This window comes from Streptomyces sp. NPDC005566, from assembly GCF_040605575.1.
Classification (GTDB): Bacteria; Actinomycetota; Actinomycetes; order Streptomycetales; family Streptomycetaceae; genus Streptomyces.
In genome coordinates this window covers 114,051-171,721 of record NZ_JBEXDB010000010.1, presented here as the reverse complement: position 1 = coordinate 171,721, position 57,671 = coordinate 114,051, and the positions used below count along the sequence as shown (strand labels likewise).

At 70.5% G+C, this 57,671-nt stretch carries 50 protein-coding genes and 1 pseudogene (1 of these 51 only partly in view); 21 read left to right on the top strand and 30 right to left on the bottom strand.

Annotated elements, in window-relative coordinates; translation table 11 throughout:
- The 3 genes from ABZS61_RS18185 to ABZS61_RS18175 all read left to right on the top strand — a co-directional run.
- A protein-coding gene (locus ABZS61_RS18185) for a glycoside hydrolase family 3 C-terminal domain-containing protein (RefSeq protein ID WP_356421549.1) crosses the window boundary here: on the top strand, positions 1-181 show its 3' portion. Its footprint begins 2,312 nt before the window's first position; the window shows 181 of its 2,493 coding nt (coding positions 2,313-2,493); its start codon lies beyond the left edge, outside the window; the stop codon is at positions 179-181.
- A 16-nt stretch (positions 182-197) separates the two neighbouring features.
- Positions 198-1,280 (top strand): LacI family DNA-binding transcriptional regulator, encoded by a 1,083-nt coding sequence (locus ABZS61_RS18180; RefSeq protein ID WP_356421546.1) that lies wholly within the window; start codon positions 198-200, stop codon positions 1,278-1,280.
- Between the two features lie 136 nt (positions 1,281-1,416).
- On the top strand, positions 1,417-1,728 hold the full coding sequence (locus ABZS61_RS18175; protein ID WP_356421543.1) for a glycosyltransferase: 312 nt from the start codon (positions 1,417-1,419) through the stop codon (positions 1,726-1,728).
- Positions 1,729-1,911: 183 nt separating this feature from the next.
- Here ABZS61_RS18175 and ABZS61_RS18170 read toward each other — a convergent pair whose 3' ends face one another.
- Positions 1,912-3,249: an ROK family transcriptional regulator gene (locus tag ABZS61_RS18170; protein WP_356421540.1), complete on the bottom strand. Its 1,338-nt coding sequence runs from the start codon at positions 3,247-3,249 to the stop codon at positions 1,912-1,914.
- Between the two features lie 143 nt (positions 3,250-3,392).
- Here ABZS61_RS18170 and ABZS61_RS18165 point away from each other — a divergent pair, with 143 nt between their 5' ends.
- From ABZS61_RS18165 to ABZS61_RS18145, 5 genes are all read left to right on the top strand, one after another.
- A complete protein-coding gene (locus tag ABZS61_RS18165) occupies positions 3,393-4,706 on the top strand; it encodes a sugar ABC transporter substrate-binding protein (RefSeq protein ID WP_356421537.1) in 1,314 nt (437 codons plus the stop codon).
- 10 nt (positions 4,707-4,716) lie between these two features.
- Complete coding sequence (locus ABZS61_RS18160) at positions 4,717-5,724, top strand: sugar ABC transporter permease (protein ID WP_356421534.1); 1,008 nt, start codon at positions 4,717-4,719, stop codon at positions 5,722-5,724.
- A gap of 16 nt (positions 5,725-5,740) precedes the next feature.
- Positions 5,741-6,580: a carbohydrate ABC transporter permease gene (locus tag ABZS61_RS18155; RefSeq protein ID WP_356421823.1), complete on the top strand. Its 840-nt coding sequence runs from the start codon at positions 5,741-5,743 to the stop codon at positions 6,578-6,580.
- Between the two features lie 20 nt (positions 6,581-6,600).
- On the top strand, positions 6,601-7,959 hold the full coding sequence (locus ABZS61_RS18150) for a GH1 family beta-glucosidase (RefSeq protein WP_356421531.1): 1,359 nt from the start codon (positions 6,601-6,603) through the stop codon (positions 7,957-7,959).
- Positions 7,960-8,090: 131 nt separating this feature from the next.
- Positions 8,091-8,471 (top strand): hypothetical protein, encoded by a 381-nt coding sequence (locus ABZS61_RS18145; RefSeq protein ID WP_356421529.1) that lies wholly within the window; start codon positions 8,091-8,093, stop codon positions 8,469-8,471.
- 166 nt (positions 8,472-8,637) lie between these two features.
- On the opposite strand, the gene ABZS61_RS18140 is transcribed toward ABZS61_RS18145, so the two are convergent.
- From ABZS61_RS18140 to ABZS61_RS18125, 4 genes are all read right to left on the bottom strand, one after another.
- Positions 8,638-10,404 (bottom strand): discoidin domain-containing protein, encoded by a 1,767-nt coding sequence (locus ABZS61_RS18140; RefSeq protein ID WP_356421526.1) that lies wholly within the window; start codon positions 10,402-10,404, stop codon positions 8,638-8,640.
- 92 nt (positions 10,405-10,496) lie between these two features.
- Positions 10,497-11,612, bottom strand: a complete 1,116-nt coding sequence (locus ABZS61_RS18135; RefSeq protein WP_356421523.1) for a DUF1996 domain-containing protein — start codon at positions 11,610-11,612, stop codon at positions 10,497-10,499.
- A gap of 257 nt (positions 11,613-11,869) precedes the next feature.
- The gene (locus tag ABZS61_RS18130) at positions 11,870-12,469 is read right to left on the bottom strand and encodes an HD domain-containing protein (RefSeq protein ID WP_356421518.1); all 600 of its coding nucleotides are present in this window, start codon (positions 12,467-12,469) and stop codon (positions 11,870-11,872) included.
- 251 nt (positions 12,470-12,720) lie between these two features.
- Positions 12,721-13,854, bottom strand: a complete 1,134-nt coding sequence (locus ABZS61_RS18125) for a S1 family peptidase (RefSeq protein ID WP_356421820.1) — start codon at positions 13,852-13,854, stop codon at positions 12,721-12,723.
- A gap of 239 nt (positions 13,855-14,093) precedes the next feature.
- Here ABZS61_RS18125 and ABZS61_RS18120 point away from each other — a divergent pair, with 239 nt between their 5' ends.
- Entirely contained in the window at positions 14,094-15,122 is a 1,029-nt protein-coding gene (locus ABZS61_RS18120; RefSeq protein ID WP_356421515.1) for a hypothetical protein, read from the top strand.
- Between the two features lie 17 nt (positions 15,123-15,139).
- Here ABZS61_RS18120 and ABZS61_RS18115 read toward each other — a convergent pair whose 3' ends face one another.
- From ABZS61_RS18115 to ABZS61_RS18060, 12 genes are all read right to left on the bottom strand, one after another.
- On the bottom strand, positions 15,140-16,651 hold the full coding sequence (locus tag ABZS61_RS18115) for a carboxylesterase family protein (protein ID WP_356421512.1): 1,512 nt from the start codon (positions 16,649-16,651) through the stop codon (positions 15,140-15,142).
- A 184-nt stretch (positions 16,652-16,835) separates the two neighbouring features.
- A complete protein-coding gene (locus tag ABZS61_RS18110; protein ID WP_356421509.1) occupies positions 16,836-18,320 on the bottom strand; it encodes a UDP-N-acetylmuramoyl-L-alanyl-D-glutamate--2,6-diaminopimelate ligase in 1,485 nt (494 codons plus the stop codon).
- 378 nt (positions 18,321-18,698) lie between these two features.
- The gene (locus ABZS61_RS18105) at positions 18,699-20,255 is read right to left on the bottom strand and encodes an ATP-binding cassette domain-containing protein (protein ID WP_356421506.1); all 1,557 of its coding nucleotides are present in this window, start codon (positions 20,253-20,255) and stop codon (positions 18,699-18,701) included.
- Positions 20,252-21,061, bottom strand: coding sequence for an ABC transporter permease subunit (locus ABZS61_RS18100; RefSeq protein WP_356421502.1), 810 nt, complete (start codon positions 21,059-21,061; stop codon positions 20,252-20,254). The genes ABZS61_RS18105 and ABZS61_RS18100 overlap by 4 nt, the downstream gene beginning before the upstream one ends.
- A complete protein-coding gene (locus ABZS61_RS18095) occupies positions 21,058-22,011 on the bottom strand; it encodes an ABC transporter permease (protein ID WP_356421499.1) in 954 nt (317 codons plus the stop codon). Before ABZS61_RS18095 ends, ABZS61_RS18100 begins: the two co-directional genes overlap by 4 nt.
- Complete coding sequence (locus tag ABZS61_RS18090; RefSeq protein WP_356421496.1) at positions 22,008-23,597, bottom strand: ABC transporter substrate-binding protein; 1,590 nt, start codon at positions 23,595-23,597, stop codon at positions 22,008-22,010. The genes ABZS61_RS18095 and ABZS61_RS18090 overlap by 4 nt, the downstream gene beginning before the upstream one ends.
- Before the next feature lie 37 nt (positions 23,598-23,634).
- Positions 23,635-24,441, bottom strand: a complete 807-nt coding sequence (locus ABZS61_RS18085; RefSeq protein WP_356421492.1) for a class I SAM-dependent methyltransferase — start codon at positions 24,439-24,441, stop codon at positions 23,635-23,637.
- On the bottom strand, positions 24,438-25,712 hold the full coding sequence (locus tag ABZS61_RS18080; RefSeq protein ID WP_356421489.1) for an MFS transporter: 1,275 nt from the start codon (positions 25,710-25,712) through the stop codon (positions 24,438-24,440). Before ABZS61_RS18080 ends, ABZS61_RS18085 begins: the two co-directional genes overlap by 4 nt.
- Positions 25,709-26,785, bottom strand: a complete 1,077-nt coding sequence (locus ABZS61_RS18075; protein WP_356421486.1) for an enolase C-terminal domain-like protein — start codon at positions 26,783-26,785, stop codon at positions 25,709-25,711. Before ABZS61_RS18075 ends, ABZS61_RS18080 begins: the two co-directional genes overlap by 4 nt.
- Positions 26,782-27,870: a PLP-dependent cysteine synthase family protein gene (locus ABZS61_RS18070; protein WP_356421483.1), complete on the bottom strand. Its 1,089-nt coding sequence runs from the start codon at positions 27,868-27,870 to the stop codon at positions 26,782-26,784. The genes ABZS61_RS18075 and ABZS61_RS18070 overlap by 4 nt, the downstream gene beginning before the upstream one ends.
- Positions 27,867-28,790, bottom strand: coding sequence for a DUF364 domain-containing protein (locus ABZS61_RS18065; protein WP_356421480.1), 924 nt, complete (start codon positions 28,788-28,790; stop codon positions 27,867-27,869). Before ABZS61_RS18065 ends, ABZS61_RS18070 begins: the two co-directional genes overlap by 4 nt.
- On the bottom strand, positions 28,787-30,043 hold the full coding sequence (locus ABZS61_RS18060; protein WP_356421477.1) for an ATP-grasp domain-containing protein: 1,257 nt from the start codon (positions 30,041-30,043) through the stop codon (positions 28,787-28,789). The genes ABZS61_RS18065 and ABZS61_RS18060 overlap by 4 nt, the downstream gene beginning before the upstream one ends.
- Before the next feature lie 275 nt (positions 30,044-30,318).
- Between ABZS61_RS18060 and ABZS61_RS18055 the strand changes: the two genes are divergently transcribed.
- The 7 genes from ABZS61_RS18055 to ABZS61_RS18025 all read left to right on the top strand — a co-directional run bounded on the left by ABZS61_RS18055 (position 30,319) and on the right by ABZS61_RS18025 (position 36,691).
- Positions 30,319-30,792 carry a DUF5709 domain-containing protein gene (locus ABZS61_RS18055; protein ID WP_356421474.1) on the top strand — a complete coding sequence of 158 codons (474 nt, stop codon included), beginning with the start codon at positions 30,319-30,321 and terminating at the stop codon, positions 30,790-30,792.
- A 64-nt stretch (positions 30,793-30,856) separates the two neighbouring features.
- A complete protein-coding gene (gndA, locus tag ABZS61_RS18050) occupies positions 30,857-32,299 on the top strand; it encodes an NADP-dependent phosphogluconate dehydrogenase (protein WP_356421470.1) in 1,443 nt (480 codons plus the stop codon).
- A 101-nt stretch (positions 32,300-32,400) separates the two neighbouring features.
- Complete coding sequence (locus ABZS61_RS18045) at positions 32,401-33,474, top strand: Dyp-type peroxidase (RefSeq protein WP_356421467.1); 1,074 nt, start codon at positions 32,401-32,403, stop codon at positions 33,472-33,474.
- Entirely contained in the window at positions 33,471-34,268 is a 798-nt protein-coding gene (locus tag ABZS61_RS18040) for a family 1 encapsulin nanocompartment shell protein (protein WP_356421464.1), read from the top strand. The genes ABZS61_RS18045 and ABZS61_RS18040 overlap by 4 nt, the downstream gene beginning before the upstream one ends.
- Before the next feature lie 72 nt (positions 34,269-34,340).
- A complete protein-coding gene (locus ABZS61_RS18035; RefSeq protein ID WP_356421461.1) occupies positions 34,341-35,726 on the top strand; it encodes a diaminopimelate decarboxylase in 1,386 nt (461 codons plus the stop codon).
- 36 nt (positions 35,727-35,762) lie between these two features.
- Positions 35,763-36,260, top strand: a complete 498-nt coding sequence (locus ABZS61_RS18030) for a MarR family transcriptional regulator (RefSeq protein WP_356421458.1) — start codon at positions 35,763-35,765, stop codon at positions 36,258-36,260.
- Positions 36,257-36,691, top strand: coding sequence for a MarR family winged helix-turn-helix transcriptional regulator (locus ABZS61_RS18025; RefSeq protein ID WP_356421455.1), 435 nt, complete (start codon positions 36,257-36,259; stop codon positions 36,689-36,691). The genes ABZS61_RS18030 and ABZS61_RS18025 overlap by 4 nt, the downstream gene beginning before the upstream one ends.
- A gap of 342 nt (positions 36,692-37,033) precedes the next feature.
- Here ABZS61_RS18025 and ABZS61_RS18020 read toward each other — a convergent pair whose 3' ends face one another.
- A complete protein-coding gene (locus ABZS61_RS18020) occupies positions 37,034-37,390 on the bottom strand; it encodes a GNAT family N-acetyltransferase (protein WP_356421452.1) in 357 nt (118 codons plus the stop codon).
- Positions 37,391-37,436: 46 nt separating this feature from the next.
- A complete protein-coding gene (gene panD / locus ABZS61_RS18015) occupies positions 37,437-37,862 on the bottom strand; it encodes an aspartate 1-decarboxylase (protein WP_356421449.1) in 426 nt (141 codons plus the stop codon).
- A gap of 421 nt (positions 37,863-38,283) precedes the next feature.
- Between panD and ABZS61_RS18010 the strand changes: the two genes are divergently transcribed.
- The gene (locus ABZS61_RS18010; RefSeq protein WP_356421446.1) at positions 38,284-38,574 is read left to right on the top strand and encodes a hypothetical protein; all 291 of its coding nucleotides are present in this window, start codon (positions 38,284-38,286) and stop codon (positions 38,572-38,574) included.
- A gap of 11 nt (positions 38,575-38,585) precedes the next feature.
- Complete coding sequence (locus tag ABZS61_RS18005; protein ID WP_356421443.1) at positions 38,586-39,653, top strand: ferritin-like protein; 1,068 nt, start codon at positions 38,586-38,588, stop codon at positions 39,651-39,653.
- Between the two features lie 46 nt (positions 39,654-39,699).
- Here ABZS61_RS18005 and ABZS61_RS18000 read toward each other — a convergent pair whose 3' ends face one another.
- From ABZS61_RS18000 to ABZS61_RS17985, 4 genes are all read right to left on the bottom strand, one after another.
- On the bottom strand, positions 39,700-40,356 hold the full coding sequence (locus tag ABZS61_RS18000) for a DUF998 domain-containing protein (protein WP_356421440.1): 657 nt from the start codon (positions 40,354-40,356) through the stop codon (positions 39,700-39,702).
- 127 nt (positions 40,357-40,483) lie between these two features.
- Entirely contained in the window at positions 40,484-41,923 is a 1,440-nt protein-coding gene (locus tag ABZS61_RS17995) for a gamma-aminobutyraldehyde dehydrogenase (RefSeq protein ID WP_356421437.1), read from the bottom strand.
- Between the two features lie 16 nt (positions 41,924-41,939).
- Complete coding sequence (locus ABZS61_RS17990; protein ID WP_356421434.1) at positions 41,940-42,341, bottom strand: nuclear transport factor 2 family protein; 402 nt, start codon at positions 42,339-42,341, stop codon at positions 41,940-41,942.
- Positions 42,342-42,419: 78 nt separating this feature from the next.
- Positions 42,420-43,955 (bottom strand): cytosine permease, encoded by a 1,536-nt coding sequence (locus ABZS61_RS17985; protein ID WP_356421431.1) that lies wholly within the window; start codon positions 43,953-43,955, stop codon positions 42,420-42,422.
- Between the two features lie 104 nt (positions 43,956-44,059).
- Between ABZS61_RS17985 and ABZS61_RS17980 the strand changes: the two genes are divergently transcribed.
- Complete coding sequence (locus tag ABZS61_RS17980; RefSeq protein WP_356421428.1) at positions 44,060-45,511, top strand: PucR family transcriptional regulator; 1,452 nt, start codon at positions 44,060-44,062, stop codon at positions 45,509-45,511.
- A gap of 51 nt (positions 45,512-45,562) precedes the next feature.
- Here ABZS61_RS17980 and ABZS61_RS17975 read toward each other — a convergent pair whose 3' ends face one another.
- From ABZS61_RS17975 to ABZS61_RS17960, 4 genes are all read right to left on the bottom strand, one after another.
- Positions 45,563-46,477 (bottom strand): adenosine kinase, encoded by a 915-nt coding sequence (locus tag ABZS61_RS17975; RefSeq protein ID WP_356421424.1) that lies wholly within the window; start codon positions 46,475-46,477, stop codon positions 45,563-45,565.
- 165 nt (positions 46,478-46,642) lie between these two features.
- Positions 46,643-48,214 (bottom strand): GMC oxidoreductase, encoded by a 1,572-nt coding sequence (locus ABZS61_RS17970; RefSeq protein ID WP_356421420.1) that lies wholly within the window; start codon positions 48,212-48,214, stop codon positions 46,643-46,645.
- The gene (locus tag ABZS61_RS17965; RefSeq protein ID WP_356421817.1) at positions 48,204-49,757 is read right to left on the bottom strand and encodes an APC family permease; all 1,554 of its coding nucleotides are present in this window, start codon (positions 49,755-49,757) and stop codon (positions 48,204-48,206) included. The genes ABZS61_RS17970 and ABZS61_RS17965 overlap by 11 nt, the downstream gene beginning before the upstream one ends.
- Positions 49,758-49,855: 98 nt before the next feature.
- On the bottom strand, positions 49,856-51,325 hold the full coding sequence (locus tag ABZS61_RS17960) for an aldehyde dehydrogenase family protein (protein WP_356421417.1): 1,470 nt from the start codon (positions 51,323-51,325) through the stop codon (positions 49,856-49,858).
- A 221-nt stretch (positions 51,326-51,546) separates the two neighbouring features.
- Between ABZS61_RS17960 and ABZS61_RS17955 the strand changes: the two genes are divergently transcribed.
- The gene (locus ABZS61_RS17955; RefSeq protein ID WP_356421413.1) at positions 51,547-52,866 is read left to right on the top strand and encodes a geranylgeranyl reductase family protein; all 1,320 of its coding nucleotides are present in this window, start codon (positions 51,547-51,549) and stop codon (positions 52,864-52,866) included.
- 41 nt (positions 52,867-52,907) lie between these two features.
- Here the strand turns inward: ABZS61_RS17955 and ABZS61_RS17950 are convergent, their stop codons facing one another.
- Complete coding sequence (locus tag ABZS61_RS17950; protein ID WP_356421411.1) at positions 52,908-53,117, bottom strand: hypothetical protein; 210 nt, start codon at positions 53,115-53,117, stop codon at positions 52,908-52,910.
- A 174-nt stretch (positions 53,118-53,291) separates the two neighbouring features.
- Between ABZS61_RS17950 and ABZS61_RS17945 the strand changes: the two genes are divergently transcribed.
- Complete coding sequence (locus tag ABZS61_RS17945; RefSeq protein ID WP_356421408.1) at positions 53,292-54,920, top strand: IS200/IS605 family accessory protein TnpB-related protein; 1,629 nt, start codon at positions 53,292-53,294, stop codon at positions 54,918-54,920.
- Positions 54,921-54,925: 5 nt separating this feature from the next.
- Here the strand turns inward: ABZS61_RS17945 and ABZS61_RS17940 are convergent.
- Positions 54,926-55,279: pseudogene (locus ABZS61_RS17940) on the bottom strand (chorismate mutase); the annotation flags it as partial.
- Positions 55,280-55,460: 181 nt separating this feature from the next.
- Entirely contained in the window at positions 55,461-57,575 is a 2,115-nt protein-coding gene (locus tag ABZS61_RS17935) for an MMPL family transporter (RefSeq protein WP_356421405.1), read from the bottom strand.
- Positions 57,576-57,671: the final 96 nt, after the last annotated feature.

The window sequence follows — 57,671 nt, the reverse complement described above, 5'->3', positions numbered from 1 at the left end:
GGCGACGGCCCACTGGTCGACAGCACGGTCGCGGTGGGAACCGGATCCCGGCGAAGTCCGGCTGCTCGCCGGTCGCTCGGCCGGCGACCTGCTGCTGGAGGCGGAACTCACGCTGGGCGAGCCGTCGTCCGGACGTGGACCCGTCGAGAGGGGAGAGCGCTCTCCGCAACTGCTCCGCTGATGCTATAAATGCGCTCATGACGGATGACCAGCGATCGGCCGGTGCGGCACCCACCCTGGAGGACGTGGCGAGGGCGGCCGGCGTTTCGCGCGCCACCGTCTCGCGGGTCATCAACGGAGTGCGCAATGTCGACCCAGGGATCCAGGAGGCCGTGCGTCAGGCCGTCTCCGTCACCGGATACGCGCCCAACCGCGCGGCGCGCTCCCTGGTCACGCGCCGGGCGGACGCCATCGTCCTGGTCGTCTCGGGTGCGGGGGTCGAGACGGACGACGAAGGGGACGGAGCGGGGGCGGCCGACGGGCGCTCCTTCACCGCCCGCGTCTTCGCCGACCCGTTCTTCGGCCGGGTGGTGACAGGAGTCGTCAACTACCTGCGGCCGAGGGGGATGCACCCGGTCCTGATGTTCGCCGAGACACCGCGGGCCCGGGACGAGGTGGTGTCCTACCTGCGACAGGGCAGCGCCGACGGGGCGCTGATCGTGTCGACCCACGCCGAGGACCCGCTGCCGGGACTGATCACGGACGCGGGACTGCCCGCGGTCCTGTACGCGCGTCCCGCCCGGCCGGTACGGATCAGTTATGTCGATCTGGCCCACCGGGAGGGAGCCGGGCTCGCCGCCGAGCATCTGCTGGCGCGCGGCTGCCGTCGGATCGCCACGATCACCGGCCCGCTGGACGTGCCTGCGGGACAGGAGCGTCTGGCCGGCTTCCGGGACACGATGGCGCGGCGCGGACACCCGTACATCCCCATCGCCGAGGGACAGTTCACCCAGGAGAGCGGCGAGGCCGCGATGGAACGGCTGCTGACGGAACACCCCGATCTGGACGGGGTGTTCGCGGGAAACGACCTGATGGCCATGGGCGCCTGCCATGTCCTGCGGGAGCATGGCAGGCGGGTACCCGCGGACGTGGCCGTGATCGGCTTCGACGACAGCAGCGCGGCCTCCGCCTGCAGGCCGCCGCTCACGACGGTGCGGCAGCCGGTGGAGGACATGGCGGCGGAGATGGCGCGACTGCTGCTGGACCGCCTCGCGTCACCGGACAGCCCGGCGACCTCGGTGATCCACGAACCGGCCCTCGTGGTGAGGGATTCCGCATGATGCTCCGGCCGGGCCTCCGGTGAGCTCCTGGCCGGCGGGCCGACGGTAGGGGGTACGGATGTGCACGGCGTCACCCCGAAGGGCTTACCATCCTGTGCCCTGACAGATCGTCGTCTCCCGAGGAGCATCTGCACTCATGCGCATGACCCGACTCACCACCGCCGTCCTGGCCACCGCACTCGGCTTCACCGGTGCGCTCGTCACCGCATCGAGCGCCGGCGCGGCCCCGCTCGGATGCCAGTACAAGGTCGTGTGGCCGACCGCCGGGGTGTACGAGAACCCGAACCCGAACAGCGTGGTCGTCAAGACCAAGCACGCCGGTGACATAGTCGGCGCTTCGACCTGTGAGGGCGCGGGCTACAACGAGTACAGCTACGCGATGGTCACCACCGATGCGGCGGCCGACGGCCGGGGCTGGATGCGCGTGGAGGCGCTCGTCCAGCTCTGACGACCGATCACGGACTCCTCGCCCTTCGGAAGGCGTACCCGGCTCCGCCCGGGTAGCCCCCCGACGGGCCGGGGTGTCCCACCGACGGCCCTCGGGCCCCATCGCCTCGCACGAAGGGGCCCCGGACCGCTTCGCCCCGGCGTCGGCGCGACGTGCACCACCACGGCCGCCGGGCGGTCCGGCTCAGCCCGCCGCAGTACGGCTGCGCAGCGCGGTCGCGGCTGTCCGGGCCGGGCCGGGCGCGTTGTTGGGATCCGGAGCCGTCGCGGGCCGGCTGCCGCCGCGGGCCAGGAAGTCGGACAGGGGCAGGGTCGCGGCACCCACCGTGACCGCGTCCGGACCGAGGTGACCCATCTCGATCGTGGTGCGGGCCACCGCGTGCCTCAGCGCGTACTCCTGGGCGTACCGCCGGATGTCCGGGAGCAGGTGGGGGCCGATCAGCAGCCCTGCCCAGCCGCCGAGCAGGATCCGGTCGGGCAGGAACAGGTTGACGAGGTCGGCCAGGGCGGCTCCCAGGTACTCGGCCGTCTCGTCCAGGATGGCGACCGCCACCGGGTCCGGGGCGGTGCGGCCAGGACCCGGGTAGGCGGCGGCCAGGAGCGCGGCGAGGGCGGCCTCGTCGTCGGTGTCCGCGGGCAGCGGGCCGCCGGCCTCGTGCCAGCGCTCACGCATGGCCTCCGCACCGGCGTACGCCTCCAGGCATCCGATCGAACCGCAGCGGCAGCGGCGGCCCCGCACCTGCACGGTGGTGTGGCCCCACTCCAGGGCGGCGTTCGACAGGTCCTCGTCGAGGATCTCTCCCCGGTTCACGCTGGCGCCCACGCCTGAACCGATGAGGGCGATGGCCGCGACTTCGGCGCCCCGGCCGCCGCCGAACCACATTTCGGCCTGCCCCAGCGTCTTGGCGCCGTTCTCGATGAAGAACGGCACCTCCGGCGGTACGTCGACGGCGTCGCGGAGCATCCGCTCGAAGGGGACCGCGCTCCAGCCGATGGTCTGGCCGTGCACGACCGCGCCCCGGCCGTCGGCGGCTCCGGATGCCTCGCGTTCGACTATGCCCGGCACTCCGATGCCGATCCCGAGCAGCCTGGCCGGGTCGGCACCCGCGTCGCGCAGGACGTCGGCCACCCCGGTACGGACGTGCCTGACGATGCGGTCGACGTCGTAGCCGTGCTGGGCGAGCAGGCGTTCGGTGCGGGCCAGTTCCGTGAGCGACAGGTCGAAGAGCTCGACGCGCACCCGGGTCTCACCGATGTCGATGCCCACGAGCAGGCCGCCACCCGGGGCGATCCGCAGCAGGGTACGGGGGCGCCCTCCGTCGGAGTCGACGATTCCGGCCTCCTCCAGGAGACCCTCCGCGGCCAGCTCGGCGACCACGTTGCTGATGGAGCCCGAACTCAGCCCCGTCGCGGGACCGAGCTCCTGACGGCTCAGCGGGCCGTCGAAATACAACCGTTGCAATACCCTCGCCCGATTGCCCCTTCGCAGGTCACGCACGGTCCGTCTGCTGCGCTCAGCCATGTTGCTCCCTTCGTTCCGGAAACATACCCCGCCCTCACCCCTTGACGCACACTTCCTTCACCTCTTAAATCACGTCATAAATTAAGTGAAGGACGGCCGTTCGGGTCTCGAACGAAGCCATCCCCGGAAAGGGGCCACCTTTCATGCGTCACCTCAGAGCCGCAGCAGCAGTCACCCTCGCCATGTCCGTCGCGGCCGGAGTCACCGGCTGCGGAGGCGGCACGTCGTCGTCCGGCGGCAGCAACGAGTCACCCAAGACCCTCACGTACTGGGCGTCCAACCAGGGCCCCAGCATCGAGGCCGACAAGAAGATCCTCACTCCCGAGCTGAAGAAGTTCGAGAAGGAGACCGGGATCAAGGTGAAGCTGGAGGTCGTCCCCTGGGCCGACCTGCTGAATCGGATCCTCGCCGCGACCACGTCCGGGCAGGGCCCCGACGTGCTGAACATCGGCAACACCTGGTCGGCCTCGCTGCAGGCCTCCGGCGCGCTGCTCCCGTGGGACGACAAGAACTTCGAGGCGATCGGCGGCCGTGACCGCTTCATCGACTCGGCCGTCGCCTCGGCCGGCAAGGAGGGCGAACCGCCCGCCGCCGTACCGCTGTACTCGCTGGCGTACGCGCTCTACTACAACAAGGCGATGTTCGCCGAGGCCGGCATCACCGCGCCGCCCGCCACCTGGGACGAACTGGTCGCCACCGGCAAGAAGCTGTCGAAGGACGGCAAGTGGGGGCTGGGCGCCGAGGGCGCGAACCTCTCGAACAACATCCACCAGGCCTTCGTCCTCGGCCAGCAGCACGGAGCCGACTTCTTCGACGCGTCCGGCAAGGCGACCTTCACCTCCGACGGTGCGGTCGCCGCCGTGAAGCAGTACATCGACCTGATGGCCAAGGACAAGATCATCGCCCCGGGCAACGCTGAGTACGCCCAGAACCAGTCACTCACGGACTTCGCCAAGGGCGAGACGGCGATGGTGCTGTGGCAGGCCGCCGCGACCACCTTCGCCGCCCAGGGCATGAAGCCCGAGGACTGGGGTGTCGCCCCCGTCCCCGTGGAGTCGGGCGCACCCGGCACGGGCAAGAACACCAACTCGATGGTCGCCGGCATCAACATGGCCGTGTTCAAGAACACCAAGAACATCGACGGCGCCAAGAAGTTCGTGAAGTTCATGACCAGCGACGAGGAGCAGAAGCTCCTCAACAAGACCTACGGCGCGATTCCCCCGGTCAAGGCGGCCCAGGCCGACCCGGCGTTCTCGGCCCCCGACCTGAAGGTCCTGCGCGACACGCTCGCCACAAGCGCCGCCCCGCTCCCCCAGGTCCCCAACGAGTCGCAGTTCGAGACCGCCGTGGGTACGGCGATCAAGGAGCTGTGGGCCGAGGCCGCCGCAGGGAAGCCGATCACCACCGAGACCGTCAAGGCGCGCCTGGACAAGGCCCAGCAGACGATGCAGCAGTGAGGCACTCTTCATGACCGCCGTGACCACCGATCCCCAGGTCGACAAGTCGGACAGGGTGACGAGCACGGGCACCGGGGGTGCGCGCAGGAGACTGCCGCGCATCCCCGACCGGATCCGCCGCGGCGGACTGCCCTATCTCCTCCTGCTCCCCGCCGTCCTGCTCGAACTGCTGATCCACATCATCCCGATGGCCATCGGAATGATGATGAGCTTCCGCCAGTTCACGCAGTTCTACATCAACAACTGGGCCGGGGCGCCCTGGACCGGACTCGACAACTACAGCATCGCCGTCGACTTCAACGCCCCGATCGGCGAGGCACTGCTGCACTCGTTCCTCGTCACCTGTGTCTTCACCTTCTTCTCCGTCGGCCTGGCCTGGCTGTTCGGAGTCGCCGCAGCGATCATGCTGCAGGAGAACTTTCGCGGCCGGGGCTTCCTGCGGGCGGTGTTCCTCGTCCCGTACGCCCTGCCGGTCTACGCGGCCGTCATCACCTGGGCCTTCATGTTCCAGCGGGACAACGGGCTGGTGAACCACGTGCTCCATGACCAGCTGGGGCTGACGGACGAGCCGTCCTTCTGGCTGATCGGCGACAACAGCATCTACGCGCTGATCATCGTCTCGGTCTGGAAGGGCTGGCCGTTCGCCTTCCTCATGCTGATGGCAGGCCTGCAGAACATCCCGCGCGAGCTGTACGAGGCGGCCTCGATCGACGGCGCCGGCATCTGGCAGCAGATCCGCAAGATCACGCTTCCCTCGCTGCGGCCCGTCAACCAGGTACTGGTGCTCGTCCTGTTCCTGTGGACGTTCAACGACTTCAACACGCCGTACGTGCTGTTCGGGAAATCCGCGCCGGAGAACGCCGACCTGATCTCGATCCACATCTACCAGTCGTCGTTCGTCACCTGGAACTTCGGCAGCGGCTCGGCGATGTCCGTGCTGCTGCTCCTCTTCCTGCTGGTCGTCACGGCCGTCTACCTGTTCCTCACCTCACGCGGAAGGAAGGGCTCCCATGCCTAGCCACGCCCGGTCCCCCATGGCCGCGCCCCCGTCCTTCCTCTGGACCCGCCGTGTCGTCCTGACCCTGCTGGCGGCCTTCGTCCTGCTGCCGGTGTACGTCATGGTCAGCAGCTCGCTGAAACCGCTCCAGGACGTGTCGGGGAAGTTCCAGTGGATCCCGTCCGCGCTGACCATCCAGCCGTACTTCGACATCTGGGAGACCGTCCCGCTCGCCAAGTACTTCATGAACTCGCTGATCGTGGCGGCTTCCGCGACGGTGCTCTCGGTGACCATCGCGGTGTTCTCGGCCTACGCCGTGAGCCGCTACAGCTTCCGTGGCAAGCGCGTCTTCACCGTCACGGTGCTCTCCACACAGATGTTCCCGGGGATCCTCTTCCTGCTCCCGCTGTTCCTGATCTTCGTCAACATCGGCAACAGCACCGGCCTCGCGCTGTACGGCTCGCGCGGCGGCCTGATCCTCACCTACCTGACGTTCTCGCTCCCCTTCTCCATCTGGATGCTGATCGGCTACTTCGACTCCATCCCGAAGGACCTGGACGAGGCGGCCCTGGTGGACGGCTGCGGCCCGGTCAGGGCCCTGTTCCAGGTCGTCGTGCCGGCCGCGGTGCCGGGGATCGTCGCCGTGTCGGTCTACGCGTTCATGACCGCCTGGGGCGAGGTGCTCTTCGCGTCCGTGATGACCAACGACGCCACCCGCACCCTGGCCGTGGGACTCCAGGGATACGCCACCTTGAACGACGTCTACTGGAACCAGGTCATGGCGGCGTCGCTGGTGGTCAGCGTGCCCGTCGTCGCGGGATTCCTGCTCCTGCAGCGCTACCTCGTCGCCGGACTCACCGCGGGCGCCGTCAAGTGACCGAAACGGAAAGGCAGTCATTGAACAGCCTCAACGCCCTCCCGGCAGACTTCGTCTGGGGCGTCGCCACGGCCGCGTACCAGATCGAGGGAGCGGTGTCCGAGGACGGCCGCTCCCCCTCGATCTGGGACACCTTCTCGCACACCCCCGGCGCCATCGACAACGGTGACACCGGCGACGTGGCCTGCGACCACTACCACCGGGTCCCCGAGGACATCGGCCTGATCAAACAGCTCGGCGCGGAGGCCTACCGCTTCTCGCTCGCCTGGCCTCGGATCGTGCCGGGCGGAGACGGACCGGTGAACAAGGCGGGACTCGACTTCTACGACCGGCTGGTCGACGGTCTCCTGGACGCCGGGATCACCCCGTTCGCCACGCTCTACCACTGGGACCTGCCGCAGGCCCTGCAGGACCGCGGCGGCTGGACCGTCCGCGAGACCGCCGAGCACTTCGCGGCGTACACCTCCGTCGTCGTCGAGCGCCTCGGCGACCGGGTGAAGGACTGGGCGACCCTCAACGAGCCGCTCTGCTCGGCGTGGGTCGGCCATCTGGAAGGCCGGATGGCACCGGGTCTCACCGACCTGACGGCCGCCGTCCGCGCCTCGTACCACCTGCACCTCGGGCACGGTCTGGCCGTGCAGGCGATCCGCGCGCAGTCCCCGGACGCCCGTGTCGGCATCGTCAACAACCTCAGCCCGATCGAGCCGGCGAGCAGCAGCGAGGCCGACCGCGCCGCCGCCCTCCGTGCCGACGGCCACGTCAACCGCTGGTGGCTGGACCCCATCCACGGCCGGGGCTACCCGCAGGACATGGTCGACCTGTACGGGGTGGAGCTGCCCGTGCAGCCGGGTGACCTGGAGACCATCGCGGCGCCGCTGGACTGGCTGGGCTTGAACTACTACTTCCGCCAGGTCGTCACCGCCGACGAGCGCGGACCTGTACCCAACGCCAAGCAGATCTACCTGCCGGGCTCCCGGCACACCCACATGGACTGGGAGGTCCACTCCGACGGGCTGGAGCAGCTGCTGCTGCGGCTCACCGAGGAGTACGGCTCACAGCGCATCTACGTCACCGAGAACGGCTCGGCCTACCAGGACGTCGTCCAGGCCGACGGCTCGGTGCACGACCCGGAGCGCACCCGGTACCTGGAGGAGCACCTGGAGGCCTGTGCCCGCGCCGTACGCAAGGGCGCACCGCTGGCGGGCTACTTCGCCTGGTCACTGCTCGACAACTTCGAATGGGCCTACGGATACGACAAGCGCTTCGGCCTGGTCCACGTCGACTACGCCACCCAGCGCCGCACGGTCAAGAGCAGCGGCCGGCGCTATGCGGAGCTGATCCGCGAGGCCTCGGGCGGCAGGCCCCGCAAGGCGGCCTGAACCCGACGCCCGACCACGGCCGAAGCCCCCGGACACGGCATCCACGGATGCCCGTGTCCGGGGGCTTCGGCCGTTCGGCACACCGTCGGGCGGCACTCATGCGGACGGTCCCCGACGCATATGCTCACCGTATGGAGCAGAGTGAAGTCCTCAAGCGAGTGATCGGCATCCTCACGGAGGCGGGCGAGATGCAGCGCCACGCCGAGGAGGACGCGAACGGGCACGACCCGGACGCGGGCGGAAGCATCGTGACGACTCTTCTCAACGAGACGATGCCCCACATCGCCATTCCCGGAGACGCGACCGTCGAGGAGATGGCCCTTCTTGTGGGCAGGGAAGTAGGCGGCGCCGTCGAACAACTGGTCGGTGCATTCACCCTGGCCTTCATCGCGCTCGCTCAGGTCCACGACTCCGGCCAGGGAGAGGTGACGTCCGCCGACGTCCTGCAGGACCTCGCCCTGCGCGCCGAGGAGCTGAGCTCCGACGACGACGGCCCCGAGGATTCCCCCTAGGCCTTCTCGTTCGGACCGTACGGGCCGCAGCGCCCCGGTGTCCGGGCGACGACCCCCAGATGACAGCAAGAGTCCGCGGCGGGCCACGGATCTCCGTGGCCCGCCGCGGACTTCCCTGCCGCACCGACAGCGGGGAGAGAGACGGCGCGGCAGGTCCTACGAGCGGTCAGCTCCGGTAGACGCCGAACTCGTAGAGCGAATAGCCCCAAGGGGTGCCACGTACCGACGTGTTCACGCGTACGTAGCGTGCGTCGCCCGCGACGTCGATGTCATCGATGCCGCCGTTGCCCTCGGTGACGGTGTGCACGGTGGTCCAGTCCTGGCCGTCGTCCGAGGTCTGCAGGGTGTAGCCCTTGGCGTACGCCGCCTCCCAGGCCAGTTGCACGTGGTTGAACGAGGTCTTCGCCCCGAGGTCGACCTGCAGCCACTGCTGGTCCGCCCAGTCGCTCGCCCAGCGGGTGTCGAAGGAACCGTCGACGGCGTTGCCGGCGGGGCAGGGGCAGCCGACGCTGTCGGGCTGGAAGGTGGAGGCGGTGGCCGGCCTGCCCGCCGCCACGTTCGTACCGCCGACCTCCGGGGGTACGACGGCGAAGGACTTCGTCTCGATGCCTACGTTGCCCTTGCCGTCCGACGTCTTGATGTAGACCTTCCACACGCCGAGCCGGTCGGGTGCGGTGACCTCGAAGGTGCCGTTGCCCTTGTCCGTGAACCGGGCATTCGTCAACTGACCGTTGTCGTCGATGTACTTGCTGCCGAACAGCACCTGGTGCGTGAGCGCGTCACCGTCCGGGTCGGAGATCGAGGCCTTCACGGTGAACGGCTTGCCCGCCTGGACCGCCGAGGGGTTGTCGACCGTCATCCCGGTGATCACGGGCGGCGTGTTGTCGCCCGAGGTGTCCGCTCCGTACGCCTCCTTCACCGCGTAGTACGAGAGCCTCTTCTGGCCCGCCGGGAGCAGGTTGAACCAGACGCCGCCGAAGTCGTACTCCGTGCCGTAGTGGAAGAGCGTCGCGCCGAGCGCCACTCCGCTGTGCCCCGTGATGCACTGCCAGGCCCTACCGTAGCCCTCGGCCTTGGCCACGTCGGTCGGCTCGTCCGGTACGCCGTTGGCGTCGTCCGGGACCTCCCACTCGCCGGCGGGGCCGCCCTCGGTGACGATGTAGGGCTTGTCGAAGCCCCCGTCCTCCCAGGTCCGGCGGATGTCACAGACGGCGTCGTAGGAGTTCACGGCGTACAGGTCGAGGTCGGGCGCGTTCTTCTTGTAGTACGGCCAGGCGCCGGTCCACGCGTCCGTCGAGGTGACGGGGTGGTCGGGGTCGACTGCGTGGATCCTCTTGGTGATGTCGTTGACGAACGTCGTGTACGCGTCGCGCTGCTGCTCCAGGGCGTCACCGCTGTAGCAGTTCTGCAGACCGAGCACGGACTCGTTGCCGACGTTCCACATCAGGACACCCGCGTGGTCCTTGTAAGCCTCCACCCACTTGGGGAACTCGGCGAGCATGTTGTTCTTGTATTCGGTGTCCGTCAGGTAGTTGACGCACCCGCCGCTTCCCGGGCCGCCGCCCGGCTGGAGCCAGAACCCGGCGATGACCTTGATCCCGTTGTCGGCGGCGCTGTCGAGGAGGGGTTTCGTCGTGGCGTCCGTGCCCCAGGTGCGTACGGTGTTGACGCCCATGGACTTGACGTCGGGCATGTATTTTCCGGCGTCGGCGACGGCGGGGCCCCAGGTGAGGCCCTTGACCGTGTACGGCGAGCCGTCGACGGTGAGACGCCAGGCGCCCTGAGATCCTTCGACTTTCACCACGCTTCCGGCCGCCTGCGCTGCGGGCACGGGCATGACGGCCGCTCCGGCGGCGACGAGGGCGGCCACGGTGAGGCGGGCCGTCGTGCGCCTGCGGCCGTGGGCCGACAGGCTGAGATGTGGCAACTTCATGGGGGGAGACACTTCCTTGCGGGAGTCGTAAGCGTTGGAGAGCGCTCTCCCCGATGAGCACACTGCACCCACCGGGGAGAGCGCGCGGTCGGTCAGGGCAGTTCGTAGTTCTCGTCCAGGACGGCACCGTCACCGGGGCGGTTCTGGTCGTAGCCGCGGGCGTCGCACTGGAGACCGCCGACGACACAGTGCCTGACCATGGCGTTCAGCGTGGCGTCGTCCCAGGCGTTGAAGAAGTCGTAGTGGAAGGAGTGGCCCGTACCGCTGGCCAGCCTCACCTGCGACATATCACCGTTGACCGGCCACGCCATCTTGAACTCGATCATCGGCAGGGCGACAGGATGCGAGGTCGGGCAGACGTTCTGGTTGGCACCCTGGGCGCCCGGATAGGCCATGTGGGCCTTGTGGTCCGGGGTGTCGAGGTTCTTCCCGTCCCAGCAACTGGGCGCCTGCATACGGAGGTTCAGCTGCACGTCCGGACGGGACGGGCACGTGGCCGGGAAGTCGAAGTTGTTGTAGCTCTCTCCGCATTCCCAGCCCTCCACCCTGCCCGGATGACTGCGGAACTCCTCCAGTGTCTGCGTCGGACTGCCGACGACGAACCGCAGCCCCTTCGGGAAGGGCCTGACGCTGCGGTAGTCGGTCACCCCGGACTTGTAGTAGATGGTCTGCGGACCGACCGGGCGCACCTCCTGGTTGCCGTTGTAGAGGGTCGGCATCCAGTACGCGGACAGGTCACCGGGCGCCTTGCAGGCGGTTCCGCCCCCGCCCAGCGAGGCGGTGGTGCTGTTCTCGTCCGTGGTGTCGTTGCCCATGAAGGTGTGGTTGTGGGACTTTCCGGCCTGTCCCGGGTAGACGATCGGGTCCACGGAACCGGTGTGGTTGACCGAACAGTTCGCCTGGAACTCGTGGAAGTACCGGACCGGAGGGATTTCTGCGGACGGCTGCACCCCGGTGACCGGCGGGTTCGCCGGAATGTACCCGTCGCCGTCCGGATCGTCGCCCGACGGAACAGGATCGGCCGCCGCCATGACGTGACCCTGCATGACATGCGACGCCGCGGCGGGCTCGCCGGCCGACTGCGGGGCCGTTTCGGTGGTTCCGGCGCCGGCGCTCGCGATCGCGTTGAGCCCCAGGGCCACCAGGGCCAGGGCCGTGACGACGATGAGGGCGGACACCAGAGTGGTTCTGCTGAGTCTTTCGGCCATGCGGACCTCCATGCCGCTCTTCATCCGCGCACATCGGGTGCGCAGTGGGGGGAGAGTGGAGCTGGATCGAGCACCCGGGAGGGACCCGCCCAGTGCGGCTCGAGGCCTGGACTCCTTGCGGAGACCTCTGGGAGAGCGCTCTCCAAAGCGGTGCCAGTGTTACGCCGCCGCTGAGAGCATGTCAATAGTCCGTGAACGATGGGCGGTGCAATCAATGGCAGTTGGTTCCGGGTCACCCGCAACAGCGCGAGGAATCCTCAGTGGTGGACCGGAAACGATGCCTGGAAGGCCAGTCGCGCGTCCGCGCCCTGCCCGATGGGCGTGAGAATGGCGTCGAGCGCGAGGAACTCCTCCCACGGCTCATTGCCCGAAGCGCCGACCAGGCGAGCGATGACTAGGTCCTCGAGCCCGGGCACGCGTCGATTCTTCCAGATCTTGTCCGCGGTGCTGACCAGCAGGTCCTCCACACCGACGGAGGGCGCCGCCCACGAGGCGTGCGTACCGGCGAAGCGGGCGAGGGCCTCGGGGAAACCGTGCTCCAGCAGGAGCTCACGGCCGACCTCCTCGTGGGCCGAGCCGGGGCCGGACAGTTCGTCCACGCACACCGTCTTGCCGATGTCGTGGGTGGCCGCACCGAAGAGGACCGCCTCCCTGTCGAAGTCAACTGCCGGACAGTGGAGTTGCAGGCGGTCGATCAGTTGATGGGCGACATCGTGCACCGCGCGCAGGTGCGCGGCCAGACGCGCGGGCGCCCTCAGGGTCAGCAACAGCTCCGCCGCCAGTTGCGGAAGCAGTCGCAGCGGGGGGTCGGCAGGACCGGACAGGGCACGCGACAGCGGGCCGGAAGAGCGAGTCACCGCGACAGGGTACGGGTAGTCCGACGGGCTGGGCAGGCTTCGGACCCGGTCGGGCCATCGGTGTGAACTACGCCTGGTGGGAGTCAGGTTCGGGAGAGTCCGGCCGCGTGAGGGAACAGGCAGCCGCCCCTGGTCAACGCACGAACGGCCCACTGCGGCAGGGGGCCACCCTGCTGCCGCAGCAGACCGTCGTCCTTTCGCCGGGAAGCCGGCGACGGCACGGGGCGGGGCCGGGCAGGCCCCGCGGATCGTCAGGCCGTGTGGAGCGTCAGCCCGTACCGGTTGAGGATCTCGTTGATCGGCTGGTGCCAGGTCTCACCGCCGCCGCTGCAGCTGCCCCACCCGCCCGAGGTGACACCCTGCGCCTGGTCGCCGCTGATGAACGAGCCGCCCGAGTCGCCCGGTTCGGCACACACGCTGGTCTTGGTCATCTGGCGGACGGCGCCCTGGCTGTAGTTCACTGTCTCGTTCTTGGCCAGTACGTTCCCGCAGTGCCAGTGGGTGGTGGAGCCGGAGCGGCAGATCGAGGCGCCTATCGGAGCCTCGTTGGAGCCGCGGACCAGCTGGTCGGAGACCGTACCCCAGCCGAGGACCACCGGGACGGTCCACCAGCCGCTGCCCACGTTCACCCAGGCGTAGTCGTTCTCCGGGAAGGACGACCCCTGGAAGTTGCCGATGGCCGAGCCGTCCCAGCCCCTGACAGCACCGCCCACGCCGCTGCAGTGGCCGGCCGTGACGAAGCCGCCGTGCACCGAGAAGCCGATGGAACAGCGGACGTTGCCCGTGTAGTACGGGTCGCCGCCGACCGTTCCCGCGGCGAAGGTCTGCGGGGCCGCGGCGGTCTGCTTCACCGTGACCGGACCGGCCTTACGGGCCTTGGCGACGAACGAGCGGACATCGTTGTCACCCTGCTCGGAGGCAACGACGTTCACCACGACGGTGTTCGCCCTGGGATCGACGTGCCAGCTGGCGACTCCGCTGGGTGCGGAGAGGGCGTCCAGTCGGTTCTTTGCTGCGTCCAACTGCTTCGCGGTGTGCTCGACGACGCGGACGTCGGCGCCGGTCGCCCGCACGGAACGGGCCGTACCGCTGTCGGTGACGGCAACGGTGAGCTTGCCGCTGTCCGCATCGAACCAGGAGCCGCCGAACGACGTTCCCGCTGCGCGTTGTGCGGTGCCCTGCAGGGCAGTTGCCGACTTCTCGGCGGTGAGTCGCGCCTCGGCCTGACTTTTCGTCAGGCCCAGGTCCTTCTGCATCGCCGCGATCAGGGCGGCGCCGGCCCGGGGTTCGGCGGCTGAGGCCGAGTCCGCCGCGCTGGCCTGGGTGAGGCCGGCGGTTGCCCAGGTACCGATGATGAGCAGTGCGGACAGACCGGTCCGCACCATCGTCGTGTGTCTCAAGGGAGTGCCCCTTCGTGTTGTTCCAGCATCGTGGGGGTGGAACAGGAAGCATCCGAGAGTGTTCTGAGAGCGCTCTCAGGAGTGCCGCAACGGACTGTAGTCCAGATCGATAGACAGGTCCATGCCAATGACCGCCCGGTTGAGTAGAGGTACTCATCCGGTGAGGCGCCGACGGTCCTACTGTCACAGGAAACGGACGACGCAGAGACCGCGAGGAGCAGATAGTGGCCGGATCACGTCGCAGGCGGCTGAGAGCCGGAATCATCGGCGCCCTGGCCGTCTCGCTATCGCTCCTCCTGGGCGCCTGCGGCGCTCTCGGTACCGAGGACGACCGTCGGCTCGCCGAAGACTTGGCGGAGAAGCATGTCCCCGGGCAGCTGGAGGTCATCGGCGCGCGCACCCTGTTTCCGGGGACCGGAGGATCGGAGATCACCTTCTCCGTGACCGACGACCGCGATGCTGTGGTGCGTCTCGGAGTCGACTCCGAAACGGGCAGGTGCAACTTCGAGGCCTGCGCACAGGCCATGGCCGACGCGATCACGCGGGGCAGGGCGGACGCAGGCGACTCTCGCGTTCTGAGGAGCACGTTCAAGGACTGTGGCTACGAGGTCATCGCCGTGGACCCTGCGGGAGGCGCACCGTACGTCGTCGCTCGGCCCACGAACTCCACGGTCACCCAGGTCATCACCGAGGTCGGCGCGTGCGTTCAGCGGTGGGTCGCAGCGGGCGGCTACCGGGGACCGCTCGCGGGGAAAGGCGGCGCGGCGGTCAACCTCGTATCCCCCGGGGTGGCCGAGCACCGCGCCGTGGGCAGGAGGTCCTGGCCCACGACGATGCGGCTGAGCCACTCCGGCCTGCTGGCCTCGCTGGGCGAACGCCCTTACTACTCCGTGGGGTACGCCATCGCCGGCGGGCGGGTCGACACCAGGGGCCGCGCCCGGATCGTCCGGCCCTTCGAACTGAAGGAAGAGTTCGCCAGGACGGTCGAGGAGGCGGTACGGAGGAGGCTGAGCTCCACGTATCCGCAGGTGCGGACGACCGTGTACCCGGGGGTGTGGCAACTCGAACCCGGCACGGTCGACCGGCAGACCGGCTATGTGCTCTTCTGCGAACGGCCCGCCGGGAAGAAGCTGTGCCTCGGCGACCACGCGGTGGTCGTGACCACGGATGTGCGGGGCGAGCCGTCCGGAGAGCTGCGGATGGTAAGCGACATCCGCGAGGACGGAGGAGCGCTCAGGCTCCCGCCGCTGTAGCGGAGGCGGGGCCCCTGTCAGGGCGTCGGCAGCGGGAGTCCGGCTTCGCGCCACCCCGCGCGGAACAGCTCCCACGCGCTGCCGGAGTCACCGGCGCCGGTGTCCCAGATCCGCACCGCGCCCTCGGGACCGCCGACCGGAGGCCAGCCCGGATCGCCGGTGGCGGCGAAGCCGGCCCACGCCCGCATCATGCGCTCCGAGAGCTCGTGATCGGCGCGGTCCGGAGGGCCGCCCACGAGGAAGTGGAGGCTCTCCTCGTCGAGGTTGCCGAAGGCGAACGGGATGTCCGCGCAGTGCCAGGCCCGGACGGGTTCGCCCGGACCGCCTCGCTGCCGGGCGAACCGGGACAGGAAGGCCCGGCCGCCCGCCCTCGCATGGGATTCGGCGAGTCTGCTGCTGTACTCGCCGAACAGCATGTCTCCGTACACGGCGAGGAAGACATCAAGCACGGAAGCACCGGGCATGAGCGTGCGATAGCCGTCCATCAGCGCTGCGGGCAGCTGGAAGTCAGCGGCGAATGCGGCGAGTTGTTTCTCCGTGGTTATCTTCGCGCTGCTGCCGACGGCGTCCAGCAGCCAGTACTCCTCGGTCGTATGGCAGACGAGCAGGTCGACGTCGGACGCGCCGCGGGCGGCAGTCGCCGCCAGGGGTTCCAGCGGAAGGGTGTCACCGCCCGTCACCGGCCCGTAGATGGCCGGGTCGTAGTGGCGCTGCCCCGATGCCGGGTCGCGGCGGTAGCGGTCGGCCACGGCGTCCGAGGCGTCGACGAGGGCGGCCGGGGAAGCGGACACGAGGCCGTCGTACGTGGCCGGCACACCCGCTGCGGCGGCCACCTCCTGTGTGGTGCGGGCGGCGGATTCCGGGGAGGCACAGGAGTTCACGGCGCTGTGTGCGACGGCACGGCGGAACAGTCCGCGCGCCCGGTCCATCGCCATCAGGCAGGCCACGGATGTCGCTCCGGATGACTGTCCGGCCACGGTGACGTTGTCGGCGGCGCCGCCGAACGCGGCGATGTGATCCCTCACCCACTCCAGGGCCGCGATCTGGTCGAGCAGACCCCGGTTGTCCGGGCAGGACTCCCCGCCGACGGTGGGCGGGACGTGACCGAAACCCTCGAAGCCGAGACGGTAGTTGAGCGTGACCACGACGAGCCCGTGCCCGGCGAGGGCCGTGCCGTCGAAGTCGGGCTGCGCGGAGGAGCCGAAGACGTAGGCGCCGCCGTGGATCCAGACCAGCACCGGAAGCGCGTCGCCGACGCCGCCCGGGGTCCAGATGTTGAGGCTGAGGACGTCCTCGTCGCCGGTTGACCAGCGCGGCGCTCCGGGCAGTTGCGCGGACTGCGGGGCGACGGGTCCGAACGCCGCACAGTCCCTGATGCCGTCCCAGGCGGCGGCACGACGCGGGGACCGGAACCGGCCGGTGCCGAACGGCGGCGCGGCGTACGGGATTCCGCGCAGCACGACGACTTGGGGGTTGCGTGCGGCCCGCCGTCCGCCGACCGCTCCCGACCTCGTCCTGAACACCGACATCCGCGCTCCCCCGTTGTGTCCTCCGCCCCCTCGGACGGCACGGTGTCAGCCTTTCATCAGGCGGGCGGTCCGGGCCAACACCAAGATCGCGTTTGTTGACGCACCTCCGATGTGAATCGAGGCCCGGTCCGGTGGGACGGGGCGGCGTATCCCGCCGGGACCCGGCCCTGGACGTGCGGCGGACCTACAGCGGGCTCTGCGGCCGCGCGATGTCGCGCACGGTGGCCATGTCGCTGAACGGGATCAGCTCGTCGCCGACGATCTGGTGGGGCTCGCTCCCCTTGCCGGCGATCAGCACGATGTCGTCCGGGCCTGCGGCGGACAGGGCGAACTCGATGGCACTGCGGCGGTCGGCGCGGCGTTCGAACGGGGTGCCGGTGGCCTCGATGCCGGGTGCGACCTGGTCGAGGATCGCTTCGGGGTCCTCGTGGCGCGGGTTGTCCGAGGTGAGGACGCACAGGTCGGAGTGGGTGCCGGCGATCGTTCCCATCTCGGTCCGCTTGGTGGTGTCCCTGTCGCCGCCGCAGCCGAAGACGGTGATGACCTTGGCCCGGGCGAAGCCCCGGATGGTGCCGAGGACCTTGTCCAGCGAGTCCGGCGAATGCGCGTAGTCCACGATCACCGACGTTCCCTGCGGTGTGGTGAAGCGCTCGAACCGGCCCGGGATCTGCGGCATCCGTTCGAGCGCGGCGACCAGACCGGCGAGGTCGTGTCCCAGGAGGTGGCAGGCGGCCACCGTGGCCAGCGCGTTCGCCACCGAGAACCGGCCGGGTGAGGGGATCGCCGCCGGGTACTTGCGGCCGTCGTGGTGCAACGTGAAGCGGGTGCCCGAGGCGTCCACGGTGAGGTCGGTCGCCCGGTAGTCCGCGTCCGTGTCGAGGGCGTACGTGGTGACGGCGCCGGGCATCACCGCCCGGATGCCGGCTCCCACCGGGTCGTCCGCGTTGACCACGGCGCGCCGGCACAGACCCTGGAAGAGGCGCAGCTTCGCGTCCCGGTAGTTCTCCATCGTTCCGTGGTCGTCCAGGTGATCCTGACTCAGATTGGTGAAGACACCCACGTCGATGAAGGTGCGGTCCACCCGATGCGTGAGCAGTCCCATCGACGTTGCCTCCAGCACCACGCTGTCCACTCCCCTGTCGCGCATGCACCCCAGCAGGTACTGCAGGTCGGGCGATTCCGGAGTGCTCAGCACGGAGTGCGGCATCGGGATCAGCTCGTCGCCGATACGGCTGCCGGCGGTGCCGATGACGCCGCTCCGCACACCCTCGGAGATCCGCAGCACGGACTCGATCATGTACGAGACGGAGGTCTTGCCGTTGGTGCCTGTGATCGCCACAAGGTCCATCTGTTTGCCCGGCTCGCCGAAGTAGCGCGATGCGACGACCGCGGCTGTGACACGGGTGTCCGGCACCCGCACGACGCAGAGGTCGGACGCTGCGGCAGGCAGTACGCAGCTGTCGTCCACGATGACTGCCACCGCGCCCCGGGCAAGGGCGCGGGCCACGGATTCCGGGCCGCCCGCCACGTGTCCCGGCACCGCGATGAACAGGGATCCTGGTACCACCCGGTCCGCGTCGAAGGCCGTTCCCTCGGTGATCCGCGTCTTCTCCGGGTCACCCTGGAGTAGGTCGTGGTCCTGCCCGGCCAGCAGCGCGCTCAGCTTCAAGGTGTTCCCTTCGAGGGTGGCTGCGGCCGTGGTGGGGCCGTCGCCGGGGCGCAGCGACGGCGGTGCGCCGAAGCTGCGGTGGTGAAGTGGGGCTCGTACGCCGTGCGGGGAGCACTGTGCGTCGAGTCGAATGCGATGAGCTAGGTGCGACGGGAGATACGCGCGGCAGAGCAGCGGGACGGGGCAGAGCCCCGGTCAGGAACCGCTGAAGATCGCTAGCCGTGTCCGTGCAGGACGGTGCGGCAGCTCGCGGACGCGTCGAGGGCGGCCTGGTGCAGGCACTTCCCGATGACGCTGATGCGACCCATGGGCCGAGTGTACGTCCGGACAGGTGATCCGGATTCCGCTTCGCCGCGGTGAGGCGGCCGTACGGCCCGGTCAGGGGCGTACGGCCGTCCCCCCGCGCGCGGACGCACCGAGGAGCGCCACGGTGAACGGGTGGCTCGGTGCGGTCAGGATCTGTTCCCTGGGACCCTCCTCGACCACCTGGCCGCCGTCCAGTACGGCGATGCGCGTCGCCTGGGCTGCGGTGTCCAGGTCGTGGGTGATGAGCACGATGCCGAGGCCGTCCCCTCGCCGGGCCGGTGCGGCGAGCAGGTCCAGCAGGGAGCGCCGGGCGACCGGGTCGAGTCCCGAGGTGATCTCGTCGCACACCAGTACCCGGGGCCGGGCGAGCAGTGCCCTGGCGAGCGCCGCGCGCTGGAGTTCGCCGCCGGACAGCCGCCCCGGGAGCCTTCGTACGAGCCCGTCGCGCAGTCCCAGGTCCGCGAGGGTCTGCCGGGCCTGCCGCGCCGCCTCCTCGGGGCCGGTTCCCCGCAGCCGTACCGCCGTGCGTGCCACCTGGTCCAGAACGGGCCGGTGTTCGTCGAAGGCCGCCCGCGCGTCCTGGAAGACGTACTGGACGGCGGCGAGCTGCTCACGGCTCCGGTCCCGCAGGCTCCGGGGCAGGGTCTCCCCGTCGAGCGACACGTCCCCTTCGTGGTCGCGGTGCAGTCCGGCGAGACAACGCGCGAGCGTGGTCTTGCCGCTGCCCGAGCGGCCTACGACGGCGAGGCATTCACCGGTGCGGAGGGCGAGTCCGGCGATACTCAGCACCCGGACGGTTCGCCCCCCGGTGCGGTGGTGGGCGACGAGCCGCTCGACCCGCAGCACCTCCGCACCGGGGGTACCGGAGATCCCTGTTTCCGCGCACGGCGTGGTCCCCGGAGCGGCCAGGAGTTCCTGCGTCCACGGATGCGCGGGGGCCGCGAGCACGCGGTGCGCCGGTCCGTGTTCCACCACGCATCCGCCCCTCATCACCATTATCTCGTCGGCGAGTTCGCGTACGACGTCCATGTCGTGGCTGAGCAGCACGACGGCGATGCCCCGGCGGGCCACCGCGGCCAGCCGGCCGACGATGCGCCGCTTGGTCAGGGCGTCCTGCCCGGTCGTGGGCTCGTCCGCGACGACGATACGGGCGCCGAGCAGCAGCGCCTGGGCGATGACGACACGCTGCTGCTGTCCGCCGGACAGCTGATGCGGATAGCGGCGCAACAGCGCCTGGGCGTCGGGGAGCTGGGCGTCGCCGAGCGCTTCGATCACGCGCTGTCCCGCTGCCGTACGACGCCGGGCCCGGGGCAGGTCGCGCACCTGCTGCCGGGCCATGTCGTACAGCAGGGCGCCGATGCGGCGGGCCGGGTTGAGGACGGCCGCGGGGTGCTGGGGGACGTAGCCGACCCGGGTGTCGTGCACGCGAACCTCGCCCGTCACCCGGGCGCCTGCGGGGTACTCGCCGAGGAGGGCGAGGCCGGTCGTCGTCTTTCCGCTGCCGGACGGGCCGACCAGGGCGGTGACCGTGCCGGCCCGGACGTGGAGGCTGACCTGGTCGACGAGGGCGTGTCCGTCGACCTCGACACTCAGGCGGATGATCTCGGCGAGCACGGGGCGCTGGTTCATGAGCTTCGGCCCTTTCCGGGCGGCGTGCGGTTCTCCATGGCCGCGTCGACGAGCAGGTTGCTGCCCATGGTCAGCGCGACGATGAGCAGGGCGGGTACGACGACCGCCCACGGCTGGACGAGCAGTCCGGTCCGGTTGCGGTCCACCATCACGGCCCAGTCCGTGGCGTCCGGGGCGACCCCGATGCCCAGGAACGCAGCGGTGGCGACGAGGTAGAGCACTCCGGTCAGCCGGATCCCGGCGTCGGCTGCCAAGGTCCGCAGGATGGACCGTCCGACGTAGCCGACGGCGATGCGCCACCAGGTCTCGCCCTGCATCCGCAGTGCCTCGACGGCGGGCCGGGAGGCGGCTTCCGCGGCGGCCGCGCGCACGATGCGGGCGGCGTCCGGGACGGAGACGAAGGCGACCAGCAGGGCGAGCCCGGCAGCGCCTGGCGGAAAGGCGGCCGCGACCAGCAGGATCATGAGGAGCGAGGGCACGGCGAGCAGTACGTCCAGCGGACGCATCAGCAGTTCCTCCAGCCAACTGCGGTGGGTGAGGGCACTGATCAGCCCGAGAGGCAGGGCGACCAGGTAGGCGAGGGCCGTCGCGCCGAGCGCGACCAGGGCCACGGACCGTCCGCCGAGCAGCACCTGGTCCAGGACGTCACGGCCGACGAAGTCGGTGCCGAGCCAGTGGCCGCCCCCGAGTGTGAAGGAGGCTGCGCGAGCCGGGGGTTCGCCCGCGAGGAGCGGTCCGAGGAGGGCAAGGCCGAGCGGAACTCCGGCGACGGCCGCGCCGGGCCGGTACCTCCCGAGCCGCTTCACGCCGCCACCCCTGACCGTGGCGCGAAGCGGTGGGTGACGAGGTCGGCGCCGAGGTTGATGACGACGGTGGCGAGGCCGAAGACCACGGCGAGTCCCTGCACCACGGGGATGTCGCGGTCGGCCACCGCGTTCATGAGTACGGTGCCGAGTCCGGGGATCACGTACAGCGCCTCCACGACGACGACGCCGCAGAGCAGCCAGTCGATGGTGCGGGCGAGCTGCTGGGTGGCGGGAGCGAGGGCGTTGGGCAGAGCGTGCCCGTACCGGATGCGTGCGCCTGAGATTTCGTAGCGGCGGGCCTGAGCGGCGTACGGGGCGGCGAGAGCCTCGATCATTCCCGCCCGGACCAGCCGGGAGAGCGAGCAGACCGGCCGCGCGAGCAGCACCAGGACGGGCAGGACGAGCGCGGCCGGATGCGCGAGCAGATCGGTGCCGTAGCCCACGGCGGTCGGCGGGAACCAGCCGAGCCGGAGGGCGAACACGCTCACCAGCAGGACCCCCAGGGCGAATTCGGGGACGGCGTAGATGCCGAGGGTCGCCGAGCTGATGAGCCGGTCCGTGAGCCCGCCCTCGCGGTGGGCGGCAACCACACCGAGGCCGACTCCGACGGGGACCAGGAGGAGCAGGGTGAGGGCCGCGAGGATCAGGGTCGGTCCGAAGCCGTCCGCGAGGAAGCCCGCGACGGGTCGGCCGGAGGTGAGCGAGGTCCCCAGGTCGCCGTGCAGCAGGCCCGTCGCCCAGTCGGCCAGCCGGACGTGCGCGGGTTCGTCGAGGTCCATCGCCTCGCGTACGGCCGCGATGCGTGCCGGGTCGGGCTGGTCACCGGCGAAGGCCACGGCGGCGTCGCCCGGCAGTGCCTCGGTGAGGGCGAAGACCAGCAGCACGACGGCCCCGGTCTGGGCCACGCCGAGGAGCAGCCGCCGGGCGATCCAGGAACGCAGTCCGTTCACGCCAGCCAGACCTTGTCGAAGCGTGCCCAGTCCAGGGTGTTGGCGGGTGCCTCGCGCGCGATGCCCCGTACGGAGCGTGCGGTGCCGAGGATCCAGTCCCCGAATCCCCAGACGAGGAACCCGCCGCGGGTGTGCAGTTGGCGCTGCATGCGGCCGTAGAGGGCTTCGCGTCCTGCCGTGTCCTTGGTGGACTGGGCCTGCTGGTAGAGCGTGTCGAAGCTCTTGTCCTGCCACTTGGTCGCGTTGGTGGTGGAGCCGGTGAGGAGCCGCTGGGAGATGTGCGACTCGATGGGCATCGCCCCGGACCGGTAGCAGCAGAGGGTGCCGGAGTCGAGGATGTCCTTCCAGTAGGAGTCCTTGCTGCCCATCCGTACGGAGACCGTGACCCCGGCGCGGGCCGCCTGGTCGCGGAAGATTCCGGCGGCTTCGGTGAACCCCGCTGCGACGGCCGAGGTGTCGAGGGTGACCTTCAGGTTCTCCGCACCGGCCTGCTTGAGGAGGTGGCGGGCGCGGTCGATGTCCTGTACGCGCTGCGGGAGTTCGTCCGCGTAGTACTCGTACCCCTTGCCGAAGAGGTCGTTGCCGATCTCTCCCGCGCCGGAGAGCGCACCGTCGACGAGTTCCTTACGGTCGGCGATGTGGAGGAACGCCTCGCGGACGCGGGGGTCGTCGAAGGGCTGCCGGTCGGTCTTCATGGCGAAGGCCTGCATGGCACTGTTCCGCAACCTGACGATCTCGATGCTGCCGGCCCTCTCATGTGCGCGGCCGGTGGCGGGGTTGAGCTCGTGCGCGTACTCGACCTGGCCGCCGAGGAGGGCGTTGACGCGGGCGGACTCCTCGTTGGCGACGATGAATTCGAGCTCGTCGAGGTGCGGGGCGCCGTCCCAGTAGTCGTCGTTTCGGCGCAGAACGGTGGAGCGCCCGGGTGCGAAGGAGACGAACCGGAAGGGCCCCGAGCCGACCGGTCGCCGGTCGAATCCGGTGGCGCCGTCCGGAACGATGTACGTACCGAACGCGGCCAGCACGTTGGGGAATTCGGCCGTCGGCCGCTTGAGTACGAACTCGACGGTCCGCTCCCCCGTGGCGCGGCTCGCCTTCAGGTCGATGGGCTCCAGGGAGGCCCGTGCCCGGTACGCCTTCTCCGGGGCGGCGATACGACGGTAGCTGTACAGGACGTCGGCGGCGGTCACCGGCCTCCCGTCGTGGAAGTCGGCCCGCCGCAGGGTGACGGTCCAGCGGTCGAGCCCCGCGTTCGGCTCCCACTTCTCGGCCAGTCGCGGCACGGCGGAGAGGTCCGCACCGTAGTCGGCGAGCTTGTCGAAGAGTGCCTTGGCGCGGGCCGCGTCGGCGAAGAGGTTCCCCAGATGAGGGTCGAGCGTCTCGCTCGCACCGCCCCCGGCGAACGCGGCGCGCAGCCGTCCGCCGCGTCGTGGTGTGCCCCCTCCCCCCGCGGCGGCACTGTCGGTGGTGCCGCTGGGGGAGCATCCTGCGAGTGCACCGAGGCCGGCCGCTCCCCCGGCTGCGGCCAGGAAGCCGCGCCTGCGCAGGGCGGGGTAATTGTGCTGCGGACTGGGTGAGTTGAGCATGGCGGATCTCCTGTTGTCGGAAGGTGCGGGGTGGTTCTCAGGCGGTGCGGCGGGCCACGACGTGGAGGCGGTCACCGTCGGCGGTGCGTCCGGGACCGTCCCCCGGCCGCCAGGCCGGTTCGGTGCGCGGCCCGGGACCGTCGTGGAGCGCGAGGACCTCGAAGCCGTGGGTGGCCAGAAGGCGGCGCAGTTCCTGGGGGAACAGCAGCCGCCATGCGGAGCGCTCCTCGACGGGTGGTGTGCCGTCGTCCGTGCTCCAGGTGCGGGTACGCCGCAGCAGTTGGGCGGCACGGTCCACGTCCAGGACGGTGGTCGAGCGGTAGGTGGTGCCGTGCCAGGTGAATTCCGCGACGGCGGGCCCGGCGGGTGGTTCGTTCCGGCCGAGGAAGTACGCGCCGTTGCGCATCTCCGCGACCAGCAGGCCGCCGGGTCCCAGAGCGCGGCGGCAGGACGTCAGGAAGCCGTCGAGCTGTTCGTTCGTGTGGCAGTACAGCAGCGAACTGTCCAGGCACACCGCGGCGTCGAAGGCCCGCCGGCCGAGGTCGAATCCGCTCAGGTCCGCGCGTGCGTAGTCCGGTCCGGGATGGTGGACACGGGCGTGGTCGAGCATCGAGGCGGAGAGGTCGACCGCCGTGACGTGGCGTCCGGCACGGTGGAGGTGGGCGGCGTCGCGTCCGGTGCCGCAGCCCAGGTCCAGGACCGCCGGGCCCGCCGCGTACCGTCGCAGGCAGTCCTCGGCCCATCGGCCGGCGAGCCGGCCGGGGTCCGGGAACCGGGCCTCGTACAGCGCGGGGCGGTCGGTGAGCAGGTTCCCCGCGTTCTCCCCGGTCCCCACGCGATTCATGCCGCCACCGGTACGGGTGACGGGTGCGCCGCGGGAAGGGTGCCGACGCGGTGGAGCCATGCCACACCACCTGCGGATACGAGGCCGAGCATGAGGCAGCAGACCCAGGGCAGCAGGCCGGCGGCGCTGCCCGCCCCACCGCGCCCGGCCGCGTCCATCGCCCAGCCGATGGCCGTGTTGCCGACTGCCGCGGCGATGCCGGACACGGCGTAGAAGATCCCGAAGTACGTTCCCGTCAGTTCGGACCGCCCGAAGCCGGGGATCAGCTCCATGACGAACGGCTGCGCGGTCATGATCCCGAGATGGAGCAGGAAGGCTCCGGCCAGGACGGGCAGGGCACGCAGGACGGCGTCCGTGGGGCCACTGGGCGGTGCGCCGGTCCCGGCCAGTGTCATGGGCGGTATGAAGGCGAGGGCCATGAGGGCAAGGCCGGTGGCTATCCAGCGGCCCCTGCTGCCGCGTTGCTTCAGTGCGCGGGTGATGCGGAGCTGCAGGGCGAGGCCGGCGAGCGTACCGACGAGGAAGACGAGTCCGGCCGCACCGTCCCAGCCGGTGGCCCGCCGGGCGCTGTCGGGCAGCAGCAGGTAGAGCTGGTTCTCCAGGGTGAACATGCCGACCATCACCAGCGCGAAGGCGAGGAAGGCGCGGTTGCCGACGGCCTCCCGCCAGTCGGCGGTGACGCTGCTCGTCGCCGGTGGCACGTCGCGGGCGGGAAGGACCATGGCCTGGGCGACCGTGAGCAGGGCGAAGACCGCGGCGGCGGTGAGCGCGGAGGCCCGGAAGTCGACGAGGAGCAGGGCACTGCCCAGGAGCGGGCCGATGAGGGCGCCGGTGGTCGCGAAGACGTTGAAGAGCGCGAACGCCTCGGCCCTGCGCTCCCCCGCCTCCTGGGCGAGATACGAACGGACGGCCGGGTTGAAGAGAGCACCTGCCACTCCGCTGAGCACCGAGGCGGCGAGCAGGACCGGCAGTCCGTCGCCGAGGGCGAACAGGGCGAAGCCGACGGTGCGTATCGCGCAGCCGGTGATGATGACGCCGCGCGCCCCCAGCCGGTCCGCGGCCGATCCGCCGATGAGGAAGAGGCCCTGCTGGCTGAGGTTGCGGACGCCGAGGACGATGCCGACGACGGCTGCGGACATGCCCAGGTTGTCGCCGAGGTGGACGGCCAGAAAGGGGATGAGCAGGTAGAAGCCGGTGTTGACGCCGAGTTGGTTGACCAGGAGAAGCCTGATGGCGAGCGGGAAACTGCGGATCTCTTGCCAGGTCCTCATGACGCCGCCTCCTCGGACACCCTCTGCTCCGAAGTGGTGCGCTGCCGCACGCCGAGCCCCGGCCGGCCGGTCGTTCCCACGAAGCCGTCGGCGCCACCGATGCCGGTCCAGGGGTCGTGGGCGAGCAGCAGGTGCCCGTCGAGGTCGATCCAGCGGGCACGGTCGGCGATGTGGACCGCGGGGGCGATCCCGAGGGTGCTGGCGGTCAGACAGCCGAGCATCAGGTCAGTCCCGCTGCCCTCGATGAGGGCTGCGATCCGCAGTGCGGCGTGGACCCCGCCGCACTTGGCGAGTTTGACGTTGATTCCGTGGACGCGTCCGGCGAGCCGCCGGGCGTCCTCGTAGGTGACCGCGTCCTCGTCCGCGATGACGGGCAGCGGTGACCGGGCGGCGAGTCGTGCCAGGGCCTCCGGGTCACCGGGGGCGAGCGGCTGTTCCACGGCCTCGATGCCGAGTTCGGCGAACCGGGGCAGGAGCCGGCGGGCCTGCCCCGCGGACCAGGCGCCGTTCGGGTCGAGGAGGAGCCGGGCGCCGGGGGCTGCCGCGCGGACGGCCCGTACGCGGTCCAGATCGGTTTCCTGGTCCCGGTCGCCCGCCTTGATCTTGATGACGGAGAAACCGGCGTCGGCCAGGAGGCGGGCCCTGGCTGCCGCCCGGCCCGGAGAGGTGAGCGAGATCGTGCGGGCTGTGGCGGCCCTCGGCGCTTCGGGGGAACCGAGGAACCCGTGCACGGAGGTGGCGGTGCGCTTGCCGACCAGGTCGAGGAGCGCCGCTTCCGTGGCTGCGGTCACCGCGGCGGGGGTGTCCGGGGTGGTGAGCTCGCCGACGCGCAGGGCGTGCAGTGCGGTCTCCGGTCCGGCGAAGCGGGCGAGCTGTCCCGCGACTTCGACCAACAGCCGTTGCAGGGCCGAGGTGCCGAGGCCGTAGAAGACGCTCGTGACGGCCTCGCCGTGACCGCGCAGCCCTTCGTGTTCGACGGTCAGCCGCACGGCGTCGCGCGAGGTCATGGTCGAGCGCGAGATGCGCAGCGGTTCCGCGAGGACGAGCCGGCCGGTGTGCTGGGTGACGTTCACGGCTGCCTCTCCAGGTGGTCGGCGAGCGGGTCGGTGACGGTGGTGCACCTGGCCCATCCGGCGTTCTGGGCGGCGCGCGGGTGCGGGATCTCGACGGGTTCGGCGGCCGCGAGGTCAGGGGAGATTCCGTGGGCGGTGGTGAAGTCGTCGTCGTAGACGCTTCCGAGGTAGCGGTGCGGTCCGTCGGGGAAGACGGTGGCGACGGCCGCGCCCGGCTGGGTGCGGGCGGCCCACGCCGCGACGCGTGCGACGGCACCCGTGCTCCAGCCACCGCTGACGAAGTTGCCCCGGGCGAGGCGCCGGCAGGCGTCGGCGGCCTCGGCCGGACCGACCCAGTGGACTTCGTCGAAGACGTCGTACGCCACGTTGCGCGGATGGATGCTGCTGCCGAGCCCGCGCATCAGACGGGGTGCCGCGGACTGCCCGAAGATGGTGGAGCCGGTGGAGTCGACGGCGATCATCCGCAGGTCGGGCCAGTGCCTGCGCAGCGGTCCGGCGATCCCGGCACTGTGCCCACCGGTGCCGACGCTGCACACGAGGATGTCCACGTGATCGAGCTGGGTGGCCAGTTCGGCGGCGAGGGAGGCGTAACCGGCCCTGTTGTCAGGGTTGTTGTACTGGTCGGGCCAGTACGCGCCGGGCAGTCGGCCGAGCAGGTCGTGCAGCCGCTCCAGGCGGGCGCCCTGCCAGCCGCCCCGTTCGGCCGGGCGGTCGACGAGCTCGAGTCGGGCTCCGTAGGCGCGCAGCAACTGCCGCATGGATGGTTCGAGTTCACTGTCGCCGACGAGGACGACGGGGTGGCCGAGCGCCTGCCCAGCGAAGGCAAGACCTATGCCGAGGGTTCCGGAAGTGGACTCCACCACGGGTGCTCCAGGGCGCAGTTCGCCGCGCTCCTCGGCTCCGAGGAGCATCGACACCGCGGCCCGCGCCTTCATGCCACCGACGGCGTGCCCTTCGAGCTTGGCCCAGAAGCCGGGGTGGGGTGCCGGGAGCCCTGTCGTGATCCTGGCCAGCGGGGTGCGGCCGAGGAGTGCGAGGAGTTCGCGGTGGGGTGCGAGGGTCTGTGGTGCTGGCGCTGTGGTCACAGAGTGCCTCCGTCGCCCGCCGGTTGACCGTGGCCGGTACCGGATACTCCGTCGCCCCCCGGGTGCTGACGGCCTGTACCGGGTACTCCGCCGCCCGCCCGGTAGCGGTGGACGGTGCCGGGTCCGCCGTCGAGCCAGAAGAAGGGGTACGGCTCCGCGCAGACCGCGGCCACTCCGGCGCCGAGGAAGCGGGGCAGCACCGCACTCCCTGTCTGGGCGAACATGACGAGGGGCTTGCCGTGGTCCAGGGCGCACCGGCGCAGCGGATCGAAGGTGCCGTTGCCGAGCGTCATGCCGGAGGCCATCACGGCGTCGCAGTGTGCGATGGCTTCCAGGGCGTCGGTGGCGACGGGTTCGCCCCATTCGGTGGTGCCGCCCTTCAGGTCGCACGGCAGGCCGGTGATGCCCCGTGTGCGCAGTTCGGCCAGCAGGGAGTTGACGACTCCGACGACCAGGACCGTGCTGCCGGGTGCGACGGCCAGCAGATCGACGACGGCCTTCGCCCGCGCACGGGAGCGCTCGATCGACGTCCCGGCGGGTACGGACACGGCTTGCGCCCCGTCCGCCCGGGTGTGCGGCAGGATGTCCATCAGGTAGGCGTCCAGCGCCGCGACCCGTACGGGCAACAGCGGATGGGCGAGGAGGCCCGCCACGTCCGCACCGGCGCAGTCGTCGACCGTCCCGGCAGGGAGCGCGCCGGGTTCGACGGAACACGAGCCGACGGCCCGGCCGAGGCGGAGGCTGAGCACCTCGTTGCGGTACCCGCCGCGCCGCCCGTCGTGCCGGACGGCCTGGGACGTCGTGAAGGCCACGGCGATCCGGCGGGTACGGGGATCGGGACCCAGTTGCCCGGCCAGTGCGCGGTGCACGAGCACGTCGAGGGTGAGGGTCTCGGCCTCGGTGGGAGTGGTCGTCGTCATGACCGCACCAGCCGGGGGCGCAGGCCCGCGAGCAGCGACTCGACGCGGTCACGGGCACCGAGCCCTGCGGCGTCGCCCGCCATGACGTGGCCCAGGTAGGCGTTGTTGCTGTCCGCCGCCTCGACCGTCCGTCCCGGCTCGGCGAACTGGACATCGAGCACTCCGTCGGCGTCGCGCATCCCCGCGGCGCCCTCGACGGAGGCCAGTGTGCCCGTGGTGTCCGGGACCAGGAACCCGATGGCGGCACTGCGGAGACCGGTATCGCGCCGGCGGAGATCGGGCCGGCGGCCGAGCGCCACGTCGACGCAGGCGGCGGCGAGGTCGATGCCGGTGACGTGACGTACGAGTTCGGTGATGCGGTTTCCCGCGGGGCGCGGGTTGACCTCCACGACGCGGGGTCCGTCGGCGGTCAGTTTGATCTCGGTGTGCGCCACGACGTCGTCGAGTCCGAGTGCGGCCCCGGCGCGGACGGCGGTGTCCGCGGCGGTGGCGATCCCGTCGGGCGAGAGGGCGGCGGGGAACATGTGGCCGGTCTCCACGAAGGCCGGCGCACCGCCGACGCTCTTGTCGGTCACCCCGACGATGTGGACCGTGCCGTCGTACGTCACGGTCTCGACGCTGACCTCGGGGCCCCGCAGGAACTCCTCGAGGAGGATGTGGGCCGTGCGGCGCTGTCCGCGGGCGTTGACGGGGAACGCTTCAAGGGCACGGCAGGCCGCGACCAGTTGCGCCGCGTCGTCGACGCGGCGCACGAGCATGCCCGCGCACAGGTCCACCGGCTTGACCACCAGCGGATAGCCGATGTCCCGCGCGGCACCGTCCGCTGCGGCCGCGTCCTCGCAGACCGCGAACCGGGGTCCCGGGAGGCCCGCGGCGGCCAGGATCCGACGGGTGGCGTCCTTGCGGCAGGCGTTGTCCATCGCGTCGGGTGCCGGGCCCCGCAGACCGAGCCGGGCGGCGATGCGGGCGGCCGCGGGCAGGTAGTAGTCGCAGGAGGTGATCACCCCGTCGAAGGGGAGGGCTCCGTGCAGCCGCTCGGTCAGCGGAAGCAGCACGCCGAGGTCGTTGGTCGGTGCCGTGACGACGTTCCGTGCGGTGAGCAGCGGATGGGCCGTTCCCTCGGGTGCGGAGCGGAGGTAGTGCTGCAGGTCGCGGGTGAGGAAGGTGAAGTGGTGCCCGCCCTCGCCCAGCGCCCGCGGCAGCAGCCTGCTCATCGATCCGACCCAGCTCTCGACCACCAACAGGTGAGCCACGAGCTCCCCCCTTCTCACAGTGCCGTTGGGAATGGCGGGCAGGCGGAGCTCACCCCCGAGCGGGGGCTTCCCTGTCCGACCGCCCACACGCTATCGATAATCGTTTTCATTGTCATCTAAAGCTTCGTCATGCCCTTCCGCGCACCGCTTCCGTTGCGGTGCCCGCTGGACCGGAGTGGAATTGCGTACAGGGACCCGGAACGGACGCGAGGAACCCCGGCGCCCCGCGGACACGGCGGCAGCCCCACCCACCCCCGGATCGAAAGGAAGACACCATGAGCGACACCGACCGGGGGGACGACGTCTACCAGCCCCAGGAACCGGAAGCCTCCGACCCCGACGACCTGCTCGACGTGGAGGACACCCTGGACGCCACAGGGGTCAGCGACGTCCTCGACGAGGGGTACACACCGCCCGATCGGCCGTGGGCGGTGAACGACGAAGGCACCACCGCGACGGAAGGGCACACGGGCCAGTCCCTCGACACCCGTCTGACCAGGGAGATCCCCGAAATCTCGGAAGACGGCGACGGACCGGGGGATCTGGCCGACGGTGACGGCGAGCTCTACGACACGGAAGTGGGCACCGACCGCGCCGGACGCCTCACCCAGGGTGGCGACGGCCACGTGCCGGCCACGCTCACCGCCCAGGACGTCGGTATCGACGGTGCGGCGGCATCGGCCGAGGAAGCGGCGATGCACGTGATTCCTGAGGAGGAGGACCTCCTGGGCGAGGAGACCGCCAGCTGAACGCCCACCCGCCGAAACCCGTATCCCAGACCGGCATCCCCGAACAGATTGCAGGAGCACCCATATGAGCGGCACTGCGCAGATCGGCGTCACAGGACTCGCGGTGATGGGCCGCAACCTCGCCCGGAACTTCGCCCGCAACGGCTTCACCGTCGCCGTGCACAACCGCACCACCGCGAAGACCGACGCCCTCGTCGAGGAGTTCGGCCAGGAGGGCACATTCGTCGCCGCGCACACCCCACAGGAGTTCGTCGCCGCCCTGGAACGCCCCCGCCGTCTGGTGATCATGGTCAAGGCGGGTGAGCCGACGGACGCCGTGATCAAGGAGTTCGCCCCGCTCCTGGAGGACGGCGACGTCATCATCGACGGCGGCAACGCCCACTTCGAGGACACCCGTCGCCGCGAGAAGGAGCTCCGCGAACGCGGGATCCACTTCGTCGGCGTGGGCATCTCCGGCGGCGAGGAGGGCGCGCTGAACGGGCCGAGCATCATGCCGGGCGGCTCCGAGGAGTCCTATGCGTCACTGGGGCCGATGCTGGAGAAGATCGCCGCCAAGGCGAAGGACGGCTCGCCGTGCACCACCCACATCGGGCCGGACGCCGCCGGGCACTTCGTGAAGATGGTCCACAACGGCATCGAATACGCGGACATGCAGCTCATCGCGGAGGCGTACGACCTGCTGCGGACCGTCGCGGGCTACTCCCCCGCCCGGATCGCGGAGACCTTCCGCAGCTGGAACACGGGGCGCCTCGACTCCTACCTGATCGAGATCACGGCCGAGGTGCTCGCCCACACGGACGAGGCGACGGGCAGGCCTTTCGTCGACATCGTCCAGGACCGGGCGGAGCAGAAGGGCACCGGCCGCTGGACCGTGCAGATCGCGCTCGACCTGGGGGTGCCGGTCTCCGGGATCGCCGAGGCCGTCTTCGCCCGCTCCCTGTCGGGGCACGCCGATCTGCGCGAGGCGGCCCGTGAGCTGCCGGGACCGTCCGCTTCCCCACTGGACGAGGCGGACGCAGCGGCCTTCGCCGACCGGGTCGAGCAGGCTCTGTACGCCTCGAAGATCGTCTCGTACACGCAGGGATTCCACCAGATCAGGGCCGGCAGTGACGCCTACGACTGGGACATCGATCTCGGGGCGGTGTCGGCGATCTGGCGGGCCGGCTGCATCATCCGCGCCGCTTTCCTGGACCGGATCCGGGCGGCCTACGACACCCGACCTGACCTGCTGAGTCTGCTCTCCGACAAGCAGTTCGCCGAGGAGATCGGTGCGGCGCAGGACGACTGGCGCTCGGTGATCGGCGAGGCCGTGCGCCAGGGTGTGCCGACCCCCGGTTTCGCCGCGGCGCTCTCGTACTACGACGGGCTGCGCGCCGACCGGCTGCCGGCGGCGCTCACCCAGGGCCAGCGCGACTTCTTCGGGGCGCACACCTACCGGCGCACGGACCGTGAGGGCTCGTTCCACACGCTCTGGGGCGGCGACAGGTCGGAGACCGCCACCGGCTGACAGGACGGCGCCTTCGCCCGGCCGGACCGCCCGGAGTGCGGCCGGGGCGGGGCTGTGGACTAGTGGCAGGGAGCCCTGCCACCAGCCCACGGAGTGCGCGCATGCCCGAGGCCGTCCCGGATCCCGTCGTCGTCCAGCCCGTCGTCACGCCGCTGACCAGCGCCGCGCTGGTCCTGGTCGCCACGATCGAGCCGGGGGGCGAATCCGCGGTACGTGAGGTGCTGCCCGATCTCGCCGCGTTCGCCCGCTCGATCGGCTTCCGGGTACCGAGCGCCGGGCTGGCGTGCGTGACGGGTTTCGGCTCGGACGCCTGGGACCGGCTGTTCTCGGGCCCCAGGCCGGCACGCCTGCATCCGTTCCAGGAGTTGCGGGGTCCGCTGCATCATGCTCCGGCCACCCCCGGCGATCTGCTGTTCCACGTCCGGGCGGAAACGATGGACGTCTGCTACGAGTGGGCGTCCCAGCTGCTCAGCAGGCTGGGCGGCGCGGTGCAGGTCGTCGACGAGGCGCACGGATTCCGCTACTTCGACCACCGGGACCTGCTCGGCTTCGTCGACGGTACGGAGAACCCCGTGGGCAAGGACGCCCTGGCGGCGGCCCTGGTCGGCGAGGACGATCCCGCCTTCGCGGGCGGCAGCTACGTCATCGTGCAGAAGTACCTCCACGACCTGACCGGCTGGAACGGTCTCAGCACCGAGCAGCAGGAACGGATCATCGGCCGCACCAAGTTCAGCGACGTCGAGCTCGCCGACGACGTCAAGCCGGCCGACTCCCATGTCGCGCTGAACACCATCACCGACCCCGACGGCACCGAACACGACATCCTGCGCGCCAACATGCCCTTCGGAAGCTTCGAACGGGGCGAGTTCGGCACGTACTTCATCGGGTACGCCGCCGATCCCGGGGTGACCGAGCAGATGCTCCGCAACATGTTCCTCGGCAGCCCGCCCGGCACTCACGACCGCATCCTCGACTTCTCCACGGCGGTCACCGGCACGCTCTTCCACGCCCCCAGCGCCGATTTCCTCGACGCCCCTCCGCCGTTGCCCGCCCCCGCCGGTTCCGAGGCCCTGTCGGAGCCGGTGTCCGCGCCGGTACCGCAGTCCTCGTCCGCCGCCGCGGTCGGTGACGGTTCGCTGCGCATCGGCAGCCTGCAAGAAAGCGCCCCGAGATGAACAACCTCCACCGCGAACTGGCCCCCGTCACCGGCGCCGCCTGGGAGCAGATCGAAGAAGAAGCCCGGCGCACCTTCAGCCGCCACGTGGCCGGCCGCCGCGTGGTGGACGTTCACGACCCGGAGGGTCCCGGCCTGGCCGCCATCGGCGACGGGCACCTGCGCGACATCGACCCGCCCACCCCCGACGTGATCGCCCGCGCCCGCACCTCCACGCCCGTCATCGAGTGGCGGGTGCCGTTCACGGTGACCCGGGCGGCCGTCGACGACGTGGAACGCGGCTCCGAGGACAGCGACTGGCAGGCCGTCAAGGACGCGGCCCGCACCTGCGCGTTCGCCGAGGACATGGCCGTCATCGACGGGTACGCGGCGGCCGGCATCACGGGCCTGCGGGACGGTTCCTCGCACACCCCTCTCGCGCTGCCCGCCGACGCCCGGGACTATCCGGCCGCCGTGAGCCAGGCACTGACCCGGCTGCGGCTGGCCGGTGTCGACGGACCGTACCGGCTGCTGCTCGGCGCCGACGCGTTCACCGAGGCCACCGAGACATCCGACCACGGCTATCCGGTGGCCACCCATCTGGCCCGGGTGCTCGACGAACCGATCCTGTGGGCGCCCGCGGTCAAGGGCGGTGTCCTGCTGTCCACCCGCGGCGGCGACTTCGAACTGTGTCTGGGCCAGGACCTGTCCATCGGGTACCTGGACCACGACGCCACGGACATCCGGCTCTACTTCCATCAGGCCTTCACCTTCCGGATGCTGACGCCCGAGGCCGTGATCGGGCTCATCGCCTGACCTCGCGTGTCCGGAACCGGCGGTCAGGAGCAATCGCATGCCCCGGGCCCGCGCAGGACCGACACTGGCCGTATGACGCCGACAACTTCCGTGAGCGAAACGGATCCCCTGCGCACCCCGTCCTCCCTCAGGTTCACCGAGGCGATCCGCCGGGCGGTCGCGGACGGTCTGCTCAGCGAGGAACAGCCCGTCGCCGGTTTCATCGACGCGGACGGCGTGCGCGACTCGGTGGCCGCGCTGCACGACGCTTTCGCGGCCGTCCCCGGCGTGCGGGTGCTGCACACCTTCGCAGCCAAGGCCGCGTCCCTGGTCCCCGTGCTGCGGTTGCTCGCCGACTGCGGCATGGGGTGCGAGGTGGCGAGCCCCGGCGAGCTGCGGCTCGCCGTCGAGGCGGGATTCGCCCCGGCGAAGATCGTCCTCGACTCGCCCGCCAAGACCCGCGACGAGCTCCGGCTGGCCCTGTACCTCGGCGTCGCCGTGAACGCCGACAGCTTCCCCGAGCTCCGCCGTATCGGGGAACTGCGTTCGACCGGATCGGCGTCCGTGATCGGACTGCGGATCAATCCGCAGGTGGGAGGCGGTTCCATCGGGGCGATGAGCACAGCCACCGACACATCGAAGTTCGGTGTCGCCCTGGGTGATCCGGGCGTCCGCAAGCAGGTCGTACAGGCCTTCGTCGAGCGTCCCTGGCTGACCCGGCTGCATGCTCATGTCGGCTCGCAGGGCTGCCCGCTCGAACTGATCGCGGAGGGCATCGCCGAGACCTACCGGCTGGCCGAGGAGATCAACGAGTCGGTGGGAACCCAGCAGATCACCGGCATCGACATCGGCGGTGGGCTGCCCGTCAACTTCGAGGACGACACGGTCCGCCCCTCCTTCGCCGACTATGTCGCGGCGCTCCGCGCGGAGGTTCCCGGCCTGTTCGACGGCCGGTACGCCCTGGTCACCGAGTTCGGCCGGTCCCTGCTCGCCAAGAACGGTTTCATCGGGGCGCGCGTGGAGTACACGAAGGATGCGGGCGGACGCCGTATCGCGCTCACCCACGCGGGGGCGCAGATCGCGACGCGCACGGTCTTCATGCCCGAGGCCTGGCCGCTGCGGGTCGGCGCCTTCGACGGCGAGGGCCGCCCCCGGACCGGGCCGCCGATGGTCCAGGACGTCGCGGGGCCCTGCTGCTTCGCCGGGGACGTCGTGGCTCACGCCCGGGAGCTGCCCGAGCTGCGGGAAGGCGACTTCGTGGTCCTGTACGACACCGGGGCGTACTACTTCTCGACCCACTGGGCCTACAACAGCCTGCCCCGTCCGGCCGTGTACGGCTTCGTCGACCAACCCGGCGGAGACGGTGTGCGCTTCGCTCCGGTCCGGGACGCGCAGTCGCTGGACTCGGTGGCGGCGGAGAGCGGGCTGGGCCATGCCGCCGCGCTGGTGGGCCTGAGTACGGGAGTCCAGAGAATATAATAGCCATGTACATAATATCCATGTACATTAATTCTCATGAGCAGCACTCCCCCGAGCAGCGCACCCTCCAGCAGCACCCCCGAAGGGCCGACGCCCGGGTTCCTCGTCTGGCGCCTCTCCATGAAGTGGCGCGTCGCCGTGGACAGGGCACTGGCCCCCTTGGGCCTCACCCACGCGCAGTACTCGCTGATGGGGTCGCTCCACGGCATGCAGAGCTCCGGCGAACGCCCAAGCCAGCGCCGCCTCGCGGACCACACAGGCCTCGAACCCCTGTACGTCTCCAAGCTGGCCCGCTCCCTGGAGACGGCCGGCCTGGTGGAGCGAACGCCCGACCCGGCCGACACCCGGGCGGTCCAGCTGGCCCTCACGGACGAGGGCAGCGCGGTCGCCCTGCGAGCGGTCGAGGTCGTCCAGGAGCTCATGGAGCGGCTGCTGGCGCCGCTGGGCGGGCTGGGCGGATCGGGGGCCCAGGCGTTCACCCGGACGCTGACGGCGCTGCTGGACGAGCCATCCACCTCCAAGGAGCAGTCATGACCAGCACCGTCGCCGTCAACGGCCAGATCATCGGCAGGGCCCACTACGCCACGCGAGCCGTGCTCGAGAGCGTGCTGGCCCGGTCCGGAATGACGTTCCACCAGGCGGTGGCGCTCAACGCCATCGCCGATGAGGGCGGCGCGACGCAGCGGGGCCGGCTCACCGACCGCATGACCGACACCCTCAAGGTCGACAGGGACACGGCCACGGCGGCGATCGACACGCTCATCGCGTCCGGACTCCTCACGGACACGAGCTCCCGCCTGGCCCTCACGACGAGCGGCAGCGCCCTCCAGCACGACATCCGGACCGGGACCGCCGAAATCACCGCCGGTCTCTACGCGGACCTGCCCGCCGAGGACCTGGCCACGGCCGGACGCGTCCTGGCCGCGGTCACGGAGCGGGCGAACGCGGTACTGGCCGCCGGGTGACGCGACGCCTGCGGCTCATCCCGCGGGCTGCGGCGAGGGTTCCGGCTCGGGCACGGGCTCCGGGTTCGGGCTCGGCGGCGTCGGAATCGGATCCGGGGCAGGACCGGGCGGCACCGGGCCCGGCGGCACGGGCGGCGGTGACGGCACCGGCGTCGGCGGCCCCGGCACGGGCGGCGGCGTCGGCGCGGGCGGTACGGGGTCGGGGTACGGGTGGGTCATCTCGAGCCTCCAAACAGCAGCGAAAGGCGGAGTGGATCTCATCTCCACCGTCTCCCCGTGCGGCTGCCCGCGCCTGCCGAGTCCATACGTACGGACCGTGCGGCCCGTCCGGGTCCTAGGGGGTCAGAGCAGCTCGGGATGAGACTCGAGCTGCCCCTTCGCCCCTTGGGCCAGCTCTTCGGGGGCCTCCGGCGCCTGCTCGGGATGACGCCGGGCCCACTTGGCGACGTACGGACAGAGCGGTACGACGGGAACGCCCTCGCGTGCGGCCATGGCGTAGAACTCGGTGGCCAGGGCGCCCCCGATACCCTTGCCCGCGTGCTCCGGCTCAACGACGGTGTGCACGGCGACGAGGGCCCCGGGCTCGGGATGCATCACGAAGTACGCGATGACCCCGGTGGCCTCTCCGCCCTCGTACGCCACCAGCCTGCCGTGTTCCCGGTCGTCCCGGATCTCGACTGCGGTGTCTCCTGCTGCCATGGCGGGTACTCCTCGAACCGGTAGGACGCGGGCGGATCGGGCGGCGTCAGCCGCGCGCGGGAACGGCGTGCGGGCTGCGCTCGGTGCGGGTGCCCGGCACAGGTGCCGAGGCGTCCGTACCCAGGGCGACCACACGGTTGTCCGCGTCGACATGCACGATGCTCGGCGTGAGGGCACGAGCCTCGGCGTCGTCGACCTGGGCGTAACTGATGAGGATGACCAGATCACCGGGGTGCACGAGGTGGGCGGCCGCACCGTTGATCCCGATGACGCCGGAACCCCGTTCACCCTCGATGACGTACGTCTCCAGCCTGGCACCGTTGTCGATATCCACAATATGGACGAGTTCGCCGGGAAGCAGGTCCGCGGCGTCCATCAGGTCGGCATCAACCGTCACAGATCCGACGTAGTGCAGGTCGGCCTGGGTCACCGTGGCCCTGTGGATCTTCGACTTGAACATGGTACGCAACACAGCGGTGCTCCCGACTATCAGCTCCCCGCCTGCTTTTTGCAGGTCAGGGGCGTTTCCTTACCTGATGACGTGCGCGCACGACCAGCTCTCGCCGCAAGCTCCGGGACGTCGCTGATCGCTTACTGCCTCCACTGACGCATCACCAGGCAAGTACAGAGGGCTGAAAGCACCTTCCACCTCACCCCGCGACGACGGGCCAAGCTTACGCACCCCGCGTTCCGACGCCCAGGCCGAGGCCGACCACCGGCGTCCTCGGACGGCCTGCGGACGGCCTGGCGGACGACATGAGGGCGGCGACGCGACCGGAGAGGGTAGCCCGTAGAGGGCCATGTTCGTCGCCGCGTACGTCGGGTGGCGGCAACACCTTCCATGTTCAACCGTCCCTCGCCGTCGGGCGGTTGGACAGTCACTCGGATGCACGATGGACCTCTTCGTGAGAATCTGGTGGTTATGGGATGCGGCCGGTCCAAGGCCCGCCCATCGGCGGCCGGCCGCCCGTCCGGAGCACCGAGGCCAGGCCACGCATGAGGAAGGCCGCCACCTGCCCGTCGACACGCTCGACCGGGTCGGCGGCAGCGCGGTCCACTGCTCTTCGGCGCACACGGGGCCGGTCACCGGGCCCTGGTACCCGCTGGAGATCACCGACAACTCGACGTCGTTCGACCGGGGCACCTACCTGTTCTTCGGCTGGCCGGGTGGAAAATCCTGCTGAGAGGTCTTGCCATGAGCACCATTTCCGGCTCCCGCAGCGACCGGATCGTCCAACTGCTCGACGAACCCGCGGAACACCGCGACGCCGACTGGCTGAAGGACGCCCTCCAGCAGGCCGTCCTGCTCGAACTCGCCACGTTGCCACCCTACTTGTGCGGTCTGTGGTCCATCGAGGACCCTTTCGCGGGCAAGCGCGTGTCCGAGGCCGTGCGACGGGTCGTCTTCGACGAGATGTCGCACCTCGGGCTCGCGGGCAATCTGCTGACCACCATCGGCGGGACCCCCCGTCTCGCGGACGCCCAGTTGGTCCCCGTCTATCCCGGCCCCCTGCCGGGCGGCGTTCGGCCCGAACTGACCGTGTATCTGAGCGGGCTGACGAAGGAGTCGCTCGCTCTCTACGCAGACATCGAAAAGCCCGAGCAGCCGCTGACGAGGGCGGGGGCGCACACCTCGATCGGAGCGTTCTACACCGCCATCCAGGAAGCGTTCAGGCGCCATCCGGAGCTGATCACCGGTGGCCACCAGCTGACGAGGCAGATGTCGCACCACGGGCAGGGCAACAGCATCGTTCCGCTCATGTCCCTCACTGACGTCGAGACGGCCCTCGACGTGATCAAGGAGCAGGGCGAGGGCACGTCCACATCCCCGCAGAACCCGCACCCCGGAGAGTCCGGCGAACTCGCCCACTTCTACGTCTTCCAGGAGATCTTCCACGGCCGCGAGCTGGTCAGAACCGCCGAGGACCCCGACCGGTGGGAGTTCACCGGGCCGGAGATCCCCATGCCACGGGTCCTGCCCATGGGTGTGGTCCCGGCCGGCGGATGGGCGGGCGACCTGGCACCCGACCCCGCCACGAAGGACGACCTCGACGCCGTCGACCGCGCGTACAGCGCCATGCTGCGCTTCCTCGAAGCGGCCTGGCAGGCGGATACACCCATCGCGGCCAGGAACCTGCTGAACCAGTCCGTCGGTCAGATGCGCGCCCTGGAGGTGCCGAGCCGAACCCTGATGGAACGTCCTCTGCCCGACGGCAGCGGCAAGACCTACGGCCCGCAGTTCCTCTACAGGCCGGCTCCGTAGCGGCTCGAACGGCTCGCCGGAGGTCGACCGGCATACGCATCCGCCCTCACGCCGGCTCCTCGTCGCGGTCGTCCTGCCGGACGCATGAGACGACCACCACCAGGGGCCAGAACGATTGCGCGAACGTCAGGACGCGTTCGGCGGCTCCGGCGGTGTCGTGCACGAACAGCGCCATCAGGAACCAGCCGCCGCCCAGCCACATCAGCACGCTCGCCATCAGCGACGGCCCGGGACGCAGACCCCATGGCGCGCTCCTGCCCAGCGGCGCGGCCGTCGGAAGCCGCCCGCTCACTCCGCCCGGGGCTGCGGCCCCGCGCCGCACGGCCAGGACCGGCCACACCGCGAGAAGCGAGAAGCCGACCGCCACGACGGCGCCGTGGTCCAGCGAGCCCCCACTGTTCGGAGCCGGGAACGGCACCAGCAGCATCGCCGACACGCCGCCCCCACCCAGCGCCACACGTCCGGGAAGTGCTGCAGAACGCAGCCCGCAGGCAGTGATCACGTGGCAGGCACCCAAGGCGATCAGGGCCGGGGTCATCACCCAGTACCCGTCGGCGCCCCTGGACCCGAGGGTGCTGATCGTTCGCGAGGCATGATCGTAGTCGGGGCCCTGGAGCACTGCCGAGATCGCCCAACCGCCGACCAGCAGAATCGGAGCGCATGCGGAGGAGAACAGGACCCACCGAGGGACGGACCGGCGCATCGGAGCACCGTAGAACATCCGGTCCATCGGTTCTCGGCGCACACGCTGCCCCACAGGCCGTTCAGCAATATGGCCTCGCACCGCCCGCCCAGGTGGAGTGCCGGGGCGGGCGACGGGTTCGCGGAGGTCAGAGCGACGTCATGACGTGCTTGATCCGGGTGTAGTCCTCGAAGCCGTACGCCGAAAGGTCCTTGCCGTAGCCGGACTTCTTGAATCCGCCGTGCGGCATCTCGGCGACGAGTGCCATGTGGGTGTTGATCCACACGCAGCCGAAGTCGAGGTTCTTCGACATCCGCATCGCGCGGGCGTGGTCCTTCGTCCACACCGAGGAGGCCAGCGCGTACTCGACGCCGTTGGCGTACTCGAGCGCCTGGGCCTCGTCCGTGAACGACTGGACGGTCATCACCGGGCCGAAGACCTCGTTCTGGACGATCTCGTCGTCCTGCTCGAGGCCGGAGACGACGGTCGGGGCGTAGAAGTAGCCCTTGTCGCCGACCCGGTGGCCGCCCGCCTCGACCGTGGCGTGGGCGGGAAGGCGCTCGATGAAGCCGCTGACCTGCGCCAGCTGGCCCGCGTTGTTGAGCGGGCCGTACAGCACGTCCTCGTCGTCCGCCGGGCCGGTCTTCGTGTCGGCCGCCGCCTCGGCCAGCGCGGCGACGAACTCGTCGTGGACGGACTCGTGGACCAGGACGCGGGTCGCGGCCGTGCAGTCCTGGCCTGCGTTGAAGAATCCGCCGATGACCAGGTCCTCGACCGCCTTCGCCAGGTCGGCGTCCTCGAAGATGACCGCCGGGGCCTTGCCGCCGAGCTCCAGGTGGACGCGCTTGACGTCCTTGGCGGCGCTCTGGGCGACCTGGATGCCGGCGCGTACCGAGCCGGTGATGGAGGCCATCGCGGGCGTGGGGTGCTCCACCATCAGGCGGCCGGTCTCACGGTCGCCGCAGACCACGTTGAAGATTCCGCGGGGCAGGTCCAGCTCCTCGAGGACACTGCCGATGATCTCGGCCAGGAGCACCGTGGAGGCCGGGGTGGTGTCCGAGGGCTTGAGGACCACCGCGTTGCCCGCCGCGAGCGCGGGGGCGAACTTCCACACGGCCATCAGCAGGGGGTAGTTCCACGGCGCGACCTGCGCGCACACGCCGACCGGCTCCCGGCGGATGATGGAGGTGAGGCCCTCCATGTACTCACCGGCCGAGCGGCCCTCCAGCAGTCGCGCCGCGCCCGCGAAGAAGCGGACCTGGTCGATGGCGGGGGCGAGTTCCTCGCTGCGGGTGAGGTGGAGCGGCTTGCCGGTGTCCCGGCTCTCCGCGGCGACCAGGTCATCGGCCCGTGCCTCCATCGCGTCGGCGATCTTCAGCAGTGCGCGCTGTCGCACGGACGGTGTGGTGTCGCGCCAGACGGGGAACGCCGCGGCTGCGGCGGCCATCGCCGCGTCGACGTCTGCCGCCCCCGAGAGCGGGGAGGTCGCGTAGACGTCACCGGTGGCGGGGTCCACCACGTCGAGCGTGCGACCGTCCGAGGCGTCGGCGGGTGCGCCGTCGATGTAGTTGCGGAACGTGGTGCTCATGGAACGTCTCTCCTGCTCAGGCAGCGGTACGGGCGGACAGGTGCTCATGGACGGCGGTCCAGCGGCCGTCGTCGGCGCGGGTGAAGACGATCGTCTCCCGCTCCTTGACCGTCTCCTCGCCGGCCTCGGTGGCGACCCGGGTCTCCACGTCGTGGCTGAAGACGGCGGTGTCGCCGAAGGGCTGGATCAGCGGCGCGGACGAGGTGCAGCCGACGATCCGGAAGCCGTCCTGCTCCACCCACTGCTCCCAGAGCGCGCGGTACTCGGCCGTGGAGCCGAGTCGTTCCGGGGTGGTGTGGAAGATGAATGTCGCCTCCGGGGCGAAGGCGCCGAAGTAGTCGTCGAGGCGGCCCTCGGCGAAGGCCGCGACGAGCGCGTCCGCGGCGGCCCGGACTTCCTGGACGGTGGTGGTGCTCATGCACAGCTCCTGGTCACGGGCGTTCGGTCGAGGGGTGCCGGAACGCCCGGCTTTCGGTTACGGGGTGTCATCGAGGGTTCAGTGGGCCGCGGCGGGCTCGGTGACGGTCTCCTCGGTGGCGCCGGTGATCGGCGGCACGGAGGCGTCCGACGCCCGGACGAAGCGAGGGCCGGCCGGTCCGTAGACGGCGCGCGGCTCGGGGAACACGGCGAGCAGGGCGAGGTAGAGCACGGTCGCGAGGACGAGGCCGACGGGCAGCGAGATGTCCGTGCCGTTCGCGAGGTTGCCGAGCGGGCCGACGAACTGGCCGGGCAGGTTCGTGAACAGGAGCGCCACGACGGCGGAGACGAGCCAGGTGGCCATGCCACGCCAGTTCCAGCCGTTCGTGAACCAGTAGCGGCCGCCGCGCTGGCGGCGGTTGAAGACCTGCAGCGCCTCCGCGTCGTACCAGCCGCGCCGGGTGACGTACCCGAGCGCCATGACGATCATCCACGGTGCGGTGCAGGTGATGATCAGCGTGGCGAACGTGGAGATGGACTGGGCGAGGTTGAGCGCGAAGCGGCCGACGAAGATGAACGCGATGGACAGGGCGCCGATGAAGAAGGTCGCCTGGACGCGGCTGAAGCGGGTGAAGACGCTGGAGAAGTCGAGGCCCGTGCCGTACAGGGCCGTCGTGCCGGTGGAGAGGCCGCCGATCAGGGCGATCAGGCAGAGCGGCAGGAAGTACCAGCCGGGCGAGATCGCGAGCAGGCCGCCCACGTAGTTGGGGGCGGCCGGGTCGACGTACTTCGCGGCCTTCGACGCGATGATCGACGCGGTGGCCAGGCCGAAGAGGAACGGCAGCAGGGTGGCGATCTGGGCGAGGAACGCGGCCCCCATCACCCGGCGGCGCGGGGCACCGGCCGGGATGTAGCGGGACCAGTCGCCGAGGAACGCGCCGAAGGAGACCGGGTTGGACAGCACGATCAGCGCGGCGCCGATGAACGACGGCCAGAACAGCGGGTCCGCGGTGGAGGCGAAGACCCCGGCGTAACCGGGGTCGAAGTCGCCCGCGAAGGCGAAGGCGCCGAGCACGAAGAGGGCCGACGCGGCGATCACCGCGATCTTGTTGACCAGCAGCATGAACCGGAAACCGTAGATGCAGACGACGAGGACGAGCCCGGCGAAGACGGCGTAGGCGATGCCGTAGGTGATGTCCGACTCGGGGAGGTCGACTAGCCGGTGCGCTCCGCCGACGAGCGCGTCGCCGGAGGACCACACAGAGATCGAGAAGAAGGCGATGGCGGTGAGCAGGGAGAGGAACGAGCCGACGACCCTGCCGTGCACGCCCAGGTGCGCGGAGGAGGAGACGGCGTTGTTCGTGCCGTTGGCGGGGCCGAACAGGGCCATCGGGGCCAGCAGCAGCGCGCCGGCGACGAGGCCGAGGACGGTCGCCGCGAGCCCCTGCCAGAAGGAGAGGCCGAAGAGGATCGGGAAGGCGCCCAGCACACAGGTCGCGAAGGTGTTGGCACCGCCGAAGGCGAGCCGGAAGAGGTCGACCGGGCGGGCCGTGCGGTCCTCGTCCGGGATCCGCTCGACACCATAGGTCTCGATTTCGGTGATCGAGGTCGTCACGGGTGGCTCCACCTTCTGTTCATGCGTGGGGACGGTCCCACAGTGTGTGGCCCATACACGAGCTGAGACAACTGTGCCGATCACGGAGCAGTACGCTCTTGTCTGTGGCCAGCAACAAACTCACCGTCGAGGATCTGCTCTCCTTCCCGGCGCTCCAGCTCTCCGTGAAGGCCGGCGGCAGCGGTCTGGGCCGGTCCGTGTCGTGGGCACACCCCATCGAACTCGCCGATCCGACGCCCTGGCTCCTGGGTGCCGAGATGATCATGACGACGGGTCTGGCGGTGCCCCGCACAGCGTCCGGGCAGCGCGCCTATCTGGAGCGGCTGGACGACGCCGGGGTGTCCGCTCTCGCGCTCTCCGCGCAGCTTCACATGCCCCCGCTCCACGACGCGTTCTTCCGGGCCGCCGAGGAGCGGGGCTTCCCGGTTCTCGAGGTGCCGCTCTCCGTGCCGTTCATCGCTGTCGCCCAGGAGGTCGCGGCCTCGGTCCAGGAGGACGCCAGGCACCGGCTGGGCGCACAGCTGCAGGTGTTCGGCTCGCTGCGCTGGCTGGTCGCCGAGGACCTCGACACACCGGCACTCCTACGCCGCCTGGAACGCCTCTCGGGTTACGACGTCTACCTGTGCACGCCGCAGGGCCGCCCGCTCCTGCCCGGCGTTCCCACGCCTGATCCCGGGGTCCTGCCCGCCTCCGTCGACGCTCCACCGACGATCCCGGGCGGCTTCGTCCTCCCGGTGCCCGCGCCCGGAGGCCCGGTCGGTTTCCTCGTCGCGTTCGAGCGTCAGGGCGCCCAGCCCGCGGGACTCGCGGTCGTCCAGCACATCGCCACCGTGGCGGCGCTGCGCCTGGCGATGGTGCGCAACGAGCGCGAGACCCTGCGCCGCGAGGGCGCGGAGACGCTGGCCGAACTGCTGCAGGAGGTACTCGACCCGGAGGCGGCGCGCCGCAGGCTCGCCAGGCACGCGATCGAGGGCGACACCGTGCTCCTCGTCGTGCGCCGCACCACCGACGAGGCACTGCTGCGCTGCCTGGAGGACCATCCCCATCTGCTGCTCACCTGGGGCGAGGACCGCTACGTGCTGGGAGCGCCGGAGCTGGCGGCGGCCGTCGCCGAGCTGGCGGGCGTGGCGGCCGGGATGAGCCGCCCCTTCCTGCCGGGCGCCGCGCTGAAGGTGGCCCAGCGTGAGGCGCTCTGGGCGGTCTCCAAGGCCGTGGAGTCGGGCCGCCCCGTCGTTCGGTACGGCGACGACTCGACGGGCCGGTGGCTGCCCGACGACCCCGCTGTCCTGACCGCGCTGGTCGAGCACGTGCTCGGCGAGGTACTGCGCTACGACGAGGCCCACGACTCGCAGTTGCTGGTCTCCGCCCGTACCTGGATGGAACGCGACCGCCGTACGGAGACGGCCGCGGCGGCGCTCCACATCCACCCGAACACCCTCGCCTACCGCCTGCGCCGCTTCGGCACGCTCGCCCGGCGCGACCTGGCGTCGACGGGTGCCCTGGCCGAGGTCTGGCTGGCGATCCAGGCAGCGGGAACGCTGGGCCTCACCGACTGAGGGGCGCATGGCGGGGCAGGAGCGAACCTTAGTGCTCGGGCGGCCGCGCCGTCATGCCGCTGCCTCGCACTCGGCGACCCGGGCGAGGAGGTCGTCCCGGCCGATGGATTCGGCCCGCGTCGCCGGAACGGTGCACGCGTGGGCTCCGGCGACCGCACCGTAGAGAGCGCACCGCCGGGGTGGCTCGCCGGTCAGACGGCCGAAGAGGTAGCCGGCCGCGAAGGCGTCGCCGGCACCGTTGGAGTCGACGACCGGTCCGGGGGGTGTGACGGCCGGAATGTGGCTCAGCTCCCCGTCGGCCAGCAGGTACGCGCCCTCGGCCCCGGCGGTCGCGACGATCGCGCCGGCCCGGCCGCGCTCCGATATCCGGCGCATCGTCCGTTCCGTGTCCGTCAGGGCGGTGGTGGACAGGAAGACGATGTCCGCCTCGTGCGCGAAGGCCTCGTGGTAGGTGTCGGCACCGTCCCAGTTGTGCAGGTCGGTCGAGATGGTCACGCCGGCCTCCCGCAGCTCGGGGAGGGCGAAGGCGCACGGGTAGGTGATGGAGACGTGGGCGTGGCGGCTCGTGGCGGCCAGGGCCCGGACTGTCGCCGGCGGCAGCCGGTCCGCCTCCCGTGAGCGGCTGTCGTCGTACAGGGACAGCCGCCGCCCGTCGGGGCCGACGAGGTTGACCGCCCGCTTGGTGCCGCCGGGCAGGGGCACCTCGGTCAGTGCGATGCCCCGGTCCTTGTGCAGAGCGCGCACCAGGTCGCCCGCGTGGTCGTCGCCGATCATGTCGAGGTGATGGGTCCGCAGACCGAGCGCGCTCACCCCCAGGGCGACGAAGTCCCCGGTCTGTCCCGCCCGTGTCTCGATGCCGGGCCGCACCATGTAGCTGTCGGCGTAGGGCAGCGGCAGCTCGGGGACGTACACGATCGTGTCCACACCTGCGCCTCCCAGGACGAGCACGTCGGTCTCGGTGTTCATGGCGTTCCTCTCGAACCTGACGCGGGGCGAGGAGAGGCGTCGACGTCCTCGCGGTCGCCCGGACGCGCCGTCAACTGTGGTCACCGACGGGTGAGTCAAGCAGGGCGTCACGGTTCGAGCAAGGTCTTGCAGACAGTTTCCGTAACTCGTTGCAGGGGTGCCGGATCAGTCGCGGTCCTCCCTGATCATGTCCGCGCACTTCTCCCCGATCATCATCGTGGTGATGCACGGGTTGACCGCGGGCAGGAACGGCATCACGGACGCGTCGGCCACCCGCAGACCCCGCACCCCCTTCACACGCAGCCGCGGATCGAGAGCGGCCTGGGGGTCGTCGGTGGCACCCATCCGCACCGTGCCCGCCGGGTGGTAGACCGTGTTGTGGGTCCCGCGGATGTAGTCGAGCAGCTCCTCGTCGGTCCGGGCATCGGCCCCGGGCGCCAGCTCCGTGCCTGCCCAGGAGGCCATCGGCGCCCGGGAGACGATGTCCCGGGCCAGCCGCAGCCCGTGGGTCATCACCCGTACGTCGTGCTCGTCCGTGAAGTAGCGCGGGTCGACCCGTGGCTTGTCGCGGAAGTCACGGGTACGCAGCCGGACCGTGCCCATGGAACGGGCGCGGGTGACGTTGGGGGTGAGACAGAAGGCGTTCTCGGAGGTCGGGTATCCGCGCCGGTAGGTGTTCATGTCGAAGGGCACGGACCCGTAGTGGAACATCAGGTCCGGGCGGTCGAGGCCGGATTCGGTATCGGCGAAGATGCCGATCTCCCACCACTGGGTGGACGTGGTGACCATGGGCTGCAGCGCCTCCCACATGATCACGCCCTCGGGGTGGTCCTGGAGGTGGGCGCCGACCGCCGGTGAGTCGACGCGTACCTCCACCCCCGTCTCACGCAGGTGCTCCGCCGGGCCGATCCCGGACAGCATCAGCAGCTTCGGCGCGTCGATGGCGCCGCAGGACACGATGACTTCGCGCCGGGCGCCGACGGTACGTGTGTGGATGAGGTCGGGCGCCAGGTACTCGACGCCGGTGCACCGCTGTTCGGCATCCAGAACCAGACGCTTGGCCTGCAGCCCCGTGCGTACCTCGAGGTTGGGTCGACGGCCGAGAATCGGGTGCAGGTAGGAGACGGAGGCGGACGACCGCGTCCCGTCGGGGCGGGCGTTGATCTGGAACCAGTGCGCCCCGCGGACGACCGTCGTACCGGTGTTGAACGGTGTGGTGGGGATTCCGGCCGCGGCACACGCCTCCAACAGGGCCGTTCCGCAGGGGTCGTTCGGCTGGATCGTGCGGATGGTCACCGGTCCGTTGCGCCCGTGGTGACCGCCGGGTGCGTCGTTGGTCTCCAGCCGCTGGTAGAGCGGATAGCAGTCCGCGGCGCTCCAGCCCGTGCACCCGAGGGCGCCCCATTCGTCGAGGTCCTCGGCCGGCGCCCAGAAGGCGATGCAGGAGTTGTGGGACGAGCAGCCGCCGAGGACCTTGGCGCGGGCGTGCCGCATGAAGCTGTTGCCGTTGTCCTGCGGCTCCACCGGGTAGTCCCAGTCGTAGCCGGATTCCAGCAGCCCCATCCACCGGTCGAGGCGCAGGATGTTGTCGTCGCCGACGTCGGAGGGACCGGCTTCGAGTACGCAGACGGTGACGGACGGGTCCTCGGACAGCCGGGCTGCGACGACCGCGCCGGCCGTGCCCCCGCCGACCACCACGTAGTCGAACTCCTCCTGCGGTTGGCTCTCAGCCGGCATCGGTGTCTCCAGAATTCATGGGGTGCGGGGGTGGCTGACCGCGCGGTGTTGCGGGCGGGGTGGTGTCGTGCACCTCGGTACGGTGGGCCTCGAGTACGCCGGTCTTGTGCCGCTGCACGAACCAGTAGTAGGCGAAGCCGCCGAGCGCGACGACGCCGATGAAGAGGAATGCGCCCCAGCGCAGATACCAGTGCTGCGCACCCGTCGCGTTGTACACCTCGGCGCGCGGCCAGGCGAGGTTGAGCGACATGGCCGCCCCCCACAGCACGGCGACGATGTTGATCGGGAGCCCGAACCTGCCGAGCGAGAACTTGCCTTCGGCGGGCTTCCAGGTGCCTCGGAGACGGCGGATCAGCATGGGGGTCGTGACCATCAGGTAGGCCAGGTAGATCATGATGATCGCGATACTCGTGATCACCGAGAAGATCTGCGGCTGGTTGACGTTGATCACCAGGATGACGACACCCACCACGCCGATGACGACGGCAGGCACCACCGGGGTCTGGAAGCGGGGGCTGACCTTGGCCAGTACCGAACCGGCGGGAAGGTTGTTGTCCCGTGCCATGGCGAACATCAGCCGGATGCCGGCCGCCTGCACGGCGAGCACGCAGACCGTGATCGCGATGACCACGCACCACAGGAAGACCTCACCGATGGTCGAACCGAGCGTCTCCAGCACCACGTACTGCAGGCCGCCCGTCGACAGCTCCTTCGCGGCCAGGTCCGGCACCGCCAGCAGCGCGAAGAGCAGGATCAGGCCGCCGATGATGAACGACGCGACGAGCGCACGCAGGATGGCACGGGGCGCGTTGTGGCTCGGGTTGTGCGACTCCTCGCCGAGCGACGACGCCGTGTCGAAGCCGTACATGACGTACGCGGACGCGAGCGACGCGGTAAGGAACGCGCCGAAGTAGCCGAGGGTCCGCCCCTCACCGAGCCCGTACGTGTCCGTCAGGGCGGTGCTGGGGCCCCGGGTGATGTGCGCCGCCAGGAAGATGATCAGGGCGACCGCGGCGATCAGCTCGATGAACACGCCGGCCGAGTTGATACGGGCCATGAGTTGCACACCGAAGGCGTTGACCAGGGTGGAGAAGAGGATGAGGACCGAGCCGAGGAGTACGGCGTTGGCCGCCGCGTCGTTCTTGCCGGTGCCGTCGCCGACGAACTGGAACCAGCTGTCGATCTGCGGCAGTGTGATCTGGTAGGCGAGCGCCACGGCCGAGAGCGTGACCATGGTGGCGGTCATCATCATCCAGCCGCCGAGCCAGCCCACGTGCGGGCCACCCATCTTCTTGGCCCAGTTGTAGACCGAGCCGGCCACCGGATAGCGGGCGGCGAGCTCGCAGAAGCACAGGGCGACCATCAGCTGGCCGGCGAAGACCATGGGCCAGGACCACCAGTAGGCCGGGCCGCCGAAGCTGACGCCGAAGTAGAACAGCTGGAAGGTGCCGGTCAGGATCGAGATGTAGCTGATGCCCGCGGCGAAGGTGTGGAAGTTGCCCAGGGTTCGTTTGAGTTCGGGCTTGTAGCCGAGCTCGTTGATCGAGTCGTCGTCGTGGGTGCCGTCGGCCCGGGTGCCGGGGGGCGGCGTACTGGTCGCGCCGGGACCTGTGGGGTCCGGGCCTGTCGGCTCAAAATGACTCACTCGAACCACCTCTGCGGCCGGGCTGCGGTGTTGCGCCAGATGTGCTTGGCCTCCTGGTACTCCGCGAGACCGGCCGGGCCCAGCTCGCGGCCGACGCCGGACTGCTTCATTCCGCCCCACTCGGCCTGCGGCACGTACGGATGGAAGTCGTTGATCCACACGGTCCCTGCGCGCAGCCCGGCGGCCACCCGGTGGGCGCGCTCGCCGTCCTGCGTCCAGACGGCCCCCGCCAGGCCGTAGACGGTGTCGTTGGCCAGGGCGAGGGCCTCGCTCTCGTCCCGGAACCGCTCCACGGTCAGGACCGGGCCGAACGACTCCTCCCGTACGACCGTCATGTCCGGCGTGCACTCGTCGAGCACGGTCGGCAGGTAGTAGAAGCCGCTCTGCAGCGAGGGGTCGTCGGGGCGGGCACCGCCGCAGCGCAGTACGGCGCCCTCCGCCAGCCCCGCGGCCACGTACGCCTCGACCTTGTCGCGATGCGCGGCCGAGATCAGCGGCCCGCTGCGGGCGTCCTCGTCGAACGGTCCGCCGAGCCGGATGGCCCTGGCGCGCCGTACCAGCTCGTCGACGAACGTGTCGTGCAGCTCGTCCTGTACGAGCAGCCGGGCACCGGCCGAGCAGACCTGCCCGGCGTGCAGGAACACGGCCATCAGCGCGTAGTCGACCGCGGTGTCGAACTCGGCGTCGGCAAACACGATGTTGGGGTTCTTGCCGCCCAGTTCGAGCGCGATCTTCTTCACGGTGGGTGCGGCCGCCGCCATGATGAGCCGGCCGGTAACCAGGCCGCCGGTGAAGGAGACCAGGTCCACGCGCGGGTCCTCGCTCAGCGGCGCGCCCGCGGTGGCCCCGGCCCCGAGCACCAGGTTCGCGACACCGGGCGGCAGTCCGGCCTCGGTGAGCGCCTTCATCAGGAGGATCGCGGTGTGCGGCGTCAGTTCACTGGGCTTGAGTACGAAGGTGTTGCCCGCGGCGAGCGCGGGGGCCACCTTCCAGGCCGTCTGCAGCAGAGGATAGTTCCACGGTGTGATCAGCGAGCAGACGCCCACCGGTTCGTGGACCACTCTGCTGTCGATGCCGCGGTCCCCCGTGTCGACGACGCGGTCGGTGCCGCCGGAAGCGGCCAGGTTCCCGAAGTAGCGGAAACAGTTCGCGATGTCGTCCATGTCGTACTCGCTCTCCACGAGCCGTTTCCCCGTGTCCAGGGTCTCGGCTCTGGCGAACACGTCCTTGTCCCGTTCCAGCAGATCGGCGACGCGGAGGAGCAGTCGGCCGCGCTCTGCGGCCGGAGTACCCGGCCAGGGCCCCCGGTCGAACGCCTCACGCGCCGCGGCCACCGCCGCGGCGGCGTCCCGCGGCCCCGCCTCGTCGACGGTGGCGACCGGGGTGCCGTCGGCAGGGCAGCGGATCGCACGCGTTCCGCCCTCGATCGCGGCGCTCCATCGTCCCCCGATGAACAGATCGGGCATGCGTCCCTCCGGGCCCGCACGAGGAAGAGGAAGGGAGTGTTGCCGACCGTGCTGAGCTCGACACCCAAAGTAAGCTCCACCCGGCATACTCGCGCGCCGAGCGACGCCGTACACCGGCCGGACACCCCGGCCGTGTTCCGCACCGGCTCGTCCTGATCAATGATGAGGTGGCCGACTGCCGTCCTCGGTACGGCACCGGCTGACCCAGGAAGGGGTTCCGCGTGCGGGAAACGAAGCCGGACCGACCGGACGATCGCGCCGTTCACGGCTCGGACGAAGAAGCCGACGTGATCGTGGTGGGGGCAGGCCCGGCGGGCTCGTCCGCAGCCTTCCACCTCGCCCGGGCGGGCGTCGATGTCCTGCTCCTGGAGAAGGCCGAGTTCCCTCGGGAGAAGGTGTGCGGAGACGGCCTGACCCCGCGGGCGGTGCACCAGCTCATCCGGATGGGTGTCGACATCAAGGCTCCGGGATGGACGCGTTCGCGCGGTATGCGATGGGTGGCCGGGGACCATCAGGTGCACATCGACTGGCCGGCCCTGGGGCGCTATCCGGACTTCGGCCTCTCGCGCAGCCGTCATGACTTCGACGACATCCTGGCCCGCCACGCCGTTGCCGCCGGAGCACGGCTGCGCAACGGGGTGAAGGTGACCCGGCCCGTGACCGACCGGGCCGGCCGCATCACCGGCGTGGGCGCCACAGCCGGGGACAAGCAGCCGGTGGTCTTCCGCGCGCCGGTCGTCATCGCCGCCGACGGCGCCTCCGCCCGCCTCGCTCTCGGAATGGGCCTGCAGCGGGACATGAACAGGCAGATCGCGACGGCTGCCCGGCGCTACTACCGCAGCCCGGAGCGGTCCCAGGAGGAGTACCTGGAGCTGTGGGCGGATCTCCGCTTCCCGGGCAGCCGTCACTTCCTGCCCGGGTACGGCTGGATCTTTCCCATGGGGGACGGCCGCGTCAACGTCGGGCTCGGCGCACTGCCCCACCGACGGCACGGAACCGCGGACCTGCGGGCCACGCTGGACGAGTGGCTGGCCCGAACCCCGCCTGCCTGGGGACTGAGTGAGGAGAACGCCGAGGGACCCGTCCGGAGCGCGGCGCTGCCCCTGGGGTTCAACCGCCACCCCCTGTACACCCGCGGTCTCCTCCTCGTCGGCGACTCCGGAGGCATGATCAGTCCCTGGAACGGGGAGGGCATCGGCCAGGCCATGGAGGCCGGCGAGGTCGCGGCCGAGAGCGCCACGCTCGCCCTCGCCCGTCCCCCGGGCCCGGGGCGGGAGCGGGTGCTGCACGGCTACCCGGTCGAGATGAACCGCCGCTGGGGTCGCTATTACCGTCTCGGCAACGCGGCCGCCGACATCGTCTTCAGCCGTTCGGGCTTCCAGCCGATCCTCAACCGCTACGTCATGGGATCACCGTTCCTGCTCAACACTCTGGCGCGGATGCTCACCGACCTCACGGACAAGCCCTCGCACGACGTGATCGACCATGTGCTCAACACCGTCGTCCGCCTGGTCCCGGCACCGAAGGTGCGCAGGCGCTGACCTCGTGCCCTGCGCGGCCGACGACGGTCGCCGGCGGCCGATCAGGCCGGGCCGGCGAACGGCCGCGCGCAGACGGAGCGCAGTGCGTGCGTCAGTGCCGCAGTACGGAGGCGGTCGACGGACAGGTCGCGCCGCACGGATGCTTCGGCGGCCCTCAGCGTGCCGTCGCAGGAAGGGGCGGCGCGTACTGCCGCGGAGCCGGCGATCGCGCGGACCAGGCCGATGGTGACGCGGTTGATCTCCTCGCGCACCTCTGTGAGGTCCGGGCGGTCCGTCGGTGCGCCGGAGGGGTTGTGAGCTGTAGCGCCCGGGAGTGAGGCCGGCGGGGACCGGAACGGGAGTTTGGGGGCCGAATGGGTGACTTTGGTGACGGTTGCTCGTTGTGCTGGTGGCACGGGCACAGGGTCTTGGGTGGGGGTGTTGTGGTGGGTGGTGTGCGGGTGTTGGCGGCGTCGTTCGTGGTGCCCGGCCCTTCCGGAGTGGCAGTCCGGGACCGTCTCAAGCACCTCACGCCCCAGGACGAGCAGGTCCTGCGTGCCGTCGGTGAACACCAGGGAGCGCTTGCCTCCCATGACCTGAAGGCCCGGTGTGCGGACGGTCTGGAGCACAGTGCTGAGACGTGGGCAGCGCGTAAGCGGGATCTGACGAGGGTGTCGTCGTCGAGGATTGCCGGGGCGATCACGAAGGCGACGCATGCCCAGTGGGCACTCGCCCGGCGTTGCCAGGCCGCGCACATCCGCGCCCTCGATGCCGGGATCAGAACACTCAAGCACCGACTGTCCCTCCCGATCGGGCAGAAGGGCACCAAGCGTGCGGCGGGTGGCTACCGGTCCAAGGGCGAGTGGTTCCAGAAGTCGCGTCGCCTCGTAGTTTTGGAGGCGCGGCACACGGCGGTGGTCGCGGACTGGCGGGCCGGTCGGGTGCGTGTGGTGCGCGGCGGGAAACCCCTGCTCAACACCCGCCATCACCTGGCCGAGGCTGGGATCACCGAGGAGCAGTGGCGTGGGCGGTGGGAGGCGGAGCGCTGGTTTCTGGCGGCGGACGGTGAGTCGGGGAAGAGGTTCGGGAACGAGACGATCCGCGTCACCCCGGACGGCCAGGTATCCCTCAAACTGCCTGCCCCGCTCGCACACTTGGCCAACACTCCGCACGGCCGCTATACCCTCACCGCCACCGTGAGCTTCGCGCATCGGGGTGTGGAATGGGCCGACCGGATCGCCGGGAACCGGGCTGTCGCCTACCGTATCCACCTCGACGTGGACCGTGGCCGCTGGTACCTGACCGCGTCCTGGCAACGCCCCCTCGTGCAGACCATCTCGTTGGAGGCGGCCCGGACCCGGGGCATGATCGGTGTGGACACCAACGCCGACCATTTCGCCGCCTACCGCCTGGACCCGCACGGCAACCCGGTCGGCGAGCCGCACCGTTTCGCCTACGACCTGTCCGGCACCACCACCCACCGCGACGCACAAATCCGCCACGCCCTGACCCGGCTCATCAACTGGGCCAAGCAGAGCGGCGTCACCACGATCGGCATCGAGGACCTCGACTTCACCACGGAGAAGACGAGGGAGAAGCACGGCCGCCGCAAGAAATTCCGGCAGCTGATCTCCGGAATCCCGACCGGGAAGCTCAAGGCCCGGCTCATCTCCATGGCCGCCCAACAGGGCCTGGCGATCGTCGCGGTCGACCCCGCCTACACGTCGATGTGGGGTGGGCAGCACTGGCAGAAACCGCTGACCACACCCAGCCGCAGAATGTCCCGTCACGATGCCGCCGGTATCGCGATCGGGCGACGCGCCCTCGGATATCCGATCCGGCGTCGGACGGCACCGCCCCCACACGACCGGAGTGATCGTGTCGGGCATCGGACCGCCCAGGCCGGACCAGATGCACGAAGGCGTGAGGGAACCCGTCCACCCGCAACGGACCACGCCCCCAGAGACGTGCCGCCGAACGGGACGAGAAAGCGGCAACCCAGCGCATCCAACACCGTTCGGGACGCGCCCAGAACACATAAGTGGGTCCAGGACTCACTTATGCGTCCTGGCTAGGAACGGTTCGCGTCCCAACTGCGGTGCAGCGCGCGTTGCACGAGCTTGTTCGCCTCGATCTGGTCCCGGAAGATCCGTACCGTCGCGCCGGGATCGGCTCCCGTTTCGCGGGCCTGCCGCGCCACCGTGTCGAGGACCTGTTTCTCGCGGACCGGGTCGTCGACGGGGCTGCCGGTCCCCCACTTGGCGGCGGCGACGAGTTCGGCCGTGGCGAGACGCCGGGCCGAGAGGTCGGCGAGCGGGCGGAGCCGGGCGAGGGCCTCCCCGCCGTGGCGAACGCCGGCTGCGGGCGCGGCCGGTGCGGAGGCAGCGGCGGCCGAGCCGGTGCAGACGGCGGCCGCGACCGCACCGGCGAGCAGTGAGCGCTTTGCGTACGCGGTCGGTTGTATGGGCGGATCGTACGGTCCCGGGCCGGCCCGCCCGGCGTCACACGCCGGGCGGGCCGGGCTCGGCGCAGCGGCGGAGGACCCCACGCGGAGACGGGTGACACGTCGTCGACGTCCTGGGCGAAGCCGCTCGCCCGTAACGCCCACGACGGTTTCAGGACGTGCCGCGGTCGGCTGTCGCCTCCCGGTCCTCCCGGCTCAGTGCGCCCGGCCACCACGCGACGCGTCCGATGTCCCTGACCAGGGCGGGAACCAGGAGCGAGCGGACGACCAGAGTGTCGAGCAGTACGCCGAAGGCGACGATGAACGCGATCTGGACCAGGAACGCGAGCGGGATCACGCCCAGGGCGGCGAAGGTGGCCGCCAGGACGACACCGGCCGAGGTGATGACCCCGCCGGTGGTCGTCAGCCCGCGCAGCACGCCCTGCCGTGTGCCGTGGATCAGGGACTCCTCGCGGACCCGGGACATCAGGAAGATGTTGTAGTCGACCCCCAGGGCGACCAGGAAGACGAATCCGTACAGGGGCACGGAGGAGTCCGTACCGCTGAATCCGAACACGTGCTGGAAGACCAGGGACGAGATCCCGAGGGTGGCCAGGAAGTTGAGTGCCACCGTCGCGACGAGGAGGAGCGGCATGAGCAGCGAGCGGAGGAGCCCGATGAGGATCACGAGAATGATCACGAGGACGACCGGCACGATGAGGGCGCGGTCCTTCTCGGCGGTCTTCTGGGTGTCGTACTGCTGCGCGGTGTAACCGCCGACCAGCGCATCCGCGCCGGGCACCGCGTGCACCGCGTCGCGCAGGCGCGTCACGGTCTCCTTGGCGGCGTCGCTGTCGGCCGCGCTCTTCAGCGTGGCATCGATACGGACCCGGCCGTCCACGACGAGCGGCTCGCCCACTCCCGGGCGCCCGGAGACGGTCACCACGGAGACGTCCGCGACGCCGTCGACCTGATCGGCGGCCTCGGCGACCTCCACCGCCCGGCCGGCCTCCGCGATCACCACGGCGGGATTGCCCGATCCGCCGGGGAAGTGCTTGCTCAGGGTCTGCTGGGCGGCGACGGAAGGTGCGTCGTTGACGAAGATCTCCTCGAGGGGCACACCCTTCGAGTTGAGCGTCGGCATGAAGGCGGCGCAGGCGAGAAGGACGATCAGGGTGACGCCCCACACCTTGCGCGGGGCCCGGTCGACCAGGGCCGCGATCCGCGACCAGATTCCCGCCGAACCCGATTCGGCTTCGCCCTTCTTCGGCTTGGCGGGCCAGTACGCGGTCCTGCCGAGCAGCACCAGGACGGCGGGCAGGAAGGTGAGCGTGCTCAGGACGGCGCAGACGATGCCGATGGCGCCCACCGGCCCGAGGGCGCGGTTGTTGGTCAGGTCGCTGAGCAGCAGGGCGAGCAGCCCCAGGGCGACGGTGGCGGCGCTGGCGACGATCGGTCCCGCGGACTCGCGCAGCGCGGCGCGCATCGCGGTCCACCGGTCGGAGTGGCGGCCCAGTTCCTCCCGGAACCGCGCGGTGAGGAGGAGGGCGTAGTCGGTGGCGGCGCCGATGACGAGGATCGACAGGATCCCCTGGACCTGGCCGTCGACCCGGACGAGGTCGTGGTCTGCGAGTACGTACACGATCGCGCAGGCCACACCGAGCGAGAAGACGGCTCCGATGATGATGACCAGCGGCAGCAGGACACTCCGGTAGACCAGCAGCAGGATGACCAGCACCGTCACGAGGGCGACGCCGAGCAGCAGTCCGTCGATTCCGGCGAAGGCCTTGGAGAGGTCAGCCTGGCTGGCCGCGGGGCCGGCGACCTGCGCCTGTGTGCCGGGGACCCCGTCGGCCGCCTTCTGGATGCGTTCGAGCGTGTCGGGGAGCTCGTCCTCCAGGTCGGATTCCAGCTGGACGATGCCTTGAAGTGCCTGGCCGTCGGCCGAGGGCAGTGCCGGGGTCACCTCACCCGCCACCCCCGGCCCGCCGTTGAGCGAGTCCAGGGCGGCTGTTGCGGCCTGCCGCTGCTCGGGGCCGAGGTCCGCGCCATCCTTCTCCGACGTCCAGACGACGATGGCGGGGACGGTCTCCTGCCGGCTGAACGCCTTCTGCTGCTCGACGACGCGGGTGGACTCTGCGCTCTGCGGGAGGAACGAGGCCTGGTCGTTCGTGGCCACCTCACCGAGTTTCCCGGCGTAGGAGCCGAACGCGCCGCCGACTGCGAGCCAGGCGACGACGAGGAATACGGGGATCAGCCAGCGAACCGGCCTCGACGCGATGGGCATGGTGCTCCCGGGTAGGGGGAAACTCTTTCAATCATCGAGTATCTCAATCATTGAAACATATGGGCGTGCCGCCCCTGCCCAGCGGCTGAAGGCAGC

Coding starts and splice junctions, on each gene's coding strand:
- ABZS61_RS17935 (WP_356421405.1), bottom strand. CDS start 57,575: ATGCCCATCGCGTCGAGGCCGGTTCGCTGGCTGATCCCCGTATTCCTC.
- ABZS61_RS17995 (WP_356421437.1), bottom strand. CDS start 41,923: ATGAGCACCACGTTCCGCAACTACATCGACGGCGCACCCGCCGACGCC.
- gndA (WP_356421470.1), top strand. CDS start 30,857: ATGAGCGGCACTGCGCAGATCGGCGTCACAGGACTCGCGGTGATGGGC.
- ABZS61_RS18040 (WP_356421464.1), top strand. CDS start 33,471: ATGAACAACCTCCACCGCGAACTGGCCCCCGTCACCGGCGCCGCCTGG.
- ABZS61_RS17960 (WP_356421417.1), bottom strand. CDS start 51,325: ATGCCCGATCTGTTCATCGGGGGACGATGGAGCGCCGCGATCGAGGGC.
- ABZS61_RS18160 (WP_356421534.1), top strand. CDS start 4,717: ATGACCGCCGTGACCACCGATCCCCAGGTCGACAAGTCGGACAGGGTG.
- ABZS61_RS18105 (WP_356421506.1), bottom strand. CDS start 20,255: ATGAACCAGCGCCCCGTGCTCGCCGAGATCATCCGCCTGAGTGTCGAG.
- ABZS61_RS18180 (WP_356421546.1), top strand. CDS start 198: ATGACGGATGACCAGCGATCGGCCGGTGCGGCACCCACCCTGGAGGAC.
- ABZS61_RS18085 (WP_356421492.1), bottom strand. CDS start 24,441: ATGAATCGCGTGGGGACCGGGGAGAACGCGGGGAACCTGCTCACCGAC.
- ABZS61_RS18045 (WP_356421467.1), top strand. CDS start 32,401: ATGCCCGAGGCCGTCCCGGATCCCGTCGTCGTCCAGCCCGTCGTCACG.
- ABZS61_RS18145 (WP_356421529.1), top strand. CDS start 8,091: ATGGAGCAGAGTGAAGTCCTCAAGCGAGTGATCGGCATCCTCACGGAG.
- ABZS61_RS18030 (WP_356421458.1), top strand. CDS start 35,763: ATGAGCAGCACTCCCCCGAGCAGCGCACCCTCCAGCAGCACCCCCGAA.
- ABZS61_RS18000 (WP_356421440.1), bottom strand. CDS start 40,356: ATGCGCCGGTCCGTCCCTCGGTGGGTCCTGTTCTCCTCCGCATGCGCT.
- ABZS61_RS18155 (WP_356421823.1), top strand. CDS start 5,741: ATGGCCGCGCCCCCGTCCTTCCTCTGGACCCGCCGTGTCGTCCTGACC.
- ABZS61_RS18140 (WP_356421526.1), bottom strand. CDS start 10,404: ATGAAGTTGCCACATCTCAGCCTGTCGGCCCACGGCCGCAGGCGCACG.
- ABZS61_RS18165 (WP_356421537.1), top strand. CDS start 3,393: ATGCGTCACCTCAGAGCCGCAGCAGCAGTCACCCTCGCCATGTCCGTC.
- ABZS61_RS18080 (WP_356421489.1), bottom strand. CDS start 25,712: ATGAGGACCTGGCAAGAGATCCGCAGTTTCCCGCTCGCCATCAGGCTT.
- ABZS61_RS18005 (WP_356421443.1), top strand. CDS start 38,586: ATGAGCACCATTTCCGGCTCCCGCAGCGACCGGATCGTCCAACTGCTC.
- ABZS61_RS18135 (WP_356421523.1), bottom strand. CDS start 11,612: ATGGCCGAAAGACTCAGCAGAACCACTCTGGTGTCCGCCCTCATCGTC.
- ABZS61_RS18065 (WP_356421480.1), bottom strand. CDS start 28,790: ATGACGACGACCACTCCCACCGAGGCCGAGACCCTCACCCTCGACGTG.
- ABZS61_RS18055 (WP_356421474.1), top strand. CDS start 30,319: ATGAGCGACACCGACCGGGGGGACGACGTCTACCAGCCCCAGGAACCG.
- ABZS61_RS18020 (WP_356421452.1), bottom strand. CDS start 37,390: ATGGCAGCAGGAGACACCGCAGTCGAGATCCGGGACGACCGGGAACAC.
- ABZS61_RS18125 (WP_356421820.1), bottom strand. CDS start 13,854: ATGGTGCGGACCGGTCTGTCCGCACTGCTCATCATCGGTACCTGGGCA.
- ABZS61_RS17975 (WP_356421424.1), bottom strand. CDS start 46,477: ATGAACACCGAGACCGACGTGCTCGTCCTGGGAGGCGCAGGTGTGGAC.
- ABZS61_RS18115 (WP_356421512.1), bottom strand. CDS start 16,651: ATGTCGGTGTTCAGGACGAGGTCGGGAGCGGTCGGCGGACGGCGGGCC.
- ABZS61_RS18025 (WP_356421455.1), top strand. CDS start 36,257: ATGACCAGCACCGTCGCCGTCAACGGCCAGATCATCGGCAGGGCCCAC.
- ABZS61_RS18170 (WP_356421540.1), bottom strand. CDS start 3,249: ATGGCTGAGCGCAGCAGACGGACCGTGCGTGACCTGCGAAGGGGCAAT.
- ABZS61_RS18175 (WP_356421543.1), top strand. CDS start 1,417: ATGCGCATGACCCGACTCACCACCGCCGTCCTGGCCACCGCACTCGGC.
- ABZS61_RS17990 (WP_356421434.1), bottom strand. CDS start 42,341: ATGAGCACCACCACCGTCCAGGAAGTCCGGGCCGCCGCGGACGCGCTC.
- ABZS61_RS18035 (WP_356421461.1), top strand. CDS start 34,341: ATGACGCCGACAACTTCCGTGAGCGAAACGGATCCCCTGCGCACCCCG.
- ABZS61_RS18090 (WP_356421496.1), bottom strand. CDS start 23,597: ATGCTCAACTCACCCAGTCCGCAGCACAATTACCCCGCCCTGCGCAGG.
- ABZS61_RS17970 (WP_356421420.1), bottom strand. CDS start 48,214: ATGCCGGCTGAGAGCCAACCGCAGGAGGAGTTCGACTACGTGGTGGTC.
- ABZS61_RS18010 (WP_356421446.1), top strand. CDS start 38,284: ATGGACCTCTTCGTGAGAATCTGGTGGTTATGGGATGCGGCCGGTCCA.